The sequence below is a fragment of the Emergencia sp. genome (genome assembly GCF_048465375.1).
GTDB lineage: Bacteria > Bacillota > Clostridia > Peptostreptococcales > Anaerovoracaceae > Senimuribacter.
Window position 1 is genome coordinate 1 of sequence record NZ_DBFWLQ010000022.1, and the last position, 57671, is coordinate 57671.

57 protein-coding genes are annotated in these 57671 nt (G+C 44.3%); 13 read left to right on the forward strand and 44 right to left on the reverse strand.

Annotation, left to right across the window (positions count from 1 at the left end):
* Positions 1 to 525: 525 nt before the first annotated feature.
* The 3 genes from ACMQ5W_RS14400 (at position 526) to ACMQ5W_RS14410 (ending at position 2130) form a co-directional block, all read left to right on the forward strand.
* Positions 526 to 1431, forward strand: a complete 906-nt coding sequence (locus ACMQ5W_RS14400) for a helix-turn-helix transcriptional regulator (RefSeq protein WP_419025774.1) — start codon at positions 526 to 528, stop codon at positions 1429 to 1431.
* Positions 1432 to 1533: 102 nt separating this feature from the next.
* On the forward strand, positions 1534 to 1800 hold the full coding sequence (locus tag ACMQ5W_RS14405; RefSeq protein ID WP_419025775.1) for a DUF3795 domain-containing protein: 267 nt from the start codon (positions 1534 to 1536) through the stop codon (positions 1798 to 1800).
* Between the two features lie 3 nt (positions 1801 to 1803).
* Positions 1804 to 2130 (forward strand): TfoX/Sxy family protein, encoded by a 327-nt coding sequence (locus tag ACMQ5W_RS14410; protein WP_148490955.1) that lies wholly within the window; start codon positions 1804 to 1806, stop codon positions 2128 to 2130.
* Positions 2131 to 2318: 188 nt separating this feature from the next.
* Here the strand turns inward: ACMQ5W_RS14410 and ACMQ5W_RS14415 are convergent, their stop codons facing one another.
* Entirely contained in the window at positions 2319 to 2921 is a 603-nt protein-coding gene (locus ACMQ5W_RS14415; protein ID WP_148490953.1) for a recombinase family protein, read from the reverse strand.
* A gap of 336 nt (positions 2922 to 3257) precedes the next feature.
* Here ACMQ5W_RS14415 and ACMQ5W_RS14420 point away from each other — a divergent pair, with 336 nt between their 5' ends.
* The gene (locus ACMQ5W_RS14420) at positions 3258 to 5633 is read left to right on the forward strand and encodes a hypothetical protein (protein WP_419025776.1); all 2376 of its coding nucleotides are present in this window, start codon (positions 3258 to 3260) and stop codon (positions 5631 to 5633) included.
* A gap of 202 nt (positions 5634 to 5835) precedes the next feature.
* On the opposite strand, the gene ACMQ5W_RS14425 is transcribed toward ACMQ5W_RS14420, so the two are convergent.
* The 11 genes from ACMQ5W_RS14425 to cysK form a co-directional block, all read right to left on the reverse strand.
* Positions 5836 to 6750, reverse strand: coding sequence for a precorrin-6B methylase (locus ACMQ5W_RS14425; RefSeq protein WP_148490949.1), 915 nt, complete (start codon positions 6748 to 6750; stop codon positions 5836 to 5838).
* A 75-nt stretch (positions 6751 to 6825) separates the two neighbouring features.
* The gene (locus ACMQ5W_RS14430) at positions 6826 to 7491 is read right to left on the reverse strand and encodes a CatA-like O-acetyltransferase (RefSeq protein WP_419025777.1); all 666 of its coding nucleotides are present in this window, start codon (positions 7489 to 7491) and stop codon (positions 6826 to 6828) included.
* 86 nt (positions 7492 to 7577) lie between these two features.
* On the reverse strand, positions 7578 to 8252 hold the full coding sequence (locus ACMQ5W_RS14435) for a FadR/GntR family transcriptional regulator (protein ID WP_419025778.1): 675 nt from the start codon (positions 8250 to 8252) through the stop codon (positions 7578 to 7580).
* 14 nt (positions 8253 to 8266) lie between these two features.
* Positions 8267 to 8761 (reverse strand): pyridoxamine 5'-phosphate oxidase family protein, encoded by a 495-nt coding sequence (locus tag ACMQ5W_RS14440; RefSeq protein ID WP_419025779.1) that lies wholly within the window; start codon positions 8759 to 8761, stop codon positions 8267 to 8269.
* A 184-nt stretch (positions 8762 to 8945) separates the two neighbouring features.
* Positions 8946 to 9212, reverse strand: a complete 267-nt coding sequence (locus tag ACMQ5W_RS14445; RefSeq protein ID WP_419025780.1) for a hypothetical protein — start codon at positions 9210 to 9212, stop codon at positions 8946 to 8948.
* Positions 9213 to 9327: 115 nt separating this feature from the next.
* Positions 9328 to 10068, reverse strand: coding sequence for a LytR/AlgR family response regulator transcription factor (locus tag ACMQ5W_RS14450; RefSeq protein ID WP_419025781.1), 741 nt, complete (start codon positions 10066 to 10068; stop codon positions 9328 to 9330).
* Complete coding sequence (locus ACMQ5W_RS14455) at positions 10069 to 11397, reverse strand: sensor histidine kinase (RefSeq protein ID WP_419025782.1); 1329 nt, start codon at positions 11395 to 11397, stop codon at positions 10069 to 10071.
* A 429-nt stretch (positions 11398 to 11826) separates the two neighbouring features.
* Positions 11827 to 12138, reverse strand: a complete 312-nt coding sequence (locus tag ACMQ5W_RS14460; RefSeq protein WP_419025783.1) for a hypothetical protein — start codon at positions 12136 to 12138, stop codon at positions 11827 to 11829.
* Between the two features lie 148 nt (positions 12139 to 12286).
* Complete coding sequence (rpsI, locus tag ACMQ5W_RS14465) at positions 12287 to 12682, reverse strand: 30S ribosomal protein S9 (RefSeq protein WP_148490934.1); 396 nt, start codon at positions 12680 to 12682, stop codon at positions 12287 to 12289.
* A gap of 19 nt (positions 12683 to 12701) precedes the next feature.
* Positions 12702 to 13130, reverse strand: a complete 429-nt coding sequence (gene rplM / locus ACMQ5W_RS14470) for a 50S ribosomal protein L13 (protein WP_148490932.1) — start codon at positions 13128 to 13130, stop codon at positions 12702 to 12704.
* A 239-nt stretch (positions 13131 to 13369) separates the two neighbouring features.
* A complete protein-coding gene (gene cysK, locus ACMQ5W_RS14475; RefSeq protein ID WP_148490930.1) occupies positions 13370 to 14296 on the reverse strand; it encodes a cysteine synthase A in 927 nt (308 codons plus the stop codon).
* 247 nt (positions 14297 to 14543) lie between these two features.
* Between cysK and ACMQ5W_RS14480 the strand changes: the two genes are divergently transcribed.
* Positions 14544 to 15257 (forward strand): radical SAM protein, encoded by a 714-nt coding sequence (locus ACMQ5W_RS14480; protein WP_419025784.1) that lies wholly within the window; start codon positions 14544 to 14546, stop codon positions 15255 to 15257.
* Positions 15250 to 15954 (forward strand): queuosine precursor transporter, encoded by a 705-nt coding sequence (locus ACMQ5W_RS14485; RefSeq protein WP_419025785.1) that lies wholly within the window; start codon positions 15250 to 15252, stop codon positions 15952 to 15954. The genes ACMQ5W_RS14480 and ACMQ5W_RS14485 overlap by 8 nt, the downstream gene beginning before the upstream one ends.
* A 68-nt stretch (positions 15955 to 16022) precedes the next feature.
* On the opposite strand, the gene ACMQ5W_RS14490 is transcribed toward ACMQ5W_RS14485, so the two are convergent.
* From ACMQ5W_RS14490 to ACMQ5W_RS14590, 21 genes are all read right to left on the reverse strand, one after another.
* Entirely contained in the window at positions 16023 to 16913 is an 891-nt protein-coding gene (locus tag ACMQ5W_RS14490) for a YitT family protein (RefSeq protein ID WP_419025786.1), read from the reverse strand.
* Positions 16914 to 17283: 370 nt separating this feature from the next.
* Positions 17284 to 19635, reverse strand: a complete 2352-nt coding sequence (locus tag ACMQ5W_RS14495; protein ID WP_419025787.1) for an HAD-IC family P-type ATPase — start codon at positions 19633 to 19635, stop codon at positions 17284 to 17286.
* Positions 19636 to 19848: 213 nt separating this feature from the next.
* Positions 19849 to 20307, reverse strand: a complete 459-nt coding sequence (gene tnpA, locus ACMQ5W_RS14500; RefSeq protein WP_419025863.1) for an IS200/IS605 family transposase — start codon at positions 20305 to 20307, stop codon at positions 19849 to 19851.
* Between the two features lie 181 nt (positions 20308 to 20488).
* Positions 20489 to 21817 carry a tyrosine--tRNA ligase gene (tyrS, locus tag ACMQ5W_RS14505; protein WP_148490921.1) on the reverse strand — a complete coding sequence of 443 codons (1329 nt, stop codon included), beginning with the start codon at positions 21815 to 21817 and terminating at the stop codon, positions 20489 to 20491.
* A gap of 32 nt (positions 21818 to 21849) precedes the next feature.
* Positions 21850 to 22479, reverse strand: a complete 630-nt coding sequence (upp, locus tag ACMQ5W_RS14510; protein WP_419025788.1) for a uracil phosphoribosyltransferase — start codon at positions 22477 to 22479, stop codon at positions 21850 to 21852.
* A 27-nt stretch (positions 22480 to 22506) separates the two neighbouring features.
* The gene (gene rpiB, locus ACMQ5W_RS14515; RefSeq protein WP_419025789.1) at positions 22507 to 22938 is read right to left on the reverse strand and encodes a ribose 5-phosphate isomerase B; all 432 of its coding nucleotides are present in this window, start codon (positions 22936 to 22938) and stop codon (positions 22507 to 22509) included.
* Between the two features lie 12 nt (positions 22939 to 22950).
* Positions 22951 to 23955 (reverse strand): L-threonylcarbamoyladenylate synthase, encoded by a 1005-nt coding sequence (locus ACMQ5W_RS14520; RefSeq protein WP_419025790.1) that lies wholly within the window; start codon positions 23953 to 23955, stop codon positions 22951 to 22953.
* 42 nt (positions 23956 to 23997) lie between these two features.
* A complete protein-coding gene (prfA, locus tag ACMQ5W_RS14525; protein WP_419025791.1) occupies positions 23998 to 25062 on the reverse strand; it encodes a peptide chain release factor 1 in 1065 nt (354 codons plus the stop codon).
* A 112-nt stretch (positions 25063 to 25174) separates the two neighbouring features.
* A complete protein-coding gene (gene rpmE, locus ACMQ5W_RS14530) occupies positions 25175 to 25375 on the reverse strand; it encodes a 50S ribosomal protein L31 (protein ID WP_067534668.1) in 201 nt (66 codons plus the stop codon).
* A 132-nt stretch (positions 25376 to 25507) separates the two neighbouring features.
* Positions 25508 to 26839: a hypothetical protein gene (locus ACMQ5W_RS14535; protein ID WP_419025792.1), complete on the reverse strand. Its 1332-nt coding sequence runs from the start codon at positions 26837 to 26839 to the stop codon at positions 25508 to 25510.
* A 9-nt stretch (positions 26840 to 26848) separates the two neighbouring features.
* Complete coding sequence (prmC, locus tag ACMQ5W_RS14540) at positions 26849 to 27760, reverse strand: peptide chain release factor N(5)-glutamine methyltransferase (RefSeq protein ID WP_419025793.1); 912 nt, start codon at positions 27758 to 27760, stop codon at positions 26849 to 26851.
* Positions 27761 to 28798 (reverse strand): DUF1385 domain-containing protein, encoded by a 1038-nt coding sequence (locus ACMQ5W_RS14545; protein WP_148490909.1) that lies wholly within the window; start codon positions 28796 to 28798, stop codon positions 27761 to 27763.
* A gap of 9 nt (positions 28799 to 28807) precedes the next feature.
* Positions 28808 to 30079 (reverse strand): transcription termination factor Rho, encoded by a 1272-nt coding sequence (gene rho, locus ACMQ5W_RS14550; protein WP_419025864.1) that lies wholly within the window; start codon positions 30077 to 30079, stop codon positions 28808 to 28810.
* A gap of 222 nt (positions 30080 to 30301) precedes the next feature.
* Positions 30302 to 31069, reverse strand: coding sequence for a hypothetical protein (locus ACMQ5W_RS14555; protein ID WP_148490907.1), 768 nt, complete (start codon positions 31067 to 31069; stop codon positions 30302 to 30304).
* Between the two features lie 84 nt (positions 31070 to 31153).
* The gene (locus tag ACMQ5W_RS14560) at positions 31154 to 32440 is read right to left on the reverse strand and encodes a sensor histidine kinase (protein WP_419025794.1); all 1287 of its coding nucleotides are present in this window, start codon (positions 32438 to 32440) and stop codon (positions 31154 to 31156) included.
* A complete protein-coding gene (locus ACMQ5W_RS14565; protein WP_419025795.1) occupies positions 32440 to 33153 on the reverse strand; it encodes a LytR/AlgR family response regulator transcription factor in 714 nt (237 codons plus the stop codon). Before ACMQ5W_RS14565 ends, ACMQ5W_RS14560 begins: the two co-directional genes overlap by 1 nt.
* Positions 33154 to 33210: 57 nt before the next feature.
* Entirely contained in the window at positions 33211 to 34137 is a 927-nt protein-coding gene (locus ACMQ5W_RS14570) for an Rpn family recombination-promoting nuclease/putative transposase (RefSeq protein ID WP_419025796.1), read from the reverse strand.
* A 639-nt stretch (positions 34138 to 34776) separates the two neighbouring features.
* Entirely contained in the window at positions 34777 to 35721 is a 945-nt protein-coding gene (locus ACMQ5W_RS14575) for an Rpn family recombination-promoting nuclease/putative transposase (RefSeq protein ID WP_419025797.1), read from the reverse strand.
* 167 nt (positions 35722 to 35888) lie between these two features.
* The gene (locus ACMQ5W_RS14580) at positions 35889 to 36404 is read right to left on the reverse strand and encodes a ferritin (protein WP_148490897.1); all 516 of its coding nucleotides are present in this window, start codon (positions 36402 to 36404) and stop codon (positions 35889 to 35891) included.
* A 136-nt stretch (positions 36405 to 36540) separates the two neighbouring features.
* A complete protein-coding gene (locus ACMQ5W_RS14585) occupies positions 36541 to 37389 on the reverse strand; it encodes a 3-hydroxybutyryl-CoA dehydrogenase (protein WP_148490895.1) in 849 nt (282 codons plus the stop codon).
* 111 nt (positions 37390 to 37500) lie between these two features.
* Positions 37501 to 38601, reverse strand: coding sequence for a hypothetical protein (locus ACMQ5W_RS14590; RefSeq protein ID WP_419025798.1), 1101 nt, complete (start codon positions 38599 to 38601; stop codon positions 37501 to 37503).
* Between the two features lie 287 nt (positions 38602 to 38888).
* On the opposite strand from ACMQ5W_RS14590, the gene ACMQ5W_RS14595 reads away from it, so the two are divergent.
* Positions 38889 to 39317, forward strand: a complete 429-nt coding sequence (locus tag ACMQ5W_RS14595) for a hypothetical protein (RefSeq protein WP_419025799.1) — start codon at positions 38889 to 38891, stop codon at positions 39315 to 39317.
* A gap of 24 nt (positions 39318 to 39341) precedes the next feature.
* Here the strand turns inward: ACMQ5W_RS14595 and ACMQ5W_RS14600 are convergent, their stop codons facing one another.
* From ACMQ5W_RS14600 to ACMQ5W_RS14610, 3 genes are read right to left on the reverse strand one after another with little or no spacing between them, the layout of a single operon-like run.
* Entirely contained in the window at positions 39342 to 40070 is a 729-nt protein-coding gene (locus ACMQ5W_RS14600; protein ID WP_419025800.1) for a hypothetical protein, read from the reverse strand.
* The gene (locus tag ACMQ5W_RS14605; protein WP_419025801.1) at positions 40048 to 40611 is read right to left on the reverse strand and encodes an RNA polymerase sigma factor; all 564 of its coding nucleotides are present in this window, start codon (positions 40609 to 40611) and stop codon (positions 40048 to 40050) included. The genes ACMQ5W_RS14600 and ACMQ5W_RS14605 overlap by 23 nt, the downstream gene beginning before the upstream one ends.
* On the reverse strand, positions 40608 to 40979 hold the full coding sequence (locus ACMQ5W_RS14610) for a helix-turn-helix domain-containing protein (protein ID WP_419025802.1): 372 nt from the start codon (positions 40977 to 40979) through the stop codon (positions 40608 to 40610). Before ACMQ5W_RS14610 ends, ACMQ5W_RS14605 begins: the two co-directional genes overlap by 4 nt.
* A 231-nt stretch (positions 40980 to 41210) precedes the next feature.
* Here ACMQ5W_RS14610 and ACMQ5W_RS14615 point away from each other — a divergent pair, with 231 nt between their 5' ends.
* The gene (locus tag ACMQ5W_RS14615) at positions 41211 to 41603 is read left to right on the forward strand and encodes a helix-turn-helix domain-containing protein (protein ID WP_419025803.1); all 393 of its coding nucleotides are present in this window, start codon (positions 41211 to 41213) and stop codon (positions 41601 to 41603) included.
* Positions 41604 to 41781: 178 nt separating this feature from the next.
* Here the strand turns inward: ACMQ5W_RS14615 and ACMQ5W_RS14620 are convergent, their stop codons facing one another.
* From ACMQ5W_RS14620 to hslO, 5 genes are all read right to left on the reverse strand, one after another.
* Complete coding sequence (locus tag ACMQ5W_RS14620; RefSeq protein WP_419025804.1) at positions 41782 to 43347, reverse strand: ClC family H(+)/Cl(-) exchange transporter; 1566 nt, start codon at positions 43345 to 43347, stop codon at positions 41782 to 41784.
* Between the two features lie 6 nt (positions 43348 to 43353).
* Positions 43354 to 44865, reverse strand: a complete 1512-nt coding sequence (locus ACMQ5W_RS14625; protein WP_419025865.1) for a DUF1846 domain-containing protein — start codon at positions 44863 to 44865, stop codon at positions 43354 to 43356.
* Between the two features lie 157 nt (positions 44866 to 45022).
* Positions 45023 to 45451 (reverse strand): DUF1934 domain-containing protein, encoded by a 429-nt coding sequence (locus ACMQ5W_RS14630; RefSeq protein ID WP_148490878.1) that lies wholly within the window; start codon positions 45449 to 45451, stop codon positions 45023 to 45025.
* Complete coding sequence (locus ACMQ5W_RS14635) at positions 45420 to 46451, reverse strand: D-alanine--D-alanine ligase family protein (RefSeq protein ID WP_419025805.1); 1032 nt, start codon at positions 46449 to 46451, stop codon at positions 45420 to 45422. Before ACMQ5W_RS14635 ends, ACMQ5W_RS14630 begins: the two co-directional genes overlap by 32 nt.
* 190 nt (positions 46452 to 46641) lie before the next feature.
* Positions 46642 to 47556 (reverse strand): Hsp33 family molecular chaperone HslO, encoded by a 915-nt coding sequence (gene hslO / locus ACMQ5W_RS14640; protein WP_419025806.1) that lies wholly within the window; start codon positions 47554 to 47556, stop codon positions 46642 to 46644.
* 158 nt (positions 47557 to 47714) lie between these two features.
* Between hslO and ACMQ5W_RS14645 the strand changes: the two genes are divergently transcribed.
* Both ACMQ5W_RS14645 and ACMQ5W_RS14650 read left to right on the forward strand, forming a co-directional pair.
* Positions 47715 to 48938, forward strand: coding sequence for a S1C family serine protease (locus tag ACMQ5W_RS14645; protein ID WP_419025807.1), 1224 nt, complete (start codon positions 47715 to 47717; stop codon positions 48936 to 48938).
* Between the two features lie 153 nt (positions 48939 to 49091).
* Entirely contained in the window at positions 49092 to 50285 is a 1194-nt protein-coding gene (locus ACMQ5W_RS14650) for a dicarboxylate/amino acid:cation symporter (protein WP_419025808.1), read from the forward strand.
* A 383-nt stretch (positions 50286 to 50668) separates the two neighbouring features.
* Here the strand turns inward: ACMQ5W_RS14650 and ACMQ5W_RS14655 are convergent, their stop codons facing one another.
* Entirely contained in the window at positions 50669 to 51112 is a 444-nt protein-coding gene (locus tag ACMQ5W_RS14655; RefSeq protein ID WP_419025809.1) for a RidA family protein, read from the reverse strand.
* Positions 51113 to 51179: 67 nt separating this feature from the next.
* On the reverse strand, positions 51180 to 52478 hold the full coding sequence (locus ACMQ5W_RS14660; RefSeq protein ID WP_419025810.1) for an MFS transporter: 1299 nt from the start codon (positions 52476 to 52478) through the stop codon (positions 51180 to 51182).
* 260 nt (positions 52479 to 52738) lie between these two features.
* Here ACMQ5W_RS14660 and ACMQ5W_RS14665 point away from each other — a divergent pair, with 260 nt between their 5' ends.
* Entirely contained in the window at positions 52739 to 54139 is a 1401-nt protein-coding gene (locus ACMQ5W_RS14665; RefSeq protein ID WP_419025811.1) for a sigma-54 interaction domain-containing protein, read from the forward strand.
* Between the two features lie 203 nt (positions 54140 to 54342).
* On the opposite strand, the gene ACMQ5W_RS14670 is transcribed toward ACMQ5W_RS14665, so the two are convergent.
* Positions 54343 to 55674 (reverse strand): ATP-binding protein, encoded by a 1332-nt coding sequence (locus ACMQ5W_RS14670; RefSeq protein ID WP_419025812.1) that lies wholly within the window; start codon positions 55672 to 55674, stop codon positions 54343 to 54345.
* Positions 55675 to 55886: 212 nt separating this feature from the next.
* Here ACMQ5W_RS14670 and vanR point away from each other — a divergent pair, with 212 nt between their 5' ends.
* Positions 55887 to 56582, forward strand: coding sequence for a VanR-ABDEGLN family response regulator transcription factor (gene vanR / locus ACMQ5W_RS14675; RefSeq protein ID WP_148490855.1), 696 nt, complete (start codon positions 55887 to 55889; stop codon positions 56580 to 56582).
* A gap of 34 nt (positions 56583 to 56616) precedes the next feature.
* Positions 56617 to 57663: a vancomycin resistance histidine kinase VanS gene (vanS, locus tag ACMQ5W_RS14680; RefSeq protein WP_419025866.1), complete on the forward strand. Its 1047-nt coding sequence runs from the start codon at positions 56617 to 56619 to the stop codon at positions 57661 to 57663.
* Positions 57664 to 57671: the final 8 nt, after the last annotated feature.

Below are 57671 nucleotides of genomic sequence, written 5' to 3' on the forward strand. Positions count from 1 at the left end.
GGAGTATTATGAAATGAAGAAGCTTACAGCCCGATAAGCTCTAGTGTTGTTAACGTTACAGGCGGCAAATGCCGCCTGTATATACCGATATTAATTTACACACAATTTTGGACTTGACTCCGCAACCGACTTGCTTCGCAATAAATGTTCCGCACTTTTTTTCTAAAGTGCCCAGCTGCGGACTGTTTGACAACTGAAACCGCCTTTGGCAGTCCGCAACCGACCTGCTTCGCAATAAATGTTCCGTACTTTTTTTCTAAAGTGTCCAGCTGCGGACTACAAATACACTAAATGCTTTTCTCTGAGTTTCCCGCCGAGACTATGCTAAGTACACAGATTTTATCTTGCCTAGCTCAGGTGTGGCATGTATAATGAACGCAACGTTCGACCAGCGTTGCTGCAAGGAAGCGTTCATTGAATCATGTGCTTCGATTCTATATTCAGCGGAATGCACATGGTATAATGTGGTTAGCAACGTCAATGGAGACACCAAAGCAAATTCATTCCACCGAGGAGGATAGCTATATGAAAATCGACCGCCTGATTGGCATCATTACAATTTTATTACAGCAGGATAAGATCACTGCACCAGAGCTGGCAGCGCGTTTTGAGGTGTCAAGACGAACCATCAATAGGGATATTGAAGATATCTGCAAGGCTGGGATTCCTTTGATTACCAGTCAGGGTTATGGAGGCGGCATTTCTATCGCAGATGGGTATAAAATTGACAAATCCCTGTTTACAGAAGAGGAACTGCAAACCATATTAGCCGGACTGAAGGGGATCGACACCGTATCCCGCGCATCACATCAAACAAAACTTTTGGATAAGCTTTCCAGCAAAGAGCATCGAGTCTGCGCAAAAGATACGATCATTATCGACTTAGCATCACACTATCAAATCCCACTGACGCAGAAAATCGAAACGATCAAACAGGCCATTGCCACGCAAAATATCATTTCATTTCAGTATTACTATCAAAAGGGCGAGCAGAGGCGCAAAGTGGAGCCTTATCATCTGGTGTTCAAATGGTCTGCCTGGTACGTCTTTGGCTACTGCCTGGATAGAATGGACTACCGCCTCTTCAAGTTGAATCGTCTCTGGGATTTAGCTTTGTCAGACAAAACCTATTCACGCCGTACGGTGCCCGAAGATAAGCTGAACTTTGAAAGTTACTTTGCTTCCAGCCGAATCCATCTAAAGGCCCTTTTTTCACCAACAGCAAAGTACAGACTGATCGAAGAATATGGCATCGACTCCTTTTCTACCCAGGAAAACGGCGAACTGCTCCTTGAACAAGATTTTGCCAGCTATGAAAATATGCGCGAGTGGGTATTTAGTTTTGGAGATCTGGTTCGCATTTTGGAACCGGACGACCTTCGAGTTGATAGGTACAGGTCAGCAAAGGCTGTACTGGAGATGGATGTCTGACGGATAATCCTCGTTCAAAAAATGGCATCAGAAGGGAAAGCAACATGACAGGCAGTTGTCGTGTTGTTCATGGTACAATCACAGAACAAGGAGGAAATAATCATGATAGAATCGAGATGTGGATTAAAGTGCAGAGACTGCGACTATCGCGAGCAGATGAATTGCCCGGGATGTGTACATATGGACAAGCCTTTCTGGGGCGACAGCTGTCCCGTAAAGTCATGCTGTGAAGAAAAAAAGCACAATCACTGTGGACAATGTAAGGAATTCCCTTGCGAACTGCTGAATCAATTTGCCCACGACGAAGCACAGGGTGATGATGGGAAGAGAATCGAGCAGTGCCGGATTTGGCTGAAAGGGCAGGTGTAAACCATGGCTTCAACTTTAGACTATGTGGATTACATCTGTGATCAAATAGGCGGTGCCGGAGAAATCTCTTATAAGAAGATGTTTGGGGAATATGGCGTTTACTGCGATGGAAAATTCATTGGCGTCATCTGCGACAATCAGCTGTACATTAAAAAGACCAAAGCAGGCGCACTTCTTTATCCAGACTGTGAGGAAGCGCCTCCTTATGAGGGCGCCAAACCGCATTTTCTCATCGACAAAGTAGACGACTACGATCTGATGAGCCGTTTTATTGCAGCCACTTACAATGAACTGCCAATGCCCAAGCCAAAAAAGAAAAAGGGCGTATAAAAAACGAGGAAATAACGGAATCAAGCGGTCAAGTCCGTCAAATCGAGATTTGGGGACTTTTCGCATGAGACCTGCCAACGATTTGCTTAAAGTAAATCGGGCTAGGGCTTCAAGATTCCTATTTCCACATAGAGAAAAAGGCTTGCTTTCATACAATGCAGTATGTCTGGCAAGCCTTTTTGATTATTTTATTCTTTATTTCTGCGTCGTACGAGCCAGCGAAGTTCCCCCTCAGTCAAACGAAGCCGTTCTGCCATCTTTTCAAAAGTTATATGCCCGTCTTGCCATGATTTGAGGCAGGCATCAAAATCAGCGGGATAGGGCTTTCGTGGTCTGCCTAAATGCTTACCATTCGCCCGTGCGATAGCGATACCTTCCGCTTGCCTTTGGTGGTTGAACTCTCGTTCTGCCTGTGCCACATAGGATAAAAGCTGTAGGACAATATCAGAAATGATTGTGCCTATCAAGTCCTTGTTGGTACGGGTATCTAGGATGGGCATATCAATAATTACAATATCTGCCTTTAGCTCTTTTACAATATACCGCCACTCACTTTGTATTTCCTCATAGTTACGTCCCAAGCGGTCAATAGACTTTATCACAAGGACATCTCCTTTTTTCAGCTTCTTCCGCATATTTTGATAGCTCGGGCGGTTGAAATCTTTGCCGGATACCTTGTCCGTATAAATATGCTTTTCCATAATGCCCCAGCGTACCAACTCCTGCCTTTGACGCTCTACATTCTGCTCCACACTGGATACTCTCATGTAGCCATAAACCTGTTGTTCCATAAAATAAAACACCTCCTGTGTCTGTATCATACAAGAGGAATCTTAGGGAAATTATCTGGTTTTGTAAAGGTATGCCTTTAAGCAACTATTTTGCATGACTAACTACCACTTTATATTTTACACTGTTTGAAAGAGGAAAACAAGCAAGTTTTTATGCTTTAGAGTGAAATTGGGATGATGTTGTAAAGGCATACTTTTTTACAAAGGGAGTTGTAGGAAAAGGAAAACCAGCAGGGATACCAAGCCCTGGCAGTTGAACAAAACCCCGACATGCATGATTGATATGCACGGTGATGTATCAGTAATACAGATCAAACGAAAGGAGAACGAGAAGGAATGATAAAGAAATGGATGAAAAAGGGAGGTGCATGTCTGCTGGCAGTCATGATGATGATCCCCCTTATGCCAGTGGCGGATGTTCATGCACAAACAAATGAAATCTGGGTAAATGGTACTAATATAATAACTGCGGCCAGCAACACTGTACAGTGCGGAGTCGGTACAGCGGTTTACAATCCTACAGCACAAACGCTTACATTGACCAATGCGGTTATCAATGCCGGTGGTCCCGACACTGCACCCCTCTACGGAATAAATGTTGGAATCAGAGCTAATTGTAATTTGAACATCGTCCTTGTCGGAGAAAATGTGATTGGTGATGGCGAAAATACAGCCCTTGGCGGCGGGATTATGACAGACGGCACACTGCATATTTCCGGTTCAGGGAAATTGAGCATCAACATAAGCCGCCAAGTGGATCCAGCTACAACCCATGACGCCATAGACGCAAAAGGGGCAGTCTCAATTAAAGATGCGGCTCTAACCATCAAAGATTGGGCTGCGAACAGATTCTCTTCTAATATTTACTTCCCAAGCACGGGCATCCGCTCTGCATCAACAATTACACTTGATGCAGTTACAATTACAGGAGAAAATTTAGATTCCATTGCAGTTACGCTAGACCAAGATATAGCGATTAAAAACTCCAAAATGGAAGTAACAAATTCTTTACAAGCAATAAATACCGGCGGAATTGTTACAATTACAGATAGCAGCATCAACGGCTCTGTTACACATGAAGGTACACCGGGAATTGCTAACGATTATTATGATACCGGCATTGCCGGAAGCAGTGTAACGGTTGATCATTCAACTGTCGATCTGGATACTGTCCAAAGCAATGCAATTTTTGCAGACGATATTCTTACGATAAAAAACAACTCGTCAGTAACGGCTGAAAGTGTATGGCCGGCATTAAACAGCAAGAATGCTATAGAGATTTCAGATAGCATTGTAAAGGCGGAAAGTAAAAGTGGAGAAGAAAATGCTATTTTGGCCGCTAACACGCTGACTATCCGAAATGCAGACGTTACAGCGAAGAGTTACTATCCTGCATTGTTCAGCGGGAGCGCACTGGAAATTGCAGATAGTATCGTAAAAGCGGAATCGACAGCAGATTTAGGAATTTGGTCACGTGGTTCTTTGGCTATCAAAGGGAATTCCGATGTCACAGCAACAGGTACGCTCGGCAGTATCGGCGCCTTGACATCTGCCACGGTTACTCCTGCAGCAGGCAAAAAAGTCGAAATTTTAATCGGAAATGACAAAGACAGCGCTACAGCTGCTGAAAATTCTCCATTTTCAGGAGAAACCGATATATCTGCATATAAAACAAAAACCTATTTCCATAGTAAAATACAGGCTGCTCCTCCAATCAGCGGTGGCGGTACAGTTATACCGAGTGACAACGTTACCAACAACACGGCGGAGAAGACCACGACAGCAGATATAACAACTACGACTGGAACGGACGGCAACACAACCGCAACCGTTGACAAAATCACTGCTGACAAGATTGTGGACAAGGCCGTTGCGAACCAATCTAAGGAAGTTATCATCGATGCGACTACGACAAAAGCTGACGCTAAGGCTGCAGAGGTCAGACTTCCTGCAGAAACAGTCAATGCTATTGTTGAAAAAACCGATGCAGACGTTATCTTCAAAACGGATGCAGCGGAGATTGTTTTTGACCAGAAGGCGGCAGAAGCAGTGGCAGAGAAAGCAGCTACAGGCACTGTCTCCATCATCGTGGAGAAGGTAAAAGAAGACGACATCCAGGTTCAGGTTAAGCTGAAGGTCGTAACGGCAAACGGCAACATCACCGACTTCAAGGGCGGCAATGTAAAAGTAACCTTAGCGCTTCCAGCAGCCTTGAAGGACAAGGAAGTCGTATGCGTATACATCGATGATGAAAGCGTGTACCACGAAGTAGATGGCGCCAAAAATGCTGACGGTACTTATACCTTTAACACAGGGCATTTCTCAGCCTATGCCATCTTAGCAGCAGAAGAGGCAGACAAGGTCATCGCAGAGCAGGAGAAGGCAAAGATTGGCAGAATTAAAGCCGGCGTGAAAGCCACGACCATCAAAGCATGGTCGTCTGCCAAGAAGAAATCTATCACAGTTAAGTGGAAGAAATCTGCAGGCTACAAAGTGGACTACTATCAGGTATTTCGTTCCACAAAGAAAAACAGCGGATATGGAACAAAGGCATTCTATACCACAAAGAATGGCACCCAGAAGAGCTACAAAAATACGAAGGCTTTGAAAAAAGGCGCCAGATACTACTACAAGGTAAGAGGTGTCAGAAAAATCGATGGTGAAAAAGTTTACACCAAGTGGTCCAACAAAGCGATCAGAATCGCTAAATAGTAAAGACCCACGCTATTAATAGACCCGCAGGCTTAGTTCTGCGGGTTTTTCCTTCGCCCTTTACGACAACAATTCTCAAAATCCCCAGATCATTATTATTGTTGGGGAATATCACATGTGAAAAATAGCAGGGTAAAGAAAAAGCAGATACTTTCATACCTGCTTTTTGACTGCTAGGAACGGAGCCTCAGCTTCGCTCCTATTAAACATTTTTTGTTTCTGCTTTGCCGGAGACAATCCACGGTGCTGGCTGCAGGTCAAAAGCGTTTTTCGGTCCCAGCTTTGATACTGCAATCTGAATGACTTCAGCTTCTTTGATGCCGTATCTTTCAAACAAGCTGCGCATATTTCCCGCTACCACGAAATCAAGGGTGTAGACCACGATATTGATCAGCGGATTCAGCTTGAGCAGGCATTCAATTTCCTGCTCCATGCTGGCAGAAGCCGCCAAAAATGCAATTGAAGGCACCGGCATATCTTTCAGCGCCTCTTCATCTACGTGATCCACCACCGTCACATTGCGCAGGTCAAAATAGCCGATGTTGTCTTCCATCGCATCCCGTTCTTTCTGGTTATATTCGACAGCGATCACTGTACCCTCACTGGCCATAAAGGCAGCTTCGATGGCGATGCTTTCACCGTTGATGACGCAGATTGTGTCCTCGTGGCTGATGTGCATTTTGCCAAGAATGACAGAACGAATTTCACTGCCCAGACGGCGAGAGGAACCCTGACGGAAATTCAAACTGTCCAGCCCTAGTTTATATGTATTGCGGGCATTTGGGTTTACCACCAGCATGCCGGCGGATTCGTTAATGCCCCGGTTGATCATGTCGCTGACTTTGTCATGTTTGATTTCTCCTACAGGCTGCGAGCCTTCATTGTACCAGACTTCGCAGTCCCCTAATCCGGCATTCCACATGTGATAAAAAATTTCCGGATCGCCAGCCTCCATAAAGGCCAACACCGCTTTATGCGACTCTACCGTAGGAATCAGGTTTTTGTTTCTCTTTGTAATATCCATCATCTTGATCTGCTCCAGATCCACAGGTGTGTTCTCTGCAAAATACTGAAGCCAGGACAAAATTATCTCATTTGTAAATAGTTGTTTTTCCATTTGCTCATCCCTTTCTCTGTCGTATAGTTCAATTATACACAGAATTTCCGAATATTTCCACAACTTCTTATGATTCTAAGCAAATTCGTCCAGGTATTTTTGCAGTCGTTGTGACAATTTGCCGATATGGATTCCATCGACAAAAGAATGATGCACCTGGACAGAAAAAGGCAGCAAAATCTTTCCCGACCGCTCGTAGAATTTTCCCCAATCAAATAGCGGTGTCGCATTGTCCCTATTGCCTGAATCCGTATGAGAAATATGGGTAAAAGATACCCACGGAAAAGGTGAGAACTGAAAGACATCATTTGCCATAGGGCCTGTGAAATACACCTTCTGGTTCTTCTCTGTGTGTTCCGCCAGAGCGATATACTCTTCCAGCGTATCCTGCATTTCAACATTGACCACCTTGAACAACTCTGTCTCCTGATCCAGATAGGTAAAAGAAGTATTGATTTTCTCGTAAATCACGGGGTTGCCGTCGACAAATCGGCAGCGAAACTCTTCAATTTCGTTGGCGCACTTTGAGACGGCATAGACAAAGGCAAAAGTAAAAGAATGGCCTTGCTCTCTGATCTTTGCTAAAAAGTTTGTAATATCCAATTCAAAACTCACACAATACTGAGGCTGCACACTGTTTCTAAACACTTGATAGTGCATCGCTCTCTTCCACGACTTTAAATCAATTTCCTGCATCATCGTTCCTCCATAAATATCAGGTTGATGTTTCTTCACAGTCATTATACCTCCGCTAGTCATATGACGTCAATAGATCGTGTGATGTCTCACGCAAAAGGACTTGCCTTTTTTGCAAGTCCTCTTCCAGTCTAGCCGATATTTAATTCTTTGATAGCGTGCAAAATATGAATTTTCATAGCATTTTTAGTACCTTCAGCATTGCGCTGCTGCAGAAATTCCATAATGATTCTGTGGTCATTCAGCGTGTCTGCAATGGCCTTGTCACTCTGCTCTGAGAGTGAAACACCCTTGGAAATTGCCTGAAACAGAATCGGCATCAATTGGTTCATGAACTCGTTGTGTGTCGCCTGGGCAATCGCTTTGTGAAAAGCCTGCTCAGTCTCAGTCCGATCCTCTCCTGCATGAATCTGTTCTTCTACTTTCCGTCCGTATTCCAGGATTCGTTTTATCTCCGCTTCTGTTCCACGCTCCGCCGCTAAATAAGCCGCTTCCGGCTCAAAGATCAAACGCATCTCATAAAGGTCCTTTGCGTTGACCTTGATTGACGTAAGCTGCTCCAGCTCTTGATTCTGCGCCGAGGCCCCCTGAGTCACAAAAGTCCCTCTTCCCCGCTGGATTTCTACGATATCGCGGGCCGCAAGTGTTTTGATTGCCTCTCTGATCGTCGTCCGGCTGACGCTTAATTCTGCGGCAAGCTCATTTTCATTGGGCAGTTTATCTCCAGCCGCAAATCGCTTTTCTATGGTTATCATGGAAAGCAGAGTATCTGCAATACTCTGTGAAAGCATCTTGTTGTTTTTCATAAACACACTACCTTTTATTGATTCTGTTTAGCTTTGACGAACTCAATCGCCTCTTTTCCACTCAAATGGTCGACGGTAATTTCTACCATGCACATGTGGCTGATCTGGTCGTCTATTTCTTTCAATCTTCCTTCCTCCTGATTCGGGGAATACTTTGCTGCCAATTTTTCAATGGCACTTCTCTTTTCTCCTTCTTCCTCTAGGATGCAGGCTTTGCCAAAGGCGATGACACTGCGGAAATATGTAGTATATTCCTCTGGCACAATCTGATCCTCGTCAATGATACAAAAGGATACTTTGTTATTCCTCGCGATGGCATCCAGCTTATGGCCGCTTTTAGCGCAGTGGAAGAAGATTTTGCCATCTGCATAAACAAAGCTGAGGGGAACAGCATATGGATAATCGTCATCCCCAGCTACAGCCAGTACCCCTGATGTTGCCTTTTCAAGAATGGCGATACTGTCTGCCTGCGATAAAATCTGTTTGCTTCGACGCATGTTTCTAAACATATTGATACCTCTTTCTGTTGATAAAAACTAAAAACGCCTATAGTTCCTCCTTCAATGGCCTAACGGAGGGAATCATAGACGTTACCCGGCGGTAAAACAATTAATTTTGTAAATAGTATACCATACTCGATTTGAAATGCAAGGTAAATTTGCAGCTAGGACAAACTACCGTAATAAGTATTATTCAACCAGCGAAGATCTGAACAACTATTGTAATCGCCCAAATCACCAGCAATACGCAATTCAACTTAGCCAAAATGTTTAAGGCTTTGTTCTGCAATTTTTCTTTGGAATATAAAGTGGTGTTAAAGCAAGCAAAAATTAGTATCAGCAGATTATAGTTGGAAATATTGTTATCATTACCTTTGTACAATGATAAAAAATATCCGATAAAAACTAAAATTGAAACTATGAGCAATCCCGTTTGAAACGCTTTCGTCTTTGTATTCATAAATCCTCCTTCAATAGGTTATCATACCTTTCACTTATGGGAGAATCATAGCATTTTGCAGAAGAGATTTGCCGCATATTTCCTAAACGGCGGCCGTGACTTCCTGAACGGCGGCTTATAGCTGTTTCACCCTCGCAAGAAGTCTGGATTTTTCCTTCTTCGAGAGGAGACAGACTTCACCTCCCACCGTCACCTGATTGTGTTTCAAGTCGATGGCCTCAATCTTATCCACAGCAATCAGATAAGAGCGGTGAATCCGCATAAACTGATCCGCCAACTCTGCTTCAATATCCTGCAGACTTCCCAAAAACTCAATTCTCTGATGCTCACCGTGTAAGACGATGAAATGCGGTTTTGATGAAGTTTCAAAAAAATTAATTTCCCTTAATGGCACATGCCTGATGACATCTCCCGTTCTCAATGTGTAGAACTGGTCAGTATCCGTGTTTTCACTCTTCATCCTCTCTGTGAAAGACGCCAAGCACTTTACAACAGAACCATGAAGCTGCCCATCACCCTTGACGATATAGTCAAAGGCTTCCACATGATACTGGAAGGTCTTATAGGCTAGCTCTTTATAGCTGGTAATATAGGCGATGGTGCCATGGGGATCAAGGCTGCGGATTTTCTTGCCCAGCTGGAATCCGTCGTATGCCTTGCAATTCAGCTCTACATCCAGAAAATACAAATTGCGCCTCTGCGCTGGTTTCTCCAAATGGGCAAGCAGTTCTGCCGGCGAACCGCAACTGCGTTCTATTTTCATGTCATAAGCTTCTATCAAGATGCTTTTCTCTATAATCCTCCTGATATTTTCTCTGACGATGTCCTCGTCATCGCAAATGTAAATATGAATCATCTATTCCACCTCTATCCGAAATTCCTGTATCAGTCTCCCATCCGAAATCATGGTCTGGGAAGAAACGTGATCGTATTTTTCTACTAATTTCCTGTAGCTGCCCAGCCCGATTCCGCGTCCTTCCCCTTTGGTCGTATAGCCCTCTCGGTACAACTCCGCCATACTGATTTCATGATGCAGACTGTTGTCTATCACAAAGGTAAGCATTCTTTCTTCCTTCAATATCATCAAGCTGATGTCTCCGCCGCTGCCGCTGACCTCTTCAATAGCGTTGTCCAGCAAAATGCCGACAGCACGAATCAAATCCATCTTGGATATGATTAAATCGTCTACCGGATAAAGAACTTCGAAATGAAAGTCGATATGGAGGCGGTTGATTTCTGTGATCTTATTCAGCAAAAGGCTCTTCAGTTCCAGCACCTGCACATTGGCCAGTTGATTAGTCAGGTTCATCTTTTTGCCGATATCCATATCAAAGTCATGGAGGATCTGCCCCATAGTGTCTTCCATATCCTGCAGGGTGCCTTCCTTCGACTGAAGATACAAAGAGGTAACCATATTCTTATAGTCGTGTCTCAGCCTGCGCATGTTTTGGTGAATTTCCTCCAGGTTTTGTATGTACATGTTTTGCTGAGCGATAACCGTCTCTTGCATTTTCTCTTTGTCCTCCAGCAAAATCCTGGCAGAAGTGCTTCGCAGAACGGCCAGCAGCACGACAAGAACCACCAGACAAGTCAGAAACAGCGTGGTACTATAGTGAACTTCTTTGCTTCTGACAGAATCCATGATGGTCGTGAAAAAGAGAAATCCCAGATACAGTATTATGATTTTAGAATAGGTGGCTGTTTGATTCTGCAGATATGCCGTGATCCTGCACAAATCATATTTGGGAATGGCAAGATGGATGATTCCGACCATCAAAAAACTGAACAGGATATTCAGAAGGTATGCAAAATACACAGAAGGAATCCAGCTGCTGATCCAAAGATCCAACAGACCTGCAAATCCCAGGGAAAAGGTAAACCACAGCACGTAGGAAAATAAGGCGTAGAACATGGTTTTTTTGAGGTCTCTTTCTCCTGCCGCCATCAGAAGCAACAGGTTAAGAGAAAGATTGATCACATGTCCAGTCAAAAGCGTACTGATTCCAAAATGCACCTTCAAAAACTGCGGCAACGGTTTGATGAACATCACGAGGATTGTTAAAGCTACAGAAAGCATCATAATCTTTGCGATTGGAAACCGTTTTTCCTGTAGGGCATAGTACGCATAGAAAAAGCTGAATTCAGAACATAGGTTGACGATTCCAGTGGCAAAATACAAAAACATCTTTCTACTCCTTTGCAAAAATAAAACACAATCTGGAATTATTTTATCATAAATTGGTCTCATCTGGCTATGGGCAGCATAAAAAAAGAGACTTCCGCCCAGGTGAGCCCAGCAAAGCTCGTCCCATGCGAAAGCCTCAAAAGAAGCATTTATTATAAACCCATATCTTTTTTCTGATAGGGAGGCACTTAAATTTCGTTCAATAAAGCAAAGCACATAATTGGTTCCAGGTGCCAGCGTTCCTTATTTCTCACTATTCCGGCCCTTATCTCTGGCCGCACCGATGAACGTCACCGTCTTCCATATTTGCTGTACTTTTTTCATTCACTAAAATTCCCAATTGATGTAACGTAATTTGTCTTTGCTAGCGGCTTTCACCCCCTTTTCCTTTCTATTCTGCAATATACTTTTATGTATTCTATCTATATTCTATCCCCCTTTGAACACGGTATAGCCTTGTGTCTGGCCACTTTCTGTTCCACTGAGATCTCTGTTTGCTTTTGTTATATAACTTAGGTTTTTCCTTGAAGTCCATTTTACAGCTGCCATGGAATTGGTCCGGCAGTACACTTTTTCTCTCTTTACATCTGAACCTTCAGAGACTTGCGCAGCAATCCCCTTTTTCGCCACGCTGTACTCGAAAGCTTCTGCAGCTTTCACGAAGCTAATTACAATTGCGGTTATCAAATCAACCACTTTAGACAATAATGACACGATCATTCCCCTGCTCTTCAATCTCATAAAAATTCCCCTTTTCTTATGTAACTTACTGTAAACACAGTGTAACACAAATCAAGTGGAAAATATGTATGAAAAGCTCTACATTTATCGACATTCTATACTAAAAAACCTCCCTGGAACATAATCCCGGGAGGTTTCGCATACTCGATTAACGCTTTGAGAACTGTGATGCTCTTCTTGCTTTCTTTAATCCGTACTTCTTTCTTTCCTTCATTCTGGAGTCTCTTGTTAAGAATCCTGCAGCTTTCAGAGGTGCTCTGTAAGCGTCTCTGTCTGCCTGGCACAGAGCTCTTGAAATTCCGTGTCTCAGGGCACCAGCCTGACCAGTGAATCCGCCGCCTGCAACAGTAGCGATCACGTCAAACTTGCCTGGGCATCCTGCGATATCAAAAGGTCTCTTAACCTCTCTCTTCACGATTTCCATTCCGAAGTAATCTTCTAAATCTTTCTTGTTTACAGTAATTTTTCCAGTTCCAGGGATTAATCTAACTCTAGCAACTGAATGTTTTCTTCTACCTGTTCCTTGGTATTGTAATTTTGCCATGGTCTATTCCTCCCTTTCCCTAAATCTCTAAAGTCTCTGGCTTCTGAGCAGCATGTGCGTGTTCAGGTCCAACATAGACTTTTAGCTTCTTAAACATCTGTCTGCCGAGTTTTCCATCAGGAAGCATGCCTTTGATTGCGTGCTTGATGATTTCTTCTGGCTTTTTAGCCTGTAATTTTTCGAAAGTCAACTCTCTCAGTCCACCTGGATATCCAGTGTGTCTCTTGTAGATTTTTTCTTTTCTCTTCTTGCCAGTTACTTCGACTTTTTCGGCATTGATTACGATTACATAATCTCCGCAGTCAATGTGTGGTGTGTAAATTGGCTTGTTTTTTCCTCTTAAAACGGAAGCTACTTCAGAAGCGAGTCTTCCAAGAGTTTTGCCCTCTGCATCGACAACGTACCATTTACGTTCAACCTCTGCAGGTTTTGCAATGTATGATTTCATTTCCTCTTCCTTTCTACCTACTGGGATCTCATACAGATCTGTTTCGGCGCTGTCTACTGGGATTCAACGGAATCTTTTTCGACATGACTAAAAAACTTTTAGCTCACAGGGCTTGCGGACGCTTTCGGTACCTGCCCTGCAATTCATCGTTTAAACACAATGCACAACTATTATATAGCAAAATCAAGGCGAATGCAACACTTTTTTCGCATTCGCCTCTCTTCCTGAGCAAAGTTTACCTATTCAAAAAGTGGTGTTGAGAAATATCTTTCCGCCGTATCTGGCAAAATGGTCACCACAGTTTTACCTTTTCCCAATTTTTTTGCCAGCTTGATTGCCGCTGCCACATTGGTTCCGCTGGAAATACCGCACATCAGCCCTTCTTTTGCCGCCAAATCTTTGGCAGTCTGCAGCGCTTCTCCATCCGAGACAATATAGATATCATCATAGATTTGCTGATTGAGCACAGCAGGAATAACGCCGTCACCGATTCCCATCTGAATGTGATTGCTGACTGTACCACCAGCGAGAATGGCCGCGTTTGCCGGCTCTACCGCCCAGATTTCAATCTGCGGGTTCAACGCTTTCAGGGTTTCACCGATGCCGGTGATGGTGCCGCCTGTTCCGATGCCTGAACAAAAGCCGTCGATTGGTCCCGCCACCTGTTCTAAGATTTCAAGACCGGTATGATGTCTGTGCACCATTGGATTTGCTTCATTTTCAAACTGCTGCGGTACAAAGACCCGCGGATTTTCTGCTGCCATCTGAGCTGCCTTTTCAACGCATTCTTCGATGCAGTCGCCGATATTGCCTGCATCGTGAACTAAGATTACGGTTGCTCCGTAGTGTTCCACCAACATCCTTCTCTCTTGGCTGACCGAGTCTGGCATGATAATAATGGTTTCATAACCTTTTACAGCACCTACCAGCGCCAGGCCGATTCCCTGGTTGCCACTGGTCGGTTCAACGATAATAGAATCCGCTTTCAAAATACCGTCTTCTTCTGCCTTTGTAATCATGTTGAAGGCAGTGCGAGTCTTTACAGAACCGCCTACATTCAGTCCCTCGAACTTCACCAGCACTCTGGCGCCCTCGGGATCGACCATTTTATTTAACTGAATCATGGGTGTATGGCCCATAGCTTCCAGCACATTGTGATATATCATTTCGTTTCTTCTCCAATCAAAAATGATTTAGTCTAACGCATAGTATACCACAAGGCGCCACTTCTGTCACGAGTCCTGCCCGTACATTTTTGACAGCAGCCAGGAAATATGCTATATTAGACAGGTAAATTACATCAGACAGTTCGTGACCATCCTGTCTATAAACAAAACTACGGAACCAATATAGACATTTTTTGCGTGCGGTTTCCGTGCGCATTTTTTGTTCGTCACGAGGAATGGAGGGAAAATGGAGCGTTATTCCATCATCGAAGAAAAGAATCCGCGGGAAATCGTCCTACTGCGAGGCCGCGGCTGCACCTGGCGCAGATGCAGATTTTGCGACTATCACCTGGACTTTTGTGCCGATGAACAGGCAAACTATCTTTTGAACCAGAAGGAACTGGCGAAAGTCACCGGCCTTTATCATAAGCTGGAAGTCATCAATTCCGGCAGTTTTTCAGACCTTGACCAGAAAACCATGGACTTGATCCAAAAAGTCTGTGTCAGTAAAGGCATTAGGGAGATTCACTTTGAATGCCACTGGAACGATCGTCAGGGCATCAAAGCCCTCCGGGCGTCCTTCTCCGCCCTGAACGTCCTGGTAAAAGTCAAAATCGGCGTAGAAACCTTTGACGCCCTGTTTCGGGAGAGTTATCTGGACAAGGGCATCACTGCCAGTGATCCCGCCCAAATCGCCACAGACTTCGACGAGTGCTGTCTGCTCTTCGGCCTGCCCGGTCAGAGCAGAGAAACCATGGAGCGGGATATCGTGACCGGCCTTACCCACTTTGAGCGAATCTGCATCAACATCATGGTGGAAAACGGCAGACCGATCAAACCTGACCCCGCCGTTATTGAGATTTTTCTCAAAGAACTATATCCTAAGTATATGGGGAATTCCCGTGTAGATATTTTGTTGGAGAACACCGACTTCGGCGTAGGAGGTGAACCCTGTGCGTAACGAAATCATCCTGCTCTGCAGCCTGGTCTGCATTTACAGCGCCGTGGTGCTGTTCTACAAGTTCTTTGGCAAAACCGGACTCTATATGTGGACCGTCATTGCCACCATCTCAGCCAATATCGAGGTTTTAATCCTGGTGGATGCCTTCGGTATGGAACAGACCTTAGGCAACGTTCTCTTTGCGTCTACATTTTTGGTCACTGACATCCTCAGTGAAACCGAAGGAAAGACGTATGCGAACAAAGCGGTCCGCATCGGCATCGTCGTCAGCATCGTCTTTATTCTGATCAGCCAGTCCTGGTTTCTCTATGAACCCAACAGCAGCGATTGGGCCATGCCTGCCATCAGGTCAGTATTCTCCAATACGCCTCGCCTGATGCTGGTCAGCATCAGCGTCTATGGCATCGTACAAGTCTTTGATGTCTTTGCCTATCACGCTATTTGGAAGCACACTACCAAACTCTTGGGTGACTCAAAGAAAGGGCTCTGGATTCGCAACAACGGCTCTACCCTGGTATCACAGCTGATGAACACGATCCTGTTTACCTTCGGTGCCTTCGCCGGTGTGCACAGCCTGGCGACGTTGTTCAACATCTGCATCTCCAGCTATGCCATCTATATCATAACCAGCCTATTGGATACGCCGGCTGTCTATATCGCAAGACGGCTGAAGCATCAGAACCGCATAAGTGAGTAGTATCTTCTACTGCAAAACGAACTAGTCCGGATTCGGACTAGTTCGTTTTTTGCAATCCATATATCTATTTAAACTCTCGACAATTTGGCCTTTTCGCTGCGAATTTGTTTTGCTTTTCCCCTTTCGAAGGAAAATCCCCGTCCCTTGACTTCTTTGACACTATTGATGGTCATAAATGCTTCCCTATCGATATTGAGAACTTCGTTCTGCACCCGGTTCAATTCCCGCCCTGAAATCACACAAAGCAGAATGTCCTGCTTATCAGCCAGGTAACCGCTCTCTCCGTAGAATACAGTGGTTCCGACCACCATCTCTGCCAGACGGCAGCGGATTTCTTCATACTTTTGGCTGATGATGACAAGCTGCACCGCGCCGCCTCCAGCCACCACCACTTTGTCTGCAACCATAGAGTAAAGAAAAGTCATCATGATACCGAGAAGTACCTCTTCACTGCCGTCTGCAAAAAATACTTGAGATATCAAAATGGTGAAATCAATGAGATACATCGGCAGTCCCACCGGCAATCCCAGCTTACGGTTACATATGATGGCGATAATGTCTGTACCGCCTGTAGAAGCACCGGCTTTGATGACAATGCCCAGACCGATTCCAATGAAGACGCCGCCATAGATGGCTGCTAGCAAGGCGTTATCCGTAATATCGGCCAAAAACTCCATTCGCTCAAAGAAGTTGATAAATAGAGGATAGGCGAAGGTACTGACCACAATAGATATGGCAAACTTCTTCCCCAGCATGGCAAAACCCAGGGCAAAGAGCAGACCGTTGACTACCGCTACCGTATAGGAGACCGGAATCCCGTAAAAATACTGTACAATTCGTCCGATACCGGTAGCACTGCCAATCATGATGCCGTTTGGCAGAATAAAGGCTACCACGCCAAAGGCGGCTAACGCCAGCCCTGCTAAAACGCCAATATAGTTTATCATCGCTTTTTTCATTTTATATTCCCTCTCTCTTAAACGCTGTCATGTCAGCAAAGGTTTCCTGCCAAAGGAGACCTTGATCTGATGATGAATAAGACGAAAATATTATATCACTTATTTTTGTGTTTTATCAACAATATTTTTGTATATTCCGGCATATTTTTTATATTAATATAACAACATATCTCAATTCCACCTTCTATGTTATGTCTTAAAGGAGTCACTGCAAACAGCAAGGGCATATTCGTCCCAGCTTTATGGCTCGAGCAAAGCAAACGAAAAAACATACGGAAATACGTCCTTCATCCATATTACTTACAGAATAAAAATAGCCGATACGGCTGGGTTTATCACCCAGCAGCATCGGCCGTTTTCAAATTCCTATCTATTTCGTTTTCTTTTCTTTTTTTCTTCGCGGTCTTTTGTTGAGAATCCGCCCACACAAACTGGTGAATTTGTAAATATACCTGAACAGCGCTTCTGTAGCGATCAGAAATACCACCAGCAGCATCGCAGCCTGGCCGGAAATGCTGTTGATTCCGAACAGGTCCGGCATAAAGAAGGTGCAGAAGGCCATCCCCAATACCATGACCGTAATCAAAGCGATGTGCAGGCCGTTAGCAGGCTTTGCCACTTTCCCTAAAATCATGAATCCGACCAACCCTACCAAGATGGTGCAGGCTGTGGAAATGCACACAGGATCAATTTCAAACACTTGTCCAAAGACTACCAAGGAACTGACACTGATAAAAGTTGTAATTCCCGCTGGCGCCGCCATCTTAAAGACATTGCCGAAGAACGTACCCTTGATCAAATTCTTGTTCGGCTCCAGAGAAAGCACGAAGGATGGCATGCCGATGGTGAACATACTGATCAGCGTAATCTGCGATGGTTTTAACGGATACGACAAGACACTGATCATGGAGAAGAGTGCCAACAGCAGTGAAAAGATGTTCTTTGTCAAGAACAAACTGGCTGTCTTTTCGATGTTGTTTACCACTCGTCTTCCTTCGCCGACGACAGAAGGCATCTTAGAAAAGTCAGAGTCCAGCAGCACCAATTGAGCCGCGTTAGAGGCTGCTTCACTGCCTGATGCCATGGCAATAGAACAGTCAGCGTCACGCAGCGCCAAAATATCGTTGACGCCATCGCCGGTCATGCCCACTGTCTTGCCCTGTTTCTTCAAGGCTTTGACAAACATCCTCTTCTGCTCCGGCGTCACTCTGCCAAAGACAGTATACCGTTCCACAGCTTCATAAATCGCCCGCTGATTGACCAGCTGTCTCGCATCAATATACATATCTGCGTCCTTGATCCCGGCCTGCAGTGCAATATTAGAAACCGTAACCGGATTATCTCCCGAAATGACTTTGATGTCTACGCCGTTTTCAGCAAAATACGCAAAGGTTTCCGGCGCAGCTTTTCGAATCGGATTGGTCAGATAGACCAATGCCAGCAGCTGGGCCTGTCCCTGCAACGGCTGTCCCTCTGGCACATCGGCAATTTTGGCAAAGGCCAAAACACGAAAGCCCTGTTCACTGATGCTGTTAATCTGTTCTTCGTATTGGGAAAACCCTTCCCGCAAAACAAATTCCGGTGCGCCAAGAACAAAATTTCCATCGTTGTAACTGGCTCCGCAATATTTATATTTGGAGGAAAACGGGCAGACCGTATTAGGATGTCTGCCGCTGCCTTTATTGAAATAGGCCTGCAGTGCCGCCATAGTGATGTTATCAGGATTCTGGCTCTGCGCCATATCGCCGATCAGCAGTGCCATCTCCTCTTTGCTGATACCGTCGTAAATCAGATCAAAACTATCCACTTTCATCTCATTTTCTGTGATGGTTCCGGTCTTATCCACACATAAAACATCAACTCTGGCCAGAGTTTCAATGCACCTCATGTTCTGGACCAGGACATCCTGCCGCGCCAGGCGCATGGCACTGACCACCATGGCGATGCTGGCCGTCATATAAAGTCCCTCTGGAATCATGCCCAAAACAGCAGCGACCATGGAGGTGACACTTTCTGAAAAACTATCGTTCAAAATGTAGCACTGTTGTACGAACAAAACGATGCCTACAGGTATGATGATAATACCGACGGTCTTGACCAACCTGTCCAGAGACTTGATCATTTCTGACTGTTCCCCGCCCTTATCTTTGGTGGCCTCGATGGTCAGTTTTGATATGTAAGAATCCCGCCCCACAGCGGTCAGCACTGCCGCGCACTCGCCAGACACCACGAAACTGCCAGATAGAAGCTGTGCATCTTTTCCCTTGGTGATTTCATCGGCTTCTCCTGTAATCAATGCCTCATTGACTTGTATACTGCCGCTGACGACTTTGGCGTCGGCCGGAACCTGACTGCCCGCCCGCAGAATCACACAGTCAGACAGCACCAGTTCTTCCACCGCAACAGTGGTCTCTTTGCCGTCTCTGATGACGTGGGCCTTTGGCATTTTCAGCAGTTTCAGTTTATCCAGGGTATTCTTCGACTTGATCTCCTGCGCAATACCGATTGCAGTGTTCGCCAGGACAATCAGCATAAAAGAAAGATCCTTGAAGGAGCCTACTACTACCAAAAGTACCGCTAGAACGGTGAAAATCAGGTTGAAGTAGGTGAATACGTTATCTTTGACAATTTCTTTGACTGTGCGGGTCGACGAGTTTACCTGTTCATTGGCAAGCCCTTGCTCTCGCCGATCCGCTGCTTCTCTGTTTGTTAATCCCAACATTTTGCCTGTCTCCTTTTATCTGTTGTCTTATTTTATCACAAAATTCTATAAGATTAAACAGGGATTTCATTTCTGATGAAATCCTTATAGATTCACCACGACAAAAAACCAGCCACGCGTCAAACGCGTGGTTTTCGTTTGACGGGCAAAGCCCTCTGCTCCTCGCGGACACGTCAAACGTGTAAGCAGTCTGCCAGCTGCGTGTTTCATATCTTACTTCTTCGAATTCTTGAACGGACCCACTCCGGCCATCGTCAGCTGGTCACCCAGCCGGTCTTCTTCAAGCTGGTTCCCAATGTATTCGGCAATCCTTGCCTCATTCTTCCCAACGGTGTCTACATAATACCCCTTGCACCAGAACTCCCGGTTGCGGTATTTGTACTTTAGCTCACCGAACTGTTCATACAGCATGGTGCTGCTCTTCCCTTTGAGGTATCCCATGAACTTTGACACGGAATACTTCGGCGGGATCTCCACCAGCATATGGACGTGGTCAGGGCATATCTCTGCGGCGATGATATGCACTCCCTTCCATTCACACAGCTGCCTCAGGATCTTACCGATTGCATCCTTGTGTTCCCCAAAGAATGCCTTCCTTCTGTATTTTGGCGCAAATACAATGTGGTATTTGCAATTCCACTTAGAATGCGATAAACTGTTAATGTCATTCATACTCATTTGAATGTCCTCCTTCTCTTTCTTCGTTTGCAGTTGGCAGACCGCATTCTAAGTATAGCAGAAGGAGTTTCTTTGTTCAAAGGTATAACCTTTCCGGAACCACGCGTCTAACGCGTGGTTTTACTTATACAAAAAAGAGCTGCCTGTCGCGGGCAGCTCTTTTGTAATTCTCATCTTATTTGATTACAACCTTATGGAACTTCTTCTTACCTTTCTGGATCAGAATTTCTCCATCCTGGAACATATCCTTGGTTACGTTCTGCTTTGGATTCGTCACCTTCTCGCCGTTGACGGAAAGACCACCCTGTTCGATGGTTCTGAAGCCCTCACCGTTACTTGGAACCAGTCCCAATTCTTTAATCAGGGAAATCAGACCTTTGCCTTCACCTTCGAAGTCAGCAGCTGCCATTTCTGTAGTCGGAATGTTGGCTGCATCTCCGCCGCCGCCAAAGGCAGCTCGCGCGCCTTCCAAGGCTTTCTTCGCTTCTTCTTCGCCGTGAACCAGCTTGGTCACTTCGTAAGCGAGAATTTCCTTGGCTTCGTTAATTGCAGCGCCTTCCAGAGAAGCAAGCCGTTTTACTTCCGCCATCGGCAGGAAGGTCAGCATTCTCAGACATTTTTCTACGTCTGCATCAGCGACGTTTCTCCAGTATTGGAAAAACTCATACGGAGAAACTCTATCCGCGGAAAGCCACAAAGCTCCGTTCATGGTCTTGCCCATCTTCTGGCCTTCGCTGTTGGTGAGCAGCGCAAAAGTCATACCCTCTACATCAATGTCACACCATTTTCTGGACAATCTCTTGCCTGCCAGAATATTGGACCACTGGTCGTTGCCGCCGAACTGCATCTTGACACCGAAGTCTCTTGCCATGACAGTGAAGTCATAGCCCTGCATCAGCATGTAGTTAAATTCGAAGAAGGACAGTCCGTCCGCCATTCTCTGTTTAAAACATTCAGCTCTCAGCATTTCGTTTACATTAAAGTGAGTCCCCACTTCTCTTACAAACTCTACATAGTTCAGAGGTCTCAGCCATGAAGCGTTATTGACGCTGATCGCTTTGCCTGGAATCGGGTCTCTGTTTTGATGCCCTGGAGAGTAGACACCTTCGTTTCCTTCATATTTCCACTCGTCGTCAAAATCGAGGAACTGATCGAAGAGCTTCTTAAAAGCTGCACAGTTATTATCAATCGTTTCCACGGTCATCATCTGACGCATATCCTGTCTGCCTGATGGATCACCGACCATGCCGGTTCCGCCGCCCAGAAGAACTACCGGAGTATGGCCGTACTTCTGCATATACATCATGATGATTACTTGCATAAAGTGGCCTACATGCAAGCAATCGGCTGTAGGGTCAAAACCAATATAAAACTTGATTTTCTCTTTTCCTAAAAGTTCTCTGACGGCTTGTTCATCAGTTACCTGCTCGATAAAGCCTCTCTCTTTCAGGACATCATAAACATTGTCGTATTTACTTACGCTATCCGGTATAAAGTTTTTCATCTATCTTTCCTCTTTCTATAAATTATTTTCTTTTATTTGGTGCCGTACAACCGATCCCCCGCATCCCCCAGACCCGGTACGATGTAGGCATTCTCGTTGAGGCACTCGTCCTTGGCAGCAATATAGATATCTACATCCGGGTGTGCGCTCTGCAATGCTTCAATTCCTTCTGGAGCTGCGATCAGACACATGAATGTGATATTAGTACCGCCTCTCTGTTTGATGAAGTCAATCGCAGCGACTGCACTGCCGCCAGTTGCCAGCATGGGATCGACGACAAAGATCTGTCGTTTCTCTATATCCTTTGGAAGTTTGCAATAGTATTCGACAGGTTCATGGGTGTCCGGATCCCTATATAACCCAACATGTCCCACTTTGGCGTTAGGCACTAGTTCCAGCATTCCATCAACAAAACCCAGCCCCGCTCTTAAAATCGGGATAATGGCGATATCCTCACCTTTCAGCATGTTGACCTTGGTCTTACAGACCGGCGTCTCGATTTCAACCTCTTCCAACGGAAGATTCCTGGTTGCTTCAAAACCCATGAGCAGGGCAATCTCTCTCGCCAACTCCCTGAAGTCTTTCACGCTGGTGCTGGTCTGTCTCATCAATGCTACTTTGTGCTGAATGAGTGGATGGTCGAATACATATACTTTGCTCATTACAATTCCTCCAAGTCTTATCTATATCTACATTTCATCTAGCATATCTGTTCTTCTCTTGTGACGTCCGCCTTCAAATTCTGTATCAAGCCAGGCATCGGTGATCTGAATCGCCAGTTCCGGGTCAGTCGTCCTTCCTCCCAGTGCTAATATATTGGCATTGTTGTGTTTTTTCGTCAGTTCTGCCATCTCTACAGATGTGCACAGACCGCAGCGAATTCCTTTGACCTTATTGGCTGCAATGGAAATTCCAATGCCTGTGCCACAGACAACAACACCTAAATCAGCTTTGCCGGAAGCAACTGCCTCGCCACAAGACTTTCCATAGATGGGATAATCCACGGACTCTTCGGAATGCGTTCCGAGGTCCACTACTTTATATCCCCTTTCTATCAGATGTTCTTTTACTATTTTCTTCAGTGCCAATCCACCGTGGTCATTTGCCATTGCTATAATCATAACAAATTCCTCTCAAACTTTCCTTATATTATATCCTGCTGATTTCAGCATTCTGTTCATAACAGAAAACCCGATGCCCTCTTCTCTCAGGGCGGCTGCCAAAATCACGTCGGCGCCTTCTCGATCCGCTTCCCGCAGTTTTGCAAAAAACTGATGAGCCGCGGCTTTCTGCTCTCCGTTGTCAAAGATGATTACGCAGACTTGCTGCCCCAAAGCCTCTCGTTCTATGCGCTCGCGGTCAATGGCCGCTTCTACGTCATCCCGCCGTCCTTCAAAGACAATCATCTGCGCTTTGGGGGCATAGTGTTTATATTTCATGCCCGGCGCTTTTGGCTTAAAATCCTCGTTATTGAACTTGTCCGGCCGTTTATTCAAAGTGGGATCGAGAAGTACCTTTTTTCCTAAAGCAGTTTCTAAATCTTCTTTTGTTATAATCCCCGGACGCAAAATCATCGGAATTAAACCGGTCATGTCGATGACGGTAGATTCAATACCAAATTTACAGTCGTCGCTGCAGATGATGGCATCGACTCGTCCAACCAAGTCATCGATGACATGCTGTGCCGCCGTAGGGCTAGGTTTGCCCGAAAGGTTGGCGCTGGGCGCTGCAATAGGGCATCCCGCTTTGGCAATCAATTCCAGGGCTACCGGATGATCCGGCATCCTGATACCGACAGTATTCAGTCCCCCTGTGGTCACATCAGGAATTACAGGGTTTCGTTCTACAATCATCGTCATCGCCCCCGGCCAAAAGACCTTCATCAACTTTTCCATATCTTTAGTAATTTTAGGTGTCAGCCTTTTCATATCGTCATATGACGATATATGCACGATCATGGGATTATCTGACGGCCTCCCCTTTGCGGCATAGACTCTGCCTACCGCCTCGCTATTCAAGGCGTCAGCTCCCAGTCCATAAACCGTTTCTGTGGGAAAAGCCACCAATCCGCCGCCAGCGATAATTTCAGCGGCTTCTTCTATCTCTTCAGTTGTATCATTGAGTATCTTTGTTTTCATAATTCACATCCAAACCGCCACAGAGAATTTTAACCAGCTTTCTTAGAAGTTCTTCATCTTCTCCGCCTGATCACTCGTAATCAATCCGTCGATGATCTCATCTAATTCTCCATCCAGAATGGCGCCCAGCTTATATAACGTCATGCCAATTCTGTGCTCAGATACCCTTCCCTGTGGGAAGTTGTAAGTTCTAATTCGCTCACTTCTGTCGCCGGAACCAACCTGGCTCTTTCTGGCTTCAGAAATCTCTTTGTTCTGCTCCTGCAGCTTCAAATCGTATAATCTCGATTTAAGCACTTTGAAAGCCTTTTCTTTGTTTTTAATCTGTGATTTCTCATCCTGACAGGTAACAACCAGGCCAGTCGGTTCATGGGTCAGTCTGACTGCGGAATCCGTCGTGTTTACACACTGGCCGCCATTGCCCGATGCCCTGTACACGTCTACTCTGACATCACTCGGGTTCAGATCTACTTCTACGTCGTCCACTTCCGGCAGCACCGCAACGGTCGCTGCAGAAGTATGGACTCTGCCTGCTGATTCTGTTTCTGGTACACGCTGCACTCTGTGAACACCGCTCTCATATTTCAGTCTCGAATATGCGCCTTTACCCTTGATTAGAACAACGGCTTCTTTAATTCCGCCGATGCCTGTATCATTGATATCTATCAGTTCCGTCTTCCATCTATGTCGTTCTGCATATCTCATATACATTCTGAGTAAATCCTGGCCGAACAGTGCGGCTTCTTCGCCGCCCGTACCAGCTCTGACCTCCAAAATAACGTTCTTTTCGTCGTTGGGGTCTTTCGGCAAAAGCAGAACCTTCAGTTCACCTTCCAGTTCCTCGATTTTGTCCTCCAGTTCATTGACCTCCATCTTGGCAAGGTCTCTCATTTCCTCGTCAGTTTCATTCTCTACGATGTCCTTGGCGTCTGTGAGATCGGTTTTCGCCTTCTTGTACTCCTCGTATTTCTTTACAATGGGCTCCATTTCTCCCATTTCCTTTATATGCTTCTGCCACAGCGGCTGATCATTGATAACCTCTGGATCAGAAACCTTCAAGGACAATTCTTTGTATTTTTCAACAATGAAATCTAACTTATCAAACATTTATATCTCCTCAATTTTAATAATTTACGAATCTACTTGATTCTATAGTATACCATAAATTCCTATATTTAAAAAGCCGGAAATTGCATTCCGGCTTTGGTTTCTCTGATTATTAGTCAATGTGATACTTGTTCTTGAACTTTTCAACACGTCCACCACGGTTGATGAACTTCTGCTGTCCTGTAAAGAACGGATGACATGCTGAGCAAACATCAAGTCTCATTTCTTCTTTTGTTGACTTTGTAACAAAAGAATTACCACATGCGCAAGTTACTTTACATTCCTTATAATCAGGATGGATTCCTTCCTTCATGCTTTACCTCTTTCCTGCTCAGGCACACACCTTTGCATAATTTTTTGCTGAATCTAATGCAGCTTTTATACTATATCATACTTGTCTGTCGGAAGCAAGTGTTTTTTGCCTGCAATTATTTTTCTTCGCTCACTAAGCTTTTCGGTTAGCAATGTTAGACCACTTTGTATAAATTTTTTTACCATCTACGCTGCGAGCACCACGTACCTTGTAGTAATATCTTGTGCCCTTTTTGATTGACTTTGTATTGATATACGAGTTGACTTTTCCACTTTTTGTCTGGTAAATTGCCTTAATTCCATATCCCGTAGTCCGTTTCTTTGAGCGAAAAACTTGATAGTAGTCCACCCTATATCCTTTAGATTTCCTCCAGGTTACCTTAATCCCTCTTTTGGCATAAGCGGCCTTCACATCGATCTTGGTCGCCTGTATGCCATCTTTGATTTTCTTTCGATCTGCCTCATTGCCAGTGGCAGGCGGGTTTAACTCTACCGTCTCTCCAATTTTTGAAAAAACGACTTGTATAACGTCGCCTTCAGAGATATTCAGCCTAGTTGTCATTGCTACTGAAACCCCATTTACTATGATTGCCTGTATATAATACCCTTCTTTAGGGTGGATGGATAATAGATTCGTATCCTCCAAATCGATCGAACCTCCAAAATCATTTATCACATCAAGCGTATAATTGCACGTTTCTCCCGGGTAGAATTCTTTATTGTAGTACAGTTTATAAAAGCTGTGATCTGTTACGGGAAATGTTACTGTGCCATCCTCATTAGAAACACAGGCAAAATCTCTGTCCTCCTTATTATGCGAGGTTGCCCTGCAAGTCAAAGGTTTGTTTGCGATTCCCCCCTTTGGCACTACAGTAAACGTAGCATTGTCTTCAAGAAAATCAAAGGAATTAACAACATTTCCTTCCAAGTCTTCTGCCTTAATTATTATCGTATACCGATTCTCGGCAAAATTTTGGCAATTAATTTGCATCCTAACCACCCGGTAACGATATTCGTCAAACAGTTTTCTTGCTCCAATCCCGGTAATATGAAAATATCCTGCATCAGTGAGTATTCCAAAAGAATTCATTCTTCCCCTGTCTCCAAGAGGTAATTCCGTGACATCAAATTCAATATCTGAGAAATGAACATCTCCATCTTTACTCGTCACATCAATATAAAACTCATCAGCACCCACATCATAAGAACGTAATGCAAGGTCATAAAGACTATCTGCGGTTATTTTACATGTTCTGATTTTCGAGCCTTCCGGAGCGTATACCGTCTGCGACCGATCGGGATAAGCTCTGATTCTTTTTGCTACAGGCCCCGGAACGATTGTATTAATATTTGTGGTACCTGTTTCCTCCGTCCAAGCCGTTACCGGAAGAGGGATCCCACCCAATAATATGCATATAACCATTGTAATCACAATTAGCTTAATCTTACCAATATGTTTTGCCATAGTCCCTCCTCATTTTTTTCCAACTACCGTTGCGACTACGATTCGATCCCTGCCAGCCAGATCCTGCAGACAGGTGATGTTTTCAAACTGCCCTGTTTCTGCCAGGAGTCCGCAAACTTCCTCTTTTTGGTCATGACCGATTTCAAACATCAGGATGCCCGCTTTTTTGAGACAGCCCGCCGCATCAGCGATGATACCTCTATAGAAATCCAAACCGCCAAGGCCGCCGTCCAGAGCCATCATTGGCTCATGATCACGGACCTCTTTCTGCAGTGTCGGTATGACGCTTGTTTTTATGTAAGGCGGGTTGGAAATGATCAGGTCAAACTTCTTGTTTTTAAATTTCCCTTTAAAAGGCACCAGCAGATTACCGCACTCAAAGCTGACCTTCTTGGCTGCGCCTAACTTTTCGGCATTCTCCCGGGCTACCGCTATAGCCTCCTGGCTGATGTCGGAACAGGTCACTTTTACATTGTCACAGAGACTGGCAAGAGAAATTCCGATTGCCCCGCTGCCACAGCAGAGATCCAAGACATCAAATTCCTTCTTTTTCTTCGCCAGCAGTTCTACGCCTCGCAGCTTATTTTCTTTGATGACGCTGATGGCATCTTCTACCAGTGTCTCTGTATCCTGCCTCGGAATCAGCACACTCTCGTTGACTTTGAAAGCGAGTCCCATGAACTCCTGGCTGCCGATGATATATTGCACAGGCACACCAGCAGAACGTCTGTCCAACAGCTTAAAATATTCATCACAGAGGCTGTCCGGCAGAATTTTTTGGTACTCCAGAATCAGCTGTGCATTGCTCACATTCATCAAAAAACAATATAGGATTTTGCAGTCGATGGCAGCGTCTGCAATGTGACTCTCCTCAAGTTGTCTTCTGCCTATATTCAAAATTTCTTTTACCGAGAGACTCATCTATTCCTCCACAACTTCATTCTTACTCTTACGTTCAATCTTTCGTTCTTCTACCAAGTTTCCGTCCAAATCACAGATTCCCTCAAAATACGGTGTATCACCAGGAACCATGACCGCCTTTGTCGCCGCGATGGCAACCTCCAATTGGTCGTCGGAGGGTTCCTTCGTCGTCAGTTTCTGCAGATAAAGTCCCGGCAAGCTGAGTATTTTGACGAGCCAATTGTCACTGCGTCCTGCCCATTTGAGCAGCTCATAGGAGAGTCCTGCCACGACAGGTACCAGCAGCAGCCTGGAAACAATACGCAGCGCAAGATTGGGCCAGCCAAGGAAGAGATGCAGCACAAAGCTGATTACCATGACAAAAAGCAAAAAGCTGGTTCCACAACGCGGATGCAGTGTATAGAACTGCTGGGCATTCTGCGGCGTTAATTCAAGATTATTTTCGAAACAGTGTATAGTCTTGTGCTCTGCTCCGTGATATTGAAATACGGTCTTGATATCCTTCATCTGGCTGATCAGAGCGATGTATACGACAAAGATTACGATACGCATGACACCTTCCACCAGATTGAACACAAAATCGCTGTCAATCAAAGGCTTCAGGAAGTTTGCCACTACTGTCGGCAGTAGAATAAACATACCGATGGTCATCGCCAGGGCGAGAACGACAGAGAGGTAGATCATAATATTCCAGGTCCCCTTCTCCCCAAATTTCTCATTCATCCAGGTCTCCAGCCGGCCGGCCTCTTCCTGCTCCTCTTCTGGCCAGTTAGCCTCCAGTACATCGGCAGAATACATCAAAATGCCCGTGCCCTGAACCAGTGACGTGACAAAGGAAACGACACCCCTGACAATGGGGATCTTCGTCCACTTCCCCAGTTTCTTATTGGGCTGCGTCTTCATGTGTATCCTTCCGTCAGGGAGTCTGACTGCTACGGCGGTCCGCTCCAGTCCGCGCATCATGATACCTTCCATGACAGCCTGTCCTCCGACCGGAGTCGGGCAGGCGTCTTTCAAAAAAATCTTGCTTAAATCCATCTTTTACCCCTATTGTAAAAATATCTTCTTTATAATCTGTACAAAATCGTTATTGTTTTTCGTATGTGCCAGGTTGTCGATGATGGTCTCGGTGACATCCTGGGTCGGACTGTTGGCCATTTGGCGCCTCATCGCCCAAATTGCTTCTAATTCATCCTGCGTCATCAAGAGATCCTCTTTTCTGGTTCCTGACTTGTTCAAGTCGATAGCCGGGAAAATTCTCTTTTCGGACAGTTTGCGATCTAAATGAAGCTCCATATTACCTGTACCCTTAAATTCTTCAAATATAACATCGTCCATACGGCTTCCTGTTTCTACCAAGGCCGTAGCCAAAATGGTAATGCTTCCGCCTTCTTCAATATTTCGGGCAGCTCCGAAGAACTTTTTCGGTTTATGGAGAGCACCCGGGTCAAGTCCGCCTGACAGGGTTCTGCCAGATGACGGTACGACCAGATTATAAGCCCTGGCAAGCCTGGTGATACTGTCCAGCAAAATGACCACGTCTTTACCGTGCTCAACTAAACGCTGTGCTCTGGCGAGAACCATCTCTGCAACTTTGACATGATGCTGCGGCAGTTCGTCAAAGGTAGAATAGATGACCTCGCCTCCGTTGAGTGATCGCTTCATGTCCGTCACTTCTTCTGGTCTTTCGTCGATCAAAAGCACAATCATCTCTGCTTCTGGATGCCTTTTTTCAATACTGTTGGCAACCCTCTTGAGCAAAGTGGTCTTTCCAGCTTTTGGCGGTGCTACGATCAGGCCTCTCTGCCCTTTTCCGATTGGCGCAATCAGATCAATCAGCCTCATGGACAAATCCCTGGAACTGTCCTCCAAAGTCAATCGCTCTCTCGGGAAAATCGGTGTCAAATCCTCAAAGTCGGGTCTTCTGATCGCCACGCCCGGCTCGTCTCCATTGACAGTCAGAACATACAGCAGAGCGCCAAATCGTTCTCCTTCGTTGGGCAGTCTAGAAATCCCCTTGATCTGATCTCCCGTCTTCAGATTAAATCGTCTGATCTGTGTTGGCGATACATATACATCTTTATCACTAGTCAGAAAGTTATTGAATCTGAGGAAACCGAAGCCTCCTTCAGCAATTTCCAAAATTCCTTCGACCTCCGGACGAGGCTGTTCTTTCTTTTCTTCTCTTACAGGTCTTTCTCGCTTTTCCGGTTCCTCTTCACAGCAGATGAGTTCTTTTTTCTCTTCAGCAGAGTCAGGTTCTTCCACCATACATTCTTTTTCTTCTTCTAAAATCTCTTCTTTTTTCTTTCTTGGCATATTCATTACGGGCACAAAAACTGCGCCCTTTCCTTTCTATGTAAATTATATAAATTCTATCTTTTTTATCTCTTGGGAATTCTCTCTAGATATGAGGATCATGCCTCATATATCTGAAAACAACTTTTCTAGGACTATAAATCTTATTTCATTATAATACAACATCTGGAAAAATAAAAGAGGGCTTTTTTGTCGAAAGCCCTTCTTTTCGTGCATTTTTATTTATTCTCCAAATATACTGGCAAGCCAATTGTCCACCTTGTCTTCAAAATCGTCACCCCATTGCTCCATCTTCTGTTCATATTGGTCTTCTAATTCCTTCAAACGATTCTCTACATCTTTAGAAAAATGTTCTGTATTCAGATTGCCCATAAACCCATTGATAAAAGCGTCGCTGATATGAAATATCCACTTATGATCTTCTAGCTTTGCGGATACGGTTACAGCCATGGTTTTATCTCCCTTTGCCGCTTCCAGATATGGCTGCATGCCGTCTTTGTCATCTTCAATGCCAGACAGATCCTTTATCATCTGTTTCAAGCCAGTATCATCGCTTGCAATCATCTTTTCCATGACGTGAATCATATAATTTCCCGTTACGTCTGTCATATCTGTATTGGTAATGGCAAGATAAACTTTCGCCTTATCTCCATTCCGTTTTACATCTTTAATTTCCCAGCTCAGGTTCTCTGTAATCGTTTCTGCAAATTTTAAATCAGCTTCATACCGTTTCCCTTTTACCAAATCTGTCTGCGAGATCCTGTTAAACACGCGATATTCTTCTGCCGTAGTAAATCCCAGCCAGCTTCTGTCCCTGCTCACTAAATTATCCGTGCAGTCATTAAAGGCCTCTAGATCCAGTGATTTCAAGGACTGCATCATACTCTCCGCAGCAGCTTCTGGTGATTGATGCCTCATAACACCCGTCCTCCCGCTGCATCCAGTCAGACACAGGCAGACCATCACTAAGGCAAGTATCCATTTTTTCATGTTGTCGTTCCTCCTATCTATTCTGCTGCCATCATTATATTTCTTGATTTCAGCAGGAACAACAGCCATGACACAAATCGACGGTCAGATTGCAAAAACAGACGGTAGCATCGCCGAAAAAGTGAACCATCCGCTTTTGCATTGTAACGTGCTGGTTCCATTGTATTTCTCTATCACAGAATTTATGTTGTGCAATCCGACCCCATGCCTTTCACGATCCTTTTTTGTTGTCAATACGGTTTTGTCCTTTATCTCAACCGCCTCTTCTACCGGGTTTCGTACAGATAAAATCAATTGTTCTTCTTCTAATATCATCTTGAATTGAATGATTTTGTTATCTTTTAATCTCTCGCAGGCCTCGATGGCGTTGTCAAGCAGGTTGACTAGAAGGGTGACAATATCCTCTTCCTCCAGGTTCAGCGAGGATAAGTCTCCTATTTTCATAACCATAGCGATTCCTTTTTTCTGCGCATACTGATATTTCTGATTCAATACCACATTGACCACATTGTGATTCGTGTTGATTGTGTTCGTATGCTGCTGTAACCCGCCCGTCAATTTTTTTACATAGCAGAGGGTTTCTTCCGTCTGCCCCTCCTCTAGCAGGCCTTGAATACACTGGAGCTGATTCTTGTAATCGTGCAAATATTTTCGCTGCTGGTCAAAGCTGGTCTGCATGCTCTTATATAGGCTCATCTGACTCCAGGTACGTACCTGGCTCAGCCGCATTTTCTGCATTTCAGCTTCTTTCTCAAGAAGATTTCCAATAATATAGATGGCGAGGATATTGATGATACCAAAGCCCACAACAGCTACAACAATTGCATTCCTGTTAATATTGACATCGCCCCACAGTATGATTGTGATGGACATGATGACAATCAGGCTGAAAATAGGAAAGTAACCGAAGCGACCCCATTTTGTATCTGCCAACGAGCCCATCCTCCCTTTATATTGATGATGAAATAGCACAATCAGACATAGAAACAGGATGTCTGCAATGTCCTCCTGAAAATCAAAGACTAACATCCTTTCCAGAGAAAGCGCATAGACGCAGGCCAGAACCAGGGTGTTGGTAATCCAGAACAGCGCACAAAAAAGCACCGATAGAATCACATTTTGCATGACTCTGATCTTGTAATATATCTGTGTAATAATGCTGATCGCTAAGATCAGCCGCAGCGCTTGAAATATGTATGGCGGCACTTCACTAAAGGAGATAATCATAAAAGCAGACACAAAGGCTGGAATTATCGATTTTTCAATCCAGCGGTGTTCCCACTTCCGCAGGGGAATAAGTGTTTCAAAGAACAGTTTACAGCTAAAGCTCATCACTACGGAAAGAGCCAGGCATTTGATGATCAATTCCATCACATCGCTCCTTTGTATGCGGTAAAAGCTTCTTTGGCCGCTTGAAACCTGCGCCGCGGAATCGGCAAGCTCTCTCCAGTATCCAGTACCGCTTCATAATTGTTGACTTTGCGAATGTGCTTCAAATTGACAAGATAACTCTTATGAATGCGAAAGAATCCGTACTCTGACAGTTCTTCTTCGATATGATCCAGCTTGTCGTAAATTTCGTAGTGGGTAATAGAGACGTCCATATAGTAAAAAACTGCTTTGTGCTTCTTGCTTTCCACATAGAGCAAATTGTCAATATAGATATTCTGTCTGCCCTGCAGAAAGTCAAACCCTACTTGCAGGTGTCTCATCTGTTCTAAAACGGCGTCCATGGATTCTCTGACAGAGATCTCCAACGTATTTTTCATAATATATCGCACCGCATTCACTTTATACCCTTCCAGTGCATAATCGATAAAAGCGGTCACAAAAATAATATAGGTCGAAGAATAAAAGCGCCTTATCCGCATAGCAGTCTCAATTCCATCCATCTCGTTCATGTTGATATCCAAAAAAACAATATCGTATTTTACAAGATTTTCTTGCTGAGAAATAAAAGACTCACCAGACTGAAACAAGACGAGTTCTGCGTTTAAATTGTGCTCCTGCAAATACGCTTTCAGGAGGTTCCCTATTCTATCTCTATAATATTTCTCATCGTCACAAATAGCAATTTTCAGCATATCTTTTCCCGTCCTACATTTCTATTTGCTTCCCTATTTGTAAGACAGCAAAACAGTCTATAACTTCTCTATGGTTTCTGCCTCTAATCCGGTAAAGGCTTTGATCTCCTCCAGTGGCTTGCCCGCTCTCTTCATCTTTTGGGCGATCTCAATCATGGCGGCATCATACCCTTCATCGCGACCCTGGATCAGACCATCTTCTTTCGCATATTTGAGCCATGTAGCATGGTCATGCTCGGCCTTAATCTGACGTTCTAACATTTCTCTGGCTATATCGTCTTCTGTCAATTTCTTGAAAACATATTCAGACATGTTAACAGCCTCCTCTCCTGTTTCCAGCAGTTTGTTCACATAGTCTTCTCTTGTCTCATCGCTAGCAAACCGGATATAGGCGCATAAGCGCTCCAGCGGCGTCATGTCTGCAGGATCTTTCTTCCCATCTATCTTTCCCAACTCTAAGAAATGGATTGACAGCTTGTCCGTCAATGTAAAATGCGCTTGTTTCTCCTGCATCAAAAACTCTGTATGCAGACATTGTACCTGCGGAAAAATCACTCCGTCGATAAAAGAAATGACTATGCTTTTCTTCATTTTATCATAGTCTTCTCCTGATGCCAATGACGAATTTACAAGACGCGCACCATAAAATAGCGACCTTTCCGGATATGCCCGCGAGGCGCCTTTTGCCGTCCGTTCAGGGGTTTCGGCAGTGCCAGTCAACGAAGTCTCTGCCGCGGGAATCACCTTCAGAAAGGGCAGCACATAACGCTGCATTTCCACATCGATCAGTTCCCCAGAATCAGCCTCAGCCTTCACATCCATGATGGTGCTTTTGTCTCCAGGCTTAAATCCCTTTTGGACCGTATTTAAAACGTGAACCTTTACGATTGGATCATCTTTTCGATCCAATATTACGTTGAGCAGCGCGGCCAACGCCCGATTAGATTCTTCTGTATCGGCGCCGTATATCAGATAAAAGACCAAATCGTTTGTCAGACTAAACTGACTTCTATATGTATTATCAAATAGACTTCCAATTTCCAGTTCCTCCCTTTTTTGTCATCTTTAAGATAACACCTTTGTATGGGGAAGTCAATAGAATAAAACGTTGAAATTCAAACATTTTCGATGGTATTATCGGCACAGTTTTTGCTAATTGGGGAAAACGAAACACATAAAAAAGTGCGTACCGCACATTATCACCCCTGCCGGCTCCGGTTCCCATGCCGTGAAGTACATCTGCTGCTACCTGGGCAGGCAGGCTCGCCATCGCCTCCTCCTTCGGCTATGACCCCCTCGACTGCCCCTTCCACGGGGCGGCTATGGCAATCATGGAGGTCTGGTACAAAAAAAATGCGCTTTATGACCAGCTTAGAAAAGTCCTGGGCAGCGTCCCTTAGGAACGCGCTCCCCTGTCCTTTTCCTTTGCAGTCGTCCATCGCAGACCACATAAACGAAAAACCACATACCAAGAGTCCCGGCAGACCTACTCGCGTCCGCTATTTTGTTATGCTGTCTTTTGATTACCCCCTTATTCTACACGACATCCGTTAAAAACGTAATTTCCTATAAATTGAAAAAGCACTATTTCCGGTTTCCCTGTCAATAGCGCTTTGGGATGTGCTATAGCTTTTCTATTTCTATTGCCTGAAGTCCAGTCAGTTCCACGATTTCTTCTACTGACATCCCTGCCAACTTCATTTTCTTGGCAACTTCAGCAATGCCGTCGTGATAGCCCTCCTGTCTGCCTTCTTGTATGCCCTTTTTTCTGCCTTCTTCTCTGCCTTCTTTTTTTCCTTCTTCCAGACCTTCTCTCCTGGCCAGCTCTTTCCAAGTGGCGATGTCATGGGCAGCCTTTTCCTGGCGCTCTAGCATTTCCCTTGCCAAATCGTCTTCCGTGATTTCTCTAAATACATATTCAGACATGTCAACAGCCTCCTCTCCCAGATCGAGTAGTTTGTTCACATAATTTTCCCTCGTCTCATCTCCTGCATATTTCAGATATGCACAAAACCGCTCTAATGGCAGCATTTTTTCCAAAGGCACCTTATCATCCACCTTACCTAACTCTATGAAGTGGAGAGAAAGACGGTCGGTCAGAACAAAGTGAGTGTTCTTCTCCTGCAGTAAAAATTCCGTGTGCAGATCTCTTGTGTCGGGAAAGAGTGTCCCATCAACGAAGGATATAACTATGCTTTTTTTCATTTTATCATAGTTTATTCCACTTTCCAATGATGAATTGACCATTCTCGCCCCATAGAACAGAGAGCGCTCGCTATAGAAATGCAAGGTTCCTTTTTGCATCTCTACATCAATCATCTCCCCCGAATCTGTCTCAGCTTTGATATCCATTACTGTAGTCTTGTCCCCTAGCCTCAGTCCCTTATGTACGGTATTGATCACTTTGATCTTGGTTATCGGATCCTCTTTTCGGTCTAAGACCACATTCAACATAGCTACGAGTGCCCGATTGGACGCTTCCGTACCAGCCCCATATACCAGGTAAAACACCAGATCATTGGTCAGACTGAACCGGCTGCGATAAGTATTCTCAAATAATTTTTTCATTTTTCTCTTACGTATGCTCCTCTTCTTTTCCTTTACAATAGCACCGTCATATGGGGAAGTCAATACATAAAAATGTTGAAATTTCAATACTCTAGGCACGTTTTTTGCAATATGGGGAAAACAAAAGCTGCCGGAACATAAGTCGTTCCGGCAGCCTCGTATCTATCTTATTCTAGTACCAATGACGGGGCGGCATACACCCTCGCTTTGTATTCGTTATCCAGAGAATAGAGTCCTTTCGGATCGTGACCAAATAACTCGTATTTCGTAATCATGTCCATGGCGTTCTTCTCTTCTTCACCCTGTTCGTTGACAAACCAATCGATAAATTTTACGCTCCGGTAATCTTTCACCTCGTGAGCTGCGCCGTAAATTTCGTTAATCAATCCTGTCACGTACCGTTCATGCTCTAAACCCTTTTTCAGCGGATCGTCAAAGTTCTCCAGATCAGCCTCCGGCTTATCGACGGCCTCAAATACGACCTGAAAGTCGTTATTCTGCAGATATTGCATCATGAGCAGCGCATGATCCATTTCTTCTTTGGCTTGAATGTGATACCAGTTCGAGTATCCATCCAGCCCTTTCTCCTTATAGAAATTGGCGAACTCCAAATAAAGATACGCCGAATAGAACTCTTTGTTTATCTGTATATTTAATAGATTTCCTACTTTTTCATTTAACATATGCTACCTCCTAAATGGTTTCTATACGTAGCATACCCACTTTTATCAAAAACGTAACTGGAAATATTGCTGACAAAAACTGCCTTGCAAATTGCAAGGCAGTTCCTATTGCTTATGTATAATTCTATTGTGGTCTTTATTTTGAATAATCGTAGAAACCAACGCCAGTCTTTCTTCCCAGCTTGCCGGCTCTTACCATCTTTCTCAGCAGAACGTGTGCTCTGTACTTAGGATCACCGTACTCAGTGTAAAGTACATCCATGATAGCCAGGCAAACGTCAAGTCCGATCAGATCTCCGAGTTCAAGAGGTCCCATTGGGTGGTTAGCACCAAGTTTCATTGCTGTATCGATACCTTTTACGTCAGCAACTCCGTCAGCTAAGATTCCAATACCTTCGTTGATCATTGGAATTAAGATTCTGTTTACTACGAATCCTGGAGCTTCTTCAACTTCTACTGGAGTCTTTCCTAACTTCTCAGCTAATTCTACGATTGTAGCCTTAGTTTCTTCTGAAGTTGTCAATCCTTTGATAATTTCAACAAGTTTCATTGCTGGAACTGGGTTGAAGAAGTGCATGCCGATTACTTTGTCCGGTCTGTTTGTAGCGGCAGCGATATCAGTGATGGATAAGGATGAAGTGTTTGTAGCGATGATAGCTTCTGGTTTAACTAACTGGTCAAGTTCAGCAAATAAAGCCTTCTTTGCTTCTGCGTCTTCTGTAGCAGCTTCGATGATCAGGTCAGCGTCTTTTACGATGCTGATGTCAGTTGATCCCTGTACTCTGCCCATGATCTCAGCTTTGTCAGCCTCTGTGATCTTTTCTTTCTTGATCATCTTGTCTAAGTTTTTCTCTACTGTAGCAAGACCTTTGTCTACTGAAGTCTGTCTTCTAGCTCTCAGTACAACCTCATAACCATTCTGTGCAAGTACCTGAATGATTCCGGCACCCATTGTGCCTGTTCCTAATACACCAATTTTCTTCATTGTGATAACCTCCTACTATATTGTGCGTTGATTTCTTATGAGTAAGTTTTGTTAAAAAATTAACTTATTACCGTTACTTCCATTATAACACAGAAATAAAGAATGTAAACCCTAATTATTTAACAAAAATTCTGTAATCCCATTGGAGAGTTGGACAAATGCCGTAAGCTGTCCCAAATTGTAGGAATCAAGCCGTTCTACAGAGATCTGTACTCCGGTTTTCTCCTCATTATTTTCAAAAAAACACTTCCGCGCGGTATCTGTCAGAAGTAAATTGAGAGAACCGTCCTCGTTACATCCTTCGAAATACGGCATCATGATATCTTCCTGATCTTCCTCAATGATAATCTGTGTGTCAAAGGCGTCCCCGCAATTTGCTTTGTCGTCTGCCGGCAGATTTAGACTTCTCTTTTCGATACCGTCAGCAAAATTTTCTTCCCACCTGCCAAAGTGTGCAAGCTGACTTTGCCAGATCCAGAAATGTTCCTTTGTTCCCCCTGCATTTTTGTATAATGCCCGCGCGATACCGTAGTCCGTCGCATCAATATCCCACTGTGGAGACGCCAGCATGTCCCTAAATCCATCCAGATATTCCAAAAGATCCGCTCCCTTGACCGCCATAGGCAGCAACACCGCTGCGGTATTGGCTCCATAAATTGCAGGCACGTCTTCTGGATAAGAAATGAGCGGATAGTCGTTTTCCGCCGCATCCTCTGCAATCAGCTTGCTCTTCTTACCTGCGATTGCAAATATTCGTTCCGTCGCTTTCTCTGCGCCATATTTTGTAACCAAAAGGCTTTTCAGGCACATAAAGGCGCCTCTCATAGATACCGTCTCCAACCCCGGCGCAACAGATATCAGTACAAAATCTTTCTTTTCCAATTCTGTCATCAGTTCCGCATATTCTGCTGGAGAAAAACTATCGCCAAAGACGAGGACATCTGCACAAGCCTCTCTCTGTGTTACAGCAGAAGTACAGGCTTCAATGGTTCTTGCCATATCGCCGGCGGCTATGACTACTGCCACTTCGCTCTGACTGCAAATCTGCTCGGCAGTCATCTGAAGACTTTCCAAGTGACTGCGATCCAGCTTGTTAATGGAGTTCCTCAGCCAAGCACTGCTCCAAAGGGCATCCAGAGCATCGCTGCATTTTCCTCTCAGCGAATCCAGTTTTTCTTTTTCTATATTCTTTTTTTCTACATTCAAATTCATATGTCTTCCTCCCTTATACAGCTATATTAAACTGAAACAACTTTTTTTGCAATATATGCGTACTTCGAAGTCCTCATTTGAAATTTTATACCGCAAGGTGTTTTTTCGCTATTTTTTGTCTTTAATTGCAGCTACGTCTCTTTAAATTAAAATGAGCGTATTTAAAACAGCCAGTTTTAGCGGGTCCAGGCCACATTGATAAAAAAAATATTATGCTATATTCTCATGGGCAGAATGTAATTTTCGTTTGTTATCACTTTAATGAGAGAAAAAGAAGGAGAAGTAAAATGAGAAAAAAGACACTGTGTATATTACTTGTACTCGTTTTAACGATGGGGCTCACCGCAACTTTCAGCTTTGCAGATGCTATTGGCAATGGGGAGGCCAGTACATATAGCACAGCTTTAGTGTCCTTTGCTACTAAGCGAATCAGCGACACAAAAGCCGCCGCTTCTGTTAATGTAGAATTTACAAAAACAGCAGATGATTATGTCGTCGCCATCGTTCTTCAAAAGAAAACTAGTAGCGGCTGGGTGACAGCTACTGATGTAGGCGGAAGTGCACATTACTACAGGGGGAGTAATAAGTCTGGAGTATTAACATATGACGAATGGACAGTAAAAAAAGGTGTGGTGTACAGAATAAAATGTGTCAGCACTGATAAATATGATTCCGGGATAGAATATACGAGAACTTCATATTCTGATCCCTTTTAAAAAAAGGAGATTTTATATCTCCTTTTATTTAAAATTAATTGCTATTTTTCCCATAATACTGTCTGCACAATTAGCTCCGATGAAGAGTAGTTCATCATTGCCCAAATTGCAATATGCCGATTTAGAACTCTCGTCTTTTATAAATAATTCTAATTCACCGTATTTAAAAGATCTATCAGACTTATGGTAAATATTCGTCCCCGAATTATATATCTGCTTTATTTCTATCTTTTCTCTGTTATTGGAAAATGTATAAGTATATTTCTTTATTAACTCATTATCTTCAATAATAAGCTTTTCAAAAGAATAGCCAGCTGGAACGAAATTAGGAGTTTTTAAGTCGGCGTACTCCTCTTTAATCAACTTTACATTATCCCAACTTTCTATTACAATCTTTTCTCCGCCTGTATTCTCATCCACGCCATCTTCATTCGGTTTCACAACAACATTATTTCCTTCCTCAGTCACTTTGTTGTCGTTTTTCCCTGCTGTAGCTATAGAATCGTCGGGATCGAATACGAACTTAAGACTGAAGGTGCCGATGCATAGAATGATAAAACAGCTTGCCACAGCAAGAATTCGTTTGACCTTAGCTCTCCGTCGCTGTCGATCCGCTTCTACCCACTCCTCCAGCTGGGCGAGATCCAGCCTCTCTTTTCGCGACTGATTCCTCAGCGCCTCTCCAATCCTCTGTTTTATTAACGCATCATAATAAGAATCATCTTGTGGCTCATTGTGCTTCTTGTCCATCATGCTTTCTGTAACCCCTTTCCTCAATCATCACTTTCAGCTTTTTAAACGCCCTGCGTTCAATGGTCTTTACTGTATTATACTTCATATTCAGCAAATCCGATATCTCTTTTAAGTTGAAACCCATCTCAAATCTAAGCTTGATAATATATGGTGCGGGTGCTTTCAGGCTGTTGATCATTTCACAAAGTTCTTCATCCGTCAGACAATTATCCATCGCCCTCCAAACATAGCTGTCCTCCTCTGACTCGATGCCCGGTTCGCCATAGTAGTCCGGATAAGATATTTCCTTTTCAAAACGGATGCGATGCGCTTTGCTGAATAAAATCATTTTGCGGTACGAAATCCGATATAACCACGCATTGAGCCGTTCAATGTCATTTAGTTTATGTATATTGATATATGCTGCCACGAATATTTCTTGAATTAAATCTTCTCTATAACTTTCTGGAACTCCTAGGTTAGCGACAAGGTCTTTGATTAGAATGTATTTTTCGCACAGGATGTCACGCCGCTTGAGCAGCTCTTCTTTTGTTAACTTCATCTCTGCTTAATCGCCTCTACATAAAATTTGGCAATCTGCTCCATACACTTTAATTGCTGCGTATTGCAAATCTTTAGCGGTTCAAGGATTTCCTCTTTCAATCGATCCTTTTCCACATCGGCAATATTGCCATACCTTTGGCCTGCTAAGATATAGTCCGCAGAGACCTCAAGAATTTGTGCCAGCATGTACAACTTTCGAATTGATATGCCTTTTTCACCATATTCTATATCTGCTATAAATTTGCTCGACACACCCAGATAACCTGCAAGGTCCTCTCTCGTATAATCCAAAAACTCTCTCTGTCTCCTGATTCTACGGCCCATTTCAATTTGGTCGAGATCTTTTAATTCAAATTCGCGTTTCACTTGATTTCCCCCTAATCGTTTGCAATCACTATTAGTTTATGTGTAGTTTCATGTCTTTTAAATAAACCTACAGGGGATATTACCACAACTATAGAGGGAATTTTTGCTAAAAATCGACTTTTTTCGAAAAAAAATTACAAAAAGTGAAACTTTTTCGATTTTAAATCGCTCTATATAATATGTGTGGGTTTTGTGTCGAAATAAGAATGGATTAACTAGGAGGATGATGTATTGAAAATAGAAACACAGATGCAAGTGGCAAAGAACATGAGATATTTGAGGAACGTCTTCGGATATACGCAATCAGAAGTTGCAGACGGAATCCACATGTGTCGAAGTACTTATGCACTTTATGAACTGGGAAGAAAAATCCCAGGCGCGGATACGATTGTAGATTTGGCTGACTTTTACCATGTCAGAGTAGATACGATTTTACAGTCTGAAGGAACAAAACTTTTGACTGACGTCATTTTTTCTGACAAATGTAAGGATCAGTCGATTTCACTGGTTGATATATTTTATCAACTTTCACCCTATGCTCAAGGGTGTCTGATGGAAAGAGCAGTAACTCTGCTCGAACAGGAAAGCGCTAACGGAATACCAGGTGTCATTCCTGTAGCATAAAGCGTTCATAAATACTACAAAATTTAACTACCCACACATCAGGGGCGGCCATATGCAGTTGGCCGCCCCTTTCATTTTGATAAGCTGCTCTAAGCAATCAAAAAACCCCGCACCGGTGTGCGAGGCTGAATCCCTCAGTATGTACAGCGCTAAACCCATAAAGCGAACCCATGGACCATCACTGTCTGATACTCTTGCAGATATTATTCAATTTTTCTTCCACCACTTTGACAAAGGATTGGGAGCAGAGCAAAATCAACTTGTCTCCTCCTTTTAGCACCGTACTGCCGCTGGGGACAATTTCTCTCTTGTCCCTTTGAACGGAAACGACTAAGCAGCCGGGCGGAAGCAACATCTCTTCTATTTTCTCTCCATCCATAGGACTGCCGATATAAACATCACTTTCCAAAAGCACCTTGTGGCTCCTCGTTTCCTCTGTAGTGCCATAATCAGAGTCTTTCGAGAGCATGCGATACAACAGCTGGTCATAAATAGGCTGCCCTTTGAGGATGTCTGCAACCAGGTAAGATACCAGAGCAACAATAGATAGTGAGAGGAAATTCTTAAAGTCTCCTGTCATTTCTGTAATCAGAAGCACCCCCGTAATCGGCGCTCTGACAATGGCAGTGAAATAGCCCGCCATTCCCAAAATGACAAAATTCGCTAGATAAAGATCTCCATAACCGGCAATGCCGCCCACGGCATCTGCGAAGAGACCACCAGTGATAGCTCCCAGTACCAGCAGAGGCAGGAAGATGCCGCCCGGTACGCCCGATCCAAAGCTGATGATTGAAAAAAGAAATTTTGCCGCCAGCAGCACTAGCAGAGCTTTCAGCGCAAAATCCCCTCTTGCCACCTCTGCAACGAGATCATGTCCACTGCCCAAAACGTAAGGATACACTGCGGCAAAAACAGCCACACACAGAAACGGCACAGCGACCCGCATAAACTTGCGCGGCAGCTTATCGTAGAAATCCTGAACTACCGCCGTCATCCAGTTGTAGAACACGCCAAAGACGCCCAGAACGATGCCTAGAAGAATGACCATCCAATAGCGTGACAATGGCAGCCTTCCAGCAATGTGGAGGCCGAAGACTGGACTGAGGCCGAAAATATAGGAGGATACGAAATCCGAGGTGACAGAAGCAGCCATGGTCGAAAGCAGGATATCTGTCGAGAAATTTTTATGTAACTCTTCGAGGGAGAAGACCACACCAGCCAGAGGCGCACTGAAAGCGCCGGCAAGACCGGCTCCTGCACCACAGGTCATAAGCATCTTCTCCTCTGTTCTCAATTTATTAGTAAGCCTGGAAAATCCTTTGCCCACCATGGCCCCCAGTTGAATACTGGGACCTTCACGACCGAGAGAAAGCCCCGCACCAATGGCGCCGATGCCGCCAGCAAACTTTGCCAGAATAATCTGCCACCAGTTCTGTTCAATCTGGCCCTTCATCTCTCCTTTGACCTGGGGAATCCCTGATCCTCCCGCCAAAGGCACTTTCCGCCCGCAGTAGCACACGACCGCGTAGGCGCAAAACAACGCAGCCAAGGCCAGCGCCAGCATCTGTCCGCCCATCTTCGCCGCATCAAGAACAGAGCCTCTGAGAGACTCTGCTTTTTCCAATCCTAAGCGGAAAACTGAGACGACCAGTCCGGTAAGAAAACCGACGCCGATGCCTTCCAGGATCATCCTATATTGATTTGTAGAAAATCGTTCGAGGGTTAATTTTGTCTTATTTTTCATCTTTCATTAATTATTATATAAGTTGGTAGTTACGTATTCCGGATCGGAGGTGACGTCGATTCCCAAAGCACGCAGGGTCTGCTCATCCCTATCGCTGAGGATGGCTGTACAATGTGCCCTGCAGCCCTTCAGAAGAGGCAGCTTGCTGATTGCCACGTAAGCCGAAGGATTCTGCGTTCCCGAAATGGTCAGCGCCATCAGCACCTCTTCACAGTTCAGGCTTGTCCGATCAGACTCCAGGTAATTGATCTTCAACTTCTGCGTTGACTCTAACACCTGCGGCGTAATGATCAGCATGTCATCGGCAATGCCGGAAAGCTTTTTGATCGCATTGAGAACGGCAGCGGCAGCGGCAACCATTCTGCGGGAACTTCTGCCCGTAATGATGGTTCCGTCAGGCATCTCGATGGCCATGACGACCACATTTTCGTAGCGCTCATCACACTCCCGCTTCTTATCAGCGTAATCTCTCGCCGGCTGTACCACCTTTCGATCGCTGACATCCTTGCCCACTTCCTTCATTAGAAGTTTGGCCCGTTCCAGGGAGCTTTCAGAGATCTTGCCCTTTTTATAGTCGCACTCTGCAATGAGATACCTGCGGATGATTTCCTGGCAGGCCGCCTCCCGACAGGCTTCGTCGTCGACGATAGCAAAGCCTACCCGGTTGACACCCATATCTGTAGGGGATTTGTACTCAGACTCTTCTCCCGTAATTTTCTCTATAATTCTCTTCACTACAGGGAAAACTTCCAGGTCGCGGTTGTAATTGACGGCCATCTCCCCATAGGCCTCCAGATGGAACGAGTCGATCATGTTGACATCTTTCAAATCCGCCGTAGCTGCTTCATAGGCGATATTGACTGGATGCTTCAGCGATAGATTCCAGATAGGGAACGTCTCAAACTTGGCGTATCTGGCCTTGGTTCCTCTCTTGAAGTCATGATAAAGCTGCGAAAGGCTGGTAGCCAGCTTTCCGCTGCCGCCGCCCGGACCAGTCACTACGACTAAAGGCTTACTGACTTCTATGTACGGATTCGCGCCGTAGCCTTCGTCGCTGACGATGGTGTCCACATCCGTGGGATACCCTTTGGTAAATCTGTGTTTGTAAGTTTTGATGCCTCTGCGTTCCAGTTTATTGACGAACATGTTGACCGCAGCCACATCCTCGTATCTCGTGATGACCACACTGTTGATCTTGAGATCGTAGCGCCTAAAAGTATCGATGAGGCGCAAAACCTCCAGATCGTAGGTGATGCCAAAATCATGGCGCGTCTTGTTAGTCGTGATATCGCCAGCATAGATACAGATGATGACTTCTACCTTATCCTTCAGCTTCTGCAAGAGTTCGATCTTTGCGTTTTCATCAAAGCCCGGAAGAACTCTCATAGCGTGTTTGTCGTGAACCAGCTTGCCGCCGAATTCCAGATACAGCCGCTCTGCATTCCCCTGGTTAATCCTCTCCAAAATAAACTTAGATTGCTCCTCTATGTATTTCTCTGCATCAAAACCTTTTTTCAACATGATTCCTCCCATTGTAATTTTATACTGACAGCTGCATCGCCCAAATGATCGTCGGTATGATCATGGCCACGATAATTGTGATCACGATTATCTGTGCAATCCGTCTTTTCTTTTTGTCCATTTTGTTTACCTCCCCTGTTTCCACTGGTCACTTCTATTGCATGACCTCAATCTTTAATCTGTTTCTGCCCTCTGCCATCCCATTGAGGCTGACATGGTAGTCGATGTGAATGTCGCCAAACCCTTCTTCTGAGAGATTGTTGACCACGTCGTTGGTCAGCACCTCCATATCCAAATTGCCATAAGGTGTATGGTATTTGCTGTTGAAGCGTTTTCCCTTTTCAAAGATGAATTCCATTCCAAAGCCCACTTCACTGCCGATTCTCTTCATGCGAATGCAGTCCCCGGTCAGCTTCAAGGTTGTCTTGCAGCCTGGAAAGCCAGAAAACTCACTTTCGTCATAAATCAAATACGTCGAATCCCCTTTTTCGTAGAGTTTTCCTTCTGTAATAAACTCCATCTGATCTTCTGAATTGTCACCGGAAAATTGCTTACCGGTTATTTTTAGCATGATATCTTTCATAACCTAAATCCACAATCCTTTCAACTAACTCCCGGAAAGAGAGACCGGCTTCTTTCCACATCAAGGGAAACATGCTGTATTTCGTAAATCCGGGAATCGTATTTATCTCGTTGATGTACACTTCACCAGTATCCTTATCGACAAAGAAGTCGATTCTTGCAAAGCCGCTGCAGTCCAGCGCCATATAAGCCTTTTTTGCCAAGCAGCGAATCTCCTCGTAGGTGGATGACGGCAGCTTTGCTGGAATAGAAAGCTCTGTGCCAGCATCGTCGGTGTATTTGGCCGTATAGTCGTAAAAATCCAGCTTGGCGACGATTTCTCCCACAGCCGCCACTTCCGGCTTGTGATTGCCCAGCACGCCGGTCTCCACTTCTCTGCAGTTGATGCCCTCTTCTATAATAATTCTTCTGTCGTACTTTCCTGCCAAGGTCAGGGCTTCTCGCAGTTCTTCTCTGTTTCTCACCTTTGAGATGCCTACGCTGGAACCCATATTGGAGGGTTTGACGAAAAGAGTATAGGGCAATTCTGCCTCCACCTCTTTGATTACGCTGTCCATGTCTTCCCTGACGTCTTCTGCGTATACCAGTTTATACCTGGCGGTAGGCAGCCCCATTCTCTCAAATATCTTTTTGGCGGAGACTTTATCCATACACAGTGCCGAGGATAAGACGCCACAGCCCGCATAGGGAACGTCCAGCATTTCGAAGAGGCCCTGAATCGTTCCGTCCTCGCCGTAAGGGCCATGAAGAATCGGCAGGGCAAAGTCCGCAAGCTGTTTCAAGTCGCTGGCTTCAATGTCCTTGGCCGTTTCCTCCCAGGAACCGTCTGCCAGATTCTTGACATCCCCTCCATATAATTTCCATTGTCCCTTCTTTGTGATGCCGATCATCACCACGTCATATTTTTCTCTGTCTATCGCTTCGATGACAGAAGTGGCGGACAGCAGAGAAACCTCGTGTTCCCCTGATTTTCCGCCGAATATTACACCGATTCTCTCCATATATTCTCCTATTCTATACGATAAACGCCAAACCAGCCATAGGCTGGGGCGTTTTAGCATAAATTCTGTCTAGCAAATTGAAGCCCTAGCCCGGTTTGCACAAGCAAACCGCGGCAGGTCTCATGCAACGAATTCGCAAATCTTTGATTTGCTGAATTCGACTGCCGCCTGCGCCTCTTTGGACAGAATGTCATAACTGGCGATATAATCTCTCTAAGTGCTCTTTGTCAAAGAAGTATTTCTTCTCACAGAACTGGCATACCAGTTCCGCCTGGCCGTCTTCGTCGATAATCTCTTTCAGGTCTTTCCGCCCGATCGTCATCAGGGCCTGCTCCAGCCGCTCCTCACAGCAGTCACATTCCCATCTGATTTGGCAGGTCTCCAGTTTTTCTAAGGTAAAGTCTCCTGGCATCTCTTTGAAAATTTCGTCCATCAGTTCGCTGACCATGCCCTCCTCGGTTTTGCCGGCTGACCGCAGCATCACTTCTTCTATCGTCGTCGTAAGAGGCTGCATCTTGCCCAGCATGGCCTCCAGTGCGTCCACTGCCGCTTCCGCCGCGTCCGGCAGCATCTGGATAATCATGCCGCCGGAACAGAGAACGCTGCAGTCTCTGGCAATCTTTACGCCCAGCGCGACAGAAGAGTTCTGCTGCTCTGATATATAATAGTATGCGGTCAAGTCGTCCGCAATTTCTCCCGAAACTAAAGAAATCCTGCCCAGATAAGGTTCTTTCAGGCCAAGATCTTTGATGACAGTCAGTTCTCCAATTCCCAGAGCGCCGCCTACATCCAGATGTCCGTCTGCTTTCAGTGGCAGCTCCACAGCCGGATTTGATATATAACCCTTGACCCTTCCGTCTTTATAAGCTGTTGCCAAAATTTCTTTTGCAGGACCGTCTCCCTTGAATTGTACCGTTAATTTATCTTTTTCGTTTTTCAGCATAAGTCCCATCAGCCCAGCTCCGGTCAATACTCTGCCCAGTGCCGCAGTTGCAAGAGGCGTTGTACGGTGAATCTTCCGTGCCTCTTCTACCATATCTGTAGAGATGGTAAGATAAACTCTGAAAGACTTGCTTTTATCCATTGCTGTAATTACTTTGCTCATTTGTATATCTCATACCTTTCGTTTTTCACATTTCATATATCCAATGCTATATTTTATCATACTCTTGACAATTTTAACACAGAAAAACCACAATTCCGCGTTATAATTTGTTCATAATCAGGATAAAATCAAACAAAGAAGGAAAGGCAGGTAACAAAATGGATAATTGGGATAACAATTTCGACGATCGATCACCAAATTTCATTATGGTAGGTGATTCTGCAAACGAGACAGAGAACCAATCCTATCAGGGAACCGATTATGAATACACGATTCCAAAAAAGAAAGAAAAGAAATACATTACCCGCAAGGCATTTATTATTACTTTAATCATCTGCATGATAGCAACCTCAGGCCTGACCATCGCAGGATACACCCTGGCTTCTAATATGGGAGTCGGCGGTGCTTCAAAGACGGTGTCCGCTACAAATTACACCCTGGCAAAGGCCACAGGCAGTGAGAAATCCGTACAGGAGATTATCGCACAGAACGAAAACGCTGTGGTTGAAATCAAGACGGAATCCGTATCTAACGATAACTGGATGCAGAACTACGTTACCGAAGGTGCCGGAAGCGGCGTCATCGTCGACAGCAAGGGATACATTCTCACCTGCGCTCATGTCGTCGAGGGCTCCAACAAAATCATGGTAACATTGAAGGACGGCACAGAAGTAGAGGCGACGCTGGTGGGCATGGACTCACAGAATGACGTCGCAGTCATCAAAATAAAGGCGAAAAACCTGACAGCTGCAACATACGGAGACAGTTCTGAGTTATCCGTAGGTTCTCTGGTCGTAGCCATCGGAAACCCTCTGGGTGAACTGGGCGGCAGTGCTTCTACCGGTATCATCAGCGCTCTCGATAGAGAACTGACCGTTGGAAACAAGAACCTGACTTTACTGCAGACAGACGCATCCATCAATCCAGGCAATTCCGGCGGCGGACTTTTTGACCAGTACGGAAACCTTGTCGGCATCGTCGTTGCAAAGTCCACAGGGTCTGATGTAGAAGGTCTCGGCTTTGCCATCCCGATCAATCACGCTGCCGAAATCGCAAAAGACTTGATTGAAAATGGCCATGTGACCGGACGGGCTGCAATCGGCGTGCAGATTGTCGATATTTCCGACGCACAGACAGCACAGCAGTACAATGTAAGAATGACTGGCGTATACATTAAAGAAGTCACTGGTTCCAACGCCAAGAGTGCTGGCCTGGAGGCCGGAGATATGATTTATTACTTGGAAGACACCAAGATAGAAAGCTCCGCAGACCTGCAGACGGCCCTATCAGGATATAAACCTGGCGAAACAGTAAAAATTACCGTAATACGCAACAACAAGACAGTGGATCTGAAAGTGAAACTGACAGAATCTACACAATAAATAAAATTTCTTCATGGGAGCTCCGCAAAATGCGGCTCCCTTTTTTTATTAGTAATAGGAAAAATTGCCCTTACGGTAACATTTCTCTATGTTTCAATAGCCCCCGTTCTGTGTATAATCCTTGCGTTAATTTAATTTATTTAGGAGAAAAAAATGAAAAAGTTATTTAGTAATTTACCTTTTAGACTTCTTCTCGGTATCGTAATCGGTATCCTAGTCGGTCTTTATGTGGGGAAGGATGTTATGCAGGTCGTCGTTACCATCAAGTACGTCCTGGGACAGATTATCACCTTCAGCGTACCTTTAATCATCATCGGTTTTATCGCTCCTTCCATCACCCGCCTTGGCAACAACGCTTCCAAGATTTTGGGAATTGCCGTTGTAATTGCATATCTTTCCTCCATCGGCGCCGCGTTCTTCAGTACCGCTGCCGGATATGGATTGATTCCGAACCTTTCCATCGTGTCAGATGTAGAAGGACTGAAAGATCTGCCCGAGGTGGTATTCCAACTGGATATCCCGCAGATCATGCCAGTGATGAGCGCTTTAGTTCTATCTGTCTTCTTAGGTCTGGCCGTATCGTGGACGAAATCTAATAATCTGGCCAATATTTTAGAAGAATTTCAGCGAGTGATCCTCGCCATCGTCACAAAGATTATCATTCCGCTGCTGCCGTTCTTCATCGGATTCTCTTTCTGTGCTCTGGCTTACGAAGGCACTATTACCAAGCAGCTTCCGGTGTTTATCGAGGTCATTTTGATCGTCATGGCCGGACATTACTTATGGCTGGCGCTGCTCTACGGTCTGGCTGGCGCTTACTCCAAAAAGAGTCCGCTAGAAGTCATCAGGCACTACGGACCCGCTTATCTGACGGCTGTAGGAACTATGTCATCAGCCGCGACTCTGGCAGTTGCTTTGAACGGCGCCAGAAAATCCAAGGTTCTGAGAAAAGATATGGTGGACTTCGGCATTCCGCTCTTCGCCAACATTCACCTGTGTGGCTCTGTATTGACAGAAGTTTTCTTTGTCATGACAGTCTCCAAGATTCTTTACGGAGAGCTCCCTGGCGTTGGAACTATGATACTGTTCTGCATGCTGCTGGGCATCTTTGCCATCGGTGCGCCTGGCGTTCCAGGCGGAACGGTCATGGCTTCACTAGGTTTGATCATGGGTGTCTTGGGCTTTGACGAAACTGGAACCGCCATGATGCTGGCGATCTTTGCTCTGCAGGACAGCTTCGGCACTGCCTGCAATGTAACGGGAGACGGCGCACTGACCCTGATGCTCACCGGTTACGTGGAAAAGCACGATGTGAAGCCGCAGAAACTGGATGGAGAAATCTTATAAATCAGTTTAATCCGGCAAAAGTGCCTGAAATGAGTAAAAAACAAGGATTTATGGCAGATTTGAGCTTGCATCAGTCTCTTCTGAGAATCACAAAGCTCAAATTGGACTGGATAAAGCTTAAAAATCTCATTTTAATACCAAGGTATATCGTTGTATAGTTTTCTAGTCCATTGGCGTTTTTTACATTTTATGGTTAATTTACCAAAAGTGAGCTTCTATTTCTTAAAAAAATGCCTGAATTTAGCAAAAAACAGGTATTTATGGCAGATTACTTGATTTCGGACGATATTTCCTATGCTATAAACACAAAAGCTGCCTGCAGGCTGGTTGAGAAATCAGTCCGCAGGCAGCTTATTTTTAATCTGATAGTTCTGTGTAGAACTTTATTTATTTAATACAGCCATGCATTCAATTTCAACAAGGAATTCTGGACGGGCCAGGCATCCTGCCTGTAGAATGGTACTTGCTGCCGGACGTTCTACTAATTCCGGTGCATTTTCTTGATAGAACTTCAATTCTGTAGCCCTCATTACTGGATAGTCCTTGATATCTTTAAGCATTATGAATGTCTTAAACACGTTATCCAAACTACTTCCTGCGTCCTCTAGCACTTGCTTCATTTTCGTCAATGCAACCCACATCTGATCTTCCATAGTGTTTGTTGTGCAGCTCCCGTCTTCAAATTTTTGTGCAGTCATGCCCGATACATATACGATGTCATTTACGACAGTGGCATTGGCATACACAGGTGTTCCCGGTGCAACATTCGGGTATTTCTGTTCAACTCCATTTACAAAACATCCGTATTTTTTGATTTCATTCTTCATTTTTCTACTTCCTTTCTGTTGTAAGCGTTATTTAATATCTAAAGGCATGATTCTCATGCAGATAGTCTTACTTCACCGCAGCTTTATAGTCTCTATTGTATTTATGTTCATCAATAAACACCGTTAAGATTACGGTTAGTAATGCAATTGCAGCCAATACGGGATACGCATATCTAATCTGTCCGCCAAATAGGTTCTGCGTTACTCCATTGACTAAGAAGGCCATCGACTGAACTGCTCCCTGTATTGGGAATATGATGCTGTTTACTTTGTTAAAACCGTGCCTGCCAAATACAGATGTAGGCAGTGATGACGAGAAATTTGCAGCGCCGCCTATGCCAATTGCAATCATAAACAGTGAAACATATACAAAGGGCATTGAATTTGTGAAATTCAGCAATAGTGCAACCATAAACCACAGTCCATATCCAATCATAGTCGGCTTCGTGCCGTATTTTAAATCCAGCGCACCGATTACCCATGAGCCCGCTGTTCCAACACAAGCTAATATCGTCATAATCAAAATTGCCGTATTTTGTGAGAAGCCTAACTCCATGTTACGTAATACCAATTGAGTCATAACTCCAGCAGAACAGATTTGGAACATACCGGTGGTAACACCAACTTGCCATAATTCTTTCGTGCGAAGAAGTTTTTTAGTAGTCCAGCCGCCGTCCCCTTCTTCGTCGGTCACTGCGTCGTATTCACTTTCATACACTTCGTCCGATACATTGTCTGGATTAATTCCACGTTCCTGGGGCGTGTTTCTTATAAATATCAGACCCATAATACCTAAGACAATTGCAGCAATGCCGATAGGCAGCATACCGCCAGTAATTCCAAACCGTGCTACTAAGTATGTAATTAATGGTACGTAAAAGGCTGAAGCCAGATTATGCCCCATTGTCGTATACCCCATTACAATTCCTTTTTTCTTCGGGAACCATTGGGCAACTAATCCGCCGCCGCCAATATATCCTGCAGACATAATCCCCCCTGCTACAAAGCACATTGCAACGGTATACATCAAAACATTAGTCGAATTTCCCAAAACGATGTATCCAATACCAGATATAACAATACAGATACCCGAGCTCAATCTTGCGCCGATTTTATGGTTTACTTGTCCCATGATGATAAAGAACAGTACGCCGACTAATCCGGCAATTGTATTTGTATTCAACAAATCTGCCCTTGCTACGCCCATTTTCTCGGCTAATGCAGGCACCGTGATATTAGAACCGTCATTACACATGCCTACATAAAACCAAAACATCAGCAATCCATAAATTATGGTCACCCATCCAACTCCGAAATGAAACAATGAATTTTTATTTCCATTATCTTTAGAATTTGTTTTACTCATAAAATTCCTCCTTCTTTGTTTGCGATTCATTACGATCTTTTGTTTGTCTTATATAAAAGCAATCTTCGTGCCAAGCTGCGCATAATCATATTTTTGTTTTTATTTACAAAAAATACATAAAAAACTATATGCAATCAACAATTTAAATTAAAATAGTCCCTGCATTTTTACATTTACCATTGATAACATTTCAAATAACAGTACAATAGTATTGAACAACTGCTCAATTTGATTTTATTTTTGATGATAAAGGAGTTGGAATGGAAAAAATAAGAATCACAAAAGAAGAATTACAGCGACCTGGCCCTTTTCTTAAGGGAATCATGGAGTTAGCCTTTGACGAATCATGTATTATGGACAAAAACGGATATATATTGCACTGCTCTGATAGCTCACCGTTGATATGGAATCGGCCCAATGAAGAAAGCATAGGAATGCATATTTCAGAATTGGATTCAGCCTCACCTTATCCCCAGTTATTAGAAACAGGTGAAGCCGTTCTCGGAAAAATACATATTATAAACGGAATGTCCTGTATCACACATATGATTCCCTTGTTTGATTATAAAGACGAAATCATCGGAGCATTTGGCGTCATTATTTTCCGTGGAACAGAAAAAATAAAAAAGTTGATGAGAGATAATTCTTTTGACTTTGATTCAAAGTCAAAAGACCTCTATAATCAATTGGCTAAAGCAGAGTCCTATTACACTTTAGCAGATTTTATCGGCAATTCTCCCGCTGTACAGGATATGATTATTTTTGCAAAAAAGGTTGCCGTTAAAAATTACCCTGTGTTAATCAGAGGGGAAACGGGCTGTGGAAAAGAAATCATATCCAACGGTATTCATGCGGAAAGTCATTTAAAAACAAAGGCTCCTTTTATTAAAATAAACTGCACAGCGATTCCTTCAAATCTTTTGGAATCCGAATTGTTTGGATATGAGAAAGGTGCATTTTCAGGTGCCTACTCAACGAAGCTGGGCAAGTTTGAGGTTGCAGGCACAGGAACTATTTTGCTAGACGAAATAGGAAGTTTAGATTCAGCATTGCAGAGCAAGCTGCTGAGGGTACTCGAAGAAAAAGAATTTGAAAGAGTCGGTGGCAATACTTTGATTCCATTGCGTGCACGTATTATAGCATGCACAAACAGCAGCTTAGAAAAGAAAATGCAGGAGGGTGAATTTCGGGAAGATTTGTATTATAGACTTAGTATCGCAGAAATCATCATACCCCCTCTAAGAGCACGCAGAGAGGACATCCCCTTACTTATAAATCACTTTATTACAAAAGATGCTTTAGATTTGCGTTGCACACCAGACGCAATGGAACTATTGCAAGAATATAATTGGCCCGGGAATGTCAGACAGTTACGCAACTTTGTCGCTAAAATGGATTTATTAGAAAGAAAAATAATTACCGAAAAGGATGTACGCCAAACGTTAAATATCAACGATTCTCACGAGCGAGAATCAATCAGAGAGTCAGCGTCAATAGATAGAAAAGTTAGTTCTTATGAAAAAAAATTGATTGAGGATGCTTTGCTCCAAAACGATTTAAATATTTCTCGTACAGCTAAGTCACTTAATATAAGTCGTAACACTTTGTATGCCCGCATCCGCAGACTAAATATTCATTTAGAAAAGAGAATCGATCAATAATCAGTATTTTTCAGTAAAAGCACCTAAAAAACTGCCCAAGCCATCGTTTCAATTGGCACAGGCAGTTTTTAAATTTGATAACAGCTATTTTTTTATTCCATACACATAATTTCTAGCATTACCCGAACGTTGGATTTTGCCTTCTTTAACCAAAATATTTAATAATTGGCCGGTGCGAGAAGTTTTTAATGACAGCGCGGTCTCTATCTCGACGCGAGTTGACTCCCCATTTTCGGAAAGGTAATCCAAAATCTCATCCAGCCGTAATGCCGTCTTTGCTCCCGATTTTTGCTCCCGATTTTTGCTCCCACTTTTTCTAATGGCAGCAAAAGAACTGTCCGATCTGGATTGAAGCGCTCCTCCAATTCAGGGCTGTCAAAGTTTTCATTTTTCCAAACCTTGAAAATATTCGGCACGCCGCTTCCTGCACGTTCTCCTACATTAATCAAATTGAACATCTTGATGATGGTCGCATTCCTTGGATCTGAGTTACCGCCTAACAATGCTGACTCTTTGCTGATGCGCAGGCCCCCTGGATTTTCAATGATAATCCTGTCCTGCATTTTTTTGATGACAATGCCCATGCGGTCGTAATAGCAGGCATGAATTAATGCATTTGCCAGCGCTTCTCGCAGTGCCTTGTGTACTGGCGTATCGTCCACACGATCTGTTCCATTTTCAATTCTAAATGGAACTTTAATATCCTGGACGATTTTGTTATAGACCTTGAAATAAAAGTCAAAAATATTACCAGACCATTCGCCAGAGGTAGATACAATTCGATCCGTCCATCTGGTGGATTCATCCAGCTTTTCCTGATAGTCTAAGAAATAATCAGGAAACACTTTTACGATTTCGAATTCATATCCGAACATCAGCAACCCTGCCGCAGTGGGATAAAGAGTCTTTCTATCTCTTCCTTTGGCGATGCCGCCAATTCGATACAGAAAACTTTTATCGTCCAATTCTTCCCACACATGCCCTGGTTTTTGATGTGCCATACGGTTTCGATAGCGCTTCAAGCATTCGAAATCTAAGGCATCTAAATCCATCTCTTCTAACACCAGCATATCCTGCGATACATCAGACTGATCTCTGAGCATGTTTTTGATTTCGGACTCAGTGCAGTGATAATCCCCATCATGATTTCTTCTGTAAGTACCACTCAAAATATTATTGTTGATATAGATAGGTTTTTGATTCCTATCTGCTCTCGGCACTTTGATGGCAATCCCAATGAGACCGTCCTTTTCAAAGGATGTGACATCCTCATCTTTGATCAAATTCAAGCTCACTTTCTGTGCATTGTGAATCGTGTTCCAAAAATCTTTTTCGATTAAATCTGGCCTGTCTATCCCGGTAATTTGAAAATGACCATCCTCTTGCTCTGTAATCCCCAGTAAAATTACACCGCCAAGAGTGTTTGCAAAGGATGAATAAGTTTCCCACAAACTCTTTGGCAGACCTTTCGCTGCTTTTTTTACTTCTAGTCGATTGCCTTCTCTATATATACTTAAGTCTTCTAAGTTAATCATAACATCTCACCTATTTCAATTAATTTAATCATCATCTACACTTTCAGTATACCACATTTAAGAAGATTCTTTCCAGATATTATCAGACCATTCTCCACAAAGGTTTTCATAGAATGAATGTCAACCACCTCCATATTGTCCAAAACACGCTTTCGTGTTAAAATGTAACAATCATAAGGGATGGGCAGCGCCCACGATAAGGAAGGGGAACCATGAAAGAAAAAATTTTGATTGTAGACGACGAAAAAGAAATAGCTGATCTGATTGAAGTGTATTTGAAAAACGACGGCTATGAAGTATATAAATTTTATGGCGGCAGCGAAGCCCTCGCATGCATCGCTGAAAATGACGTGGATATGGCAGTGTTGGATGTGATGTTACCAGACATCGACGGCTTCAAAATTCTGCAGAGAATCAGGGAGAAATACTTTTTTCCAGTCATCATGCTCACTGCAAAGGTCGAGGATATGGACAAGATCATGGGCCTGACACTAGGTGCCGACGACTATATCACAAAACCTTTTAATCCTTTGGAACTGATGGCTCGTGTCAAGACGCAGCTGCGCCGCTACAAGAATTACAATCAGGTCAATCACAATGAATCGCAAATATACGATATAAGAGGACTCATCATCAGCAAAGACACGCATTCCTGCTCCCTCTACGGTCAGGAATTGAATCTGACGCCCCTGGAGTTCTCCATTCTCTGGTATCTCTGCGACCATAAGGGCAAGGTCGTCTCCTCCGAAGAACTGTTCGAAGAGGTTTGGGGAGAAAAATACCTGGAGAACAGCAACAATACGGTTATGGCGCACATCGGCCGCCTGCGCGAAAAGCTGAAAGAGCCTGCCAAACATCCGAAATTCATCAAAACCGTATGGGGAGTGGGGTACAAAATTGAAGACTGAGAAATCATTATCAAAGCGGCTTTCACGGCAGCTGATGCTGCGCATGATCATCGCTCTAATTATATATACCTTTATCGGAATTGTCGGATACCTTGCCGCAATCCTCCTCTTCGGCCTCTTCACCTGGCAGGCAGAAAATCCTATCTACCAGCTAGCCAATTGGGCACAATTACGGCAGCAGTGGTTTGCACTCCTCTACTTCGGTGTGGGGTACTTTCTGATTATCCGCCATTACTGGAGCCAGCCCTTTCGCTACTTTCAGGAAGTAGTCGATGCGACAAAGTCTGTTGCCAGCCAGGATGACAATCTGGTCACTTTGCCGCCACAGCTTTCGGAGTTGGAAGGTGAACTGAACCAGATCAAAATGACCGCACTCAACAACCAACGGGCTGCGAGAGAAGCGGAACAGAGGAAGAACGATCTGGTCACATACCTGGCTCATGACTTAAAAACACCAATTACATCGGTAATAGGCTATTTGACTTTGCTTCACGATGAGCAGCAGATTTCAGAAGAGATGCGCCAGCGTTATCTCGCCATCGCCTTGGACAAGGCAGAACGGCTGGATGACTTGATCAACGAGTTTTTCGAAATCACCAGATTCAATCTTTCACATATCTCCCTTGAAAAGAAACAGATCAATCTGTCTCTGATGTTGGATCAGCTCCTCTACGAATTTCAGCCGATGCTGAAAGGAAAGCAGCTGGAATGCCAGCTCAACGTCCCGGAGGGGATTATGATGCGCTGTGATCCGGACAAGCTGCAGCGCGTGTTCGATAATCTGCTGCGAAACGCCGTCAACTACAGTTTTGAAAATTCTTCTATCAGAATCACGGCAAAAACTGGCATCAACAACGTCCTGCTGACCTTCGAAAATGATGGCGATACGATATCACAAGAAAAGCTTTCCAGAATCTTTGAACAGTTCTACCGGCTGGATACGTCACGTTCTTCTGGCAGCGGCGGTGCCGGTTTAGGTCTTGCCATCGCGAAAGAAATCGTTGAACTTCACGGCGGAACCATCCGCGCTTTCAGCGAAAATGACATCATTCGCTTCGATGTTTCCCTCCCACTGTCATAGGATAAAAA

Excerpts from the sequence above, each read along its gene's own strand:
- ACMQ5W_RS14400 (WP_419025774.1), top strand. The coding sequence starts at position 526 with ATGAAAATCGACCGCCTGATTGGCATCATTACAATTTTATTACAGCAG.
- ACMQ5W_RS14405 (WP_419025775.1), top strand. The coding sequence starts at position 1,534 with ATGATAGAATCGAGATGTGGATTAAAGTGCAGAGACTGCGACTATCGC.
- ACMQ5W_RS14410 (WP_148490955.1), top strand. The coding sequence starts at position 1,804 with ATGGCTTCAACTTTAGACTATGTGGATTACATCTGTGATCAAATAGGC.
- ACMQ5W_RS14415 (WP_148490953.1), bottom strand. The coding sequence starts at position 2,921 with ATGGAACAACAGGTTTATGGCTACATGAGAGTATCCAGTGTGGAGCAG.
- ACMQ5W_RS14420 (WP_419025776.1), top strand. The coding sequence starts at position 3,258 with ATGATAAAGAAATGGATGAAAAAGGGAGGTGCATGTCTGCTGGCAGTC.
- ACMQ5W_RS14425 (WP_148490949.1), bottom strand. The coding sequence starts at position 6,750 with ATGGAAAAACAACTATTTACAAATGAGATAATTTTGTCCTGGCTTCAG.
- ACMQ5W_RS14430 (WP_419025777.1), bottom strand. The coding sequence starts at position 7,491 with ATGACTGTGAAGAAACATCAACCTGATATTTATGGAGGAACGATGATG.
- ACMQ5W_RS14435 (WP_419025778.1), bottom strand. The coding sequence starts at position 8,252 with ATGAAAAACAACAAGATGCTTTCACAGAGTATTGCAGATACTCTGCTT.
- ACMQ5W_RS14440 (WP_419025779.1), bottom strand. The coding sequence starts at position 8,761 with ATGTTTAGAAACATGCGTCGAAGCAAACAGATTTTATCGCAGGCAGAC.
- ACMQ5W_RS14445 (WP_419025780.1), bottom strand. The coding sequence starts at position 9,212 with ATGAATACAAAGACGAAAGCGTTTCAAACGGGATTGCTCATAGTTTCA.
- ACMQ5W_RS14450 (WP_419025781.1), bottom strand. The coding sequence starts at position 10,068 with ATGATTCATATTTACATTTGCGATGACGAGGACATCGTCAGAGAAAAT.
- ACMQ5W_RS14455 (WP_419025782.1), bottom strand. The coding sequence starts at position 11,397 with ATGTTTTTGTATTTTGCCACTGGAATCGTCAACCTATGTTCTGAATTC.
- ACMQ5W_RS14460 (WP_419025783.1), bottom strand. The coding sequence starts at position 12,138 with ATGAGATTGAAGAGCAGGGGAATGATCGTGTCATTATTGTCTAAAGTG.
- rpsI (WP_148490934.1), bottom strand. The coding sequence starts at position 12,682 with ATGGCAAAATTACAATACCAAGGAACAGGTAGAAGAAAACATTCAGTT.
- rplM (WP_148490932.1), bottom strand. The coding sequence starts at position 13,130 with ATGAAATCATACATTGCAAAACCTGCAGAGGTTGAACGTAAATGGTAC.
- cysK (WP_148490930.1), bottom strand. The coding sequence starts at position 14,296 with ATGATATATCACAATGTGCTGGAAGCTATGGGCCATACACCCATGATT.
- ACMQ5W_RS14480 (WP_419025784.1), top strand. The coding sequence starts at position 14,544 with ATGGAGCGTTATTCCATCATCGAAGAAAAGAATCCGCGGGAAATCGTC.
- ACMQ5W_RS14490 (WP_419025786.1), bottom strand. The coding sequence starts at position 16,913 with ATGAAAAAAGCGATGATAAACTATATTGGCGTTTTAGCAGGGCTGGCG.
- ACMQ5W_RS14495 (WP_419025787.1), bottom strand. The coding sequence starts at position 19,635 with ATGTTGGGATTAACAAACAGAGAAGCAGCGGATCGGCGAGAGCAAGGG.
- tnpA (WP_419025863.1), bottom strand. The coding sequence starts at position 20,307 with ATGAATGACATTAACAGTTTATCGCATTCTAAGTGGAATTGCAAATAC.
- tyrS (WP_148490921.1), bottom strand. The coding sequence starts at position 21,817 with ATGAAAAACTTTATACCGGATAGCGTAAGTAAATACGACAATGTTTAT.
- upp (WP_419025788.1), bottom strand. The coding sequence starts at position 22,479 with ATGAGCAAAGTATATGTATTCGACCATCCACTCATTCAGCACAAAGTA.
- rpiB (WP_419025789.1), bottom strand. The coding sequence starts at position 22,938 with ATGATTATAGCAATGGCAAATGACCACGGTGGATTGGCACTGAAGAAA.
- ACMQ5W_RS14520 (WP_419025790.1), bottom strand. The coding sequence starts at position 23,955 with ATGAAAACAAAGATACTCAATGATACAACTGAAGAGATAGAAGAAGCC.
- prfA (WP_419025791.1), bottom strand. The coding sequence starts at position 25,062 with ATGTTTGATAAGTTAGATTTCATTGTTGAAAAATACAAAGAATTGTCC.
- rpmE (WP_067534668.1), bottom strand. The coding sequence starts at position 25,375 with ATGAAGGAAGGAATCCATCCTGATTATAAGGAATGTAAAGTAACTTGC.
- ACMQ5W_RS14535 (WP_419025792.1), bottom strand. The coding sequence starts at position 26,839 with ATGGCAAAACATATTGGTAAGATTAAGCTAATTGTGATTACAATGGTT.
- prmC (WP_419025793.1), bottom strand. The coding sequence starts at position 27,760 with ATGAGTCTCTCGGTAAAAGAAATTTTGAATATAGGCAGAAGACAACTT.
- ACMQ5W_RS14545 (WP_148490909.1), bottom strand. The coding sequence starts at position 28,798 with ATGGATTTAAGCAAGATTTTTTTGAAAGACGCCTGCCCGACTCCGGTC.
- rho (WP_419025864.1), bottom strand. The coding sequence starts at position 30,079 with ATGCCAAGAAAGAAAAAAGAAGAGATTTTAGAAGAAGAAAAAGAATGT.
- ACMQ5W_RS14555 (WP_148490907.1), bottom strand. The coding sequence starts at position 31,069 with ATGAAAAAATGGATACTTGCCTTAGTGATGGTCTGCCTGTGTCTGACT.
- ACMQ5W_RS14560 (WP_419025794.1), bottom strand. The coding sequence starts at position 32,440 with ATGGAATTGATCATCAAATGCCTGGCTCTTTCCGTAGTGATGAGCTTT.
- ACMQ5W_RS14565 (WP_419025795.1), bottom strand. The coding sequence starts at position 33,153 with ATGCTGAAAATTGCTATTTGTGACGATGAGAAATATTATAGAGATAGA.
- ACMQ5W_RS14575 (WP_419025797.1), bottom strand. The coding sequence starts at position 35,721 with ATGAAAAAATTATTTGAGAATACTTATCGCAGCCGGTTCAGTCTGACC.
- ACMQ5W_RS14580 (WP_148490897.1), bottom strand. The coding sequence starts at position 36,404 with ATGTTAAATGAAAAAGTAGGAAATCTATTAAATATACAGATAAACAAA.
- ACMQ5W_RS14585 (WP_148490895.1), bottom strand. The coding sequence starts at position 37,389 with ATGAAGAAAATTGGTGTATTAGGAACAGGCACAATGGGTGCCGGAATC.
- ACMQ5W_RS14590 (WP_419025798.1), bottom strand. The coding sequence starts at position 38,601 with ATGAATTTGAATGTAGAAAAAAAGAATATAGAAAAAGAAAAACTGGAT.
- ACMQ5W_RS14595 (WP_419025799.1), top strand. The coding sequence starts at position 38,889 with ATGAGAAAAAAGACACTGTGTATATTACTTGTACTCGTTTTAACGATG.
- ACMQ5W_RS14600 (WP_419025800.1), bottom strand. The coding sequence starts at position 40,070 with ATGATGGACAAGAAGCACAATGAGCCACAAGATGATTCTTATTATGAT.
- ACMQ5W_RS14605 (WP_419025801.1), bottom strand. The coding sequence starts at position 40,611 with ATGAAGTTAACAAAAGAAGAGCTGCTCAAGCGGCGTGACATCCTGTGC.
- ACMQ5W_RS14620 (WP_419025804.1), bottom strand. The coding sequence starts at position 43,347 with ATGAAAAATAAGACAAAATTAACCCTCGAACGATTTTCTACAAATCAA.
- ACMQ5W_RS14630 (WP_148490878.1), bottom strand. The coding sequence starts at position 45,451 with ATGAAAGATATCATGCTAAAAATAACCGGTAAGCAATTTTCCGGTGAC.
- ACMQ5W_RS14635 (WP_419025805.1), bottom strand. The coding sequence starts at position 46,451 with ATGGAGAGAATCGGTGTAATATTCGGCGGAAAATCAGGGGAACACGAG.
- hslO (WP_419025806.1), bottom strand. The coding sequence starts at position 47,556 with ATGAGCAAAGTAATTACAGCAATGGATAAAAGCAAGTCTTTCAGAGTT.
- ACMQ5W_RS14645 (WP_419025807.1), top strand. The coding sequence starts at position 47,715 with ATGGATAATTGGGATAACAATTTCGACGATCGATCACCAAATTTCATT.
- ACMQ5W_RS14650 (WP_419025808.1), top strand. The coding sequence starts at position 49,092 with ATGAAAAAGTTATTTAGTAATTTACCTTTTAGACTTCTTCTCGGTATC.
- ACMQ5W_RS14655 (WP_419025809.1), bottom strand. The coding sequence starts at position 51,112 with ATGAAGAATGAAATCAAAAAATACGGATGTTTTGTAAATGGAGTTGAA.
- ACMQ5W_RS14660 (WP_419025810.1), bottom strand. The coding sequence starts at position 52,478 with ATGAGTAAAACAAATTCTAAAGATAATGGAAATAAAAATTCATTGTTT.
- ACMQ5W_RS14665 (WP_419025811.1), top strand. The coding sequence starts at position 52,739 with ATGGAAAAAATAAGAATCACAAAAGAAGAATTACAGCGACCTGGCCCT.
- ACMQ5W_RS14670 (WP_419025812.1), bottom strand. The coding sequence starts at position 55,674 with ATGATTAACTTAGAAGACTTAAGTATATATAGAGAAGGCAATCGACTA.
- vanR (WP_148490855.1), top strand. The coding sequence starts at position 55,887 with ATGAAAGAAAAAATTTTGATTGTAGACGACGAAAAAGAAATAGCTGAT.
- vanS (WP_419025866.1), top strand. The coding sequence starts at position 56,617 with ATGCTGCGCATGATCATCGCTCTAATTATATATACCTTTATCGGAATT.